Here is a 49,117-nt window from a genome sequence, read left to right on the forward strand (position 1 = left end):
TCGATTGTGTCCGGGGCAACTTGGGCAATAGGTTTTAATTCTGCTAGCCGGACATTGGGAACTAAAGATAACAACAAGTAGGCATTAGTTAGCCCAATTGACTGAATTCGTCCAAACAGTCGGCTAAATTGCTCTACAGCTTGTTCAGGATGTTCAATATGAGCTAAAGTGCCACCACCGACATCGGCAATTTTTTCTAGCAAATCTTGATTCCAGCTATTGCCAAATCCGAAAGTGTTGATAGTTAGGTTCAACTTGGCAGCCTTTTGCGCCAGTTTAAGACAGCGCTTATTGTCATCTCGCCCAATATCCCACTTCCAAATTCGCAAACCGCTTTCACCATGCCCATCCGTCAGCAGAAACGCCTGGGAAACAGCGCCTCTTGTGCCTTTCATCAGTTCTGTAATTCCCAGTTCTAAACCCTCAGCGATCGCAGTGCCGCCGCTAGCAGTCAGTTTGCTTTTTATTTGAGATTTGATGCTTTCGGGGTCTTCGATCGCTTGGTTGGGGATAATGACTTCCGCAGTGCCGGAAAAAGCCACAACTGAGATGCGATCACCTACTTTTAAGCGATCGATTAATCCTTCCACCGCCTGAATCACCGTTTTAATTGGGTGTCCATGCATGGAACCACTTCTATCCAAAATCAAGCAGAGATTAAGGGGGAGATTTTGATCGGACTCACCAGCGATCGCAAAAATTGTAATTGCTAGTTGACGTTGGCTACTTGTTTGAGCCACATCAACATTATTGTCATTTAACGCCGAGAGCAATTTAACTTTCATTGGGGAGGGGTATCTTGCAAAATTGTTTTGGAGACAATTCTGGTTTTCTTGCGATCGCTTTCAGATAAATCTCCACCAGATTGCAGTTGGGTGGCAGAAGTTTGCAACACCGTCGCCGCCCCAGTATCTCCCATTTGCAAGGCAGTTTTCGCAGCCGTTTGTAACATCGTCGCCGCCCCAGAGCGATCGCCCTGTTGTAATTTCGTCTCGGCTAGCTGGGTTTGGCGATACTTCGCTAATGCTAAAATAGAATGCTGCACCTGGGGATTCAGGTCTGCTTGGTAATTTTTGACTACATGGGCATAAACTGGGATATTTGGTGTTACTAAACCTACTTTGTTGGCGGCTGGGTCATCGTAGCGGACTTGCACATTAGCGATCGCTTGTTCACCTGTTGGCAATTGTCCCAAATAAATATTAGCTAAGATTACCCGTTCTGCATCTTTCATTAAATCTCCCAACCGCACAGCGAAACGTCCATCAGCTTCTTGTTGCAGTGGTAACTCAATTGTGTCTGGGGAAACTTGAGCAACTGGTTTGAGTTCCGCTAGCCGGACATTGGGCATTAGAGAGAATAACAGATAAGCGTTAGTCAATCCTACCGTTTGAATACGGCTGAACAGGCGATTAAACTCTTCCACTGCCTGTTCAGGTTTTTGAATATAAGATAAAGTACCTAAACCAGCATCAGCAATTTTTTCTAAAACATCTTGGTTCCAATTGTCACCAAATCCCAAAGTGTTCAAAGTCAAATTATAGCTAGCAGCCAATTGAGCAAATTTTAAACAGCGATTGTTATCACCGTGTTCATTTTCGCCATCGGTTAAGAGGAAAGCTTGGGAAACAGTATCTTTTTTGCCCTTCGCCAACTCCTCAATCCCCAAGCGCAGTCCTTCATCAATCGCAGTTCCACCATCGGCAGCTAGGCGATCAATTTGCTGTTTGATTTTCTCTGGATCTTCGATCAGTTGACTGGGTACTAAGACTTTGGCACGGTGATCGAAAACTACAACACTAAGGCGATCGCCAGGATTGAGTCTATCTACCAGACGATTCGCTGCTTTTTTGACCGTTTCTAGCGATCGCCCGTTCATCGAACCACTATGATCGAGAATTAAGCATAAATTCAGGGGCACATGGCGATCTTGAGTCTCTGCGATCGCCGAAATTGAAACTCCTAACTGACGCTGACTGTTCAGTTGATTCGCGTCCAAATTACCATCATTCAAGGCAGGCTGCAAGCTAACCTTCATAACTCAAAGTCCCTATTCAGGATATACATATTAAAAAATAACTTCAAAGCACTACTTTAACTCTACGGAAAACCTATCTAACACAAATACACTAATATAATCAGAATATCTTAGAAGCCAAGCATTGGCAGATGCGAAGCCGCCTTGAGTATTAGGGAGAAATCCGCACCTTGAGGGAGGCGTGCATCGCGCTAGGATGTATTACAGTTAACGGCATAGTTTCAGGCGATCAGTTGCTATGGACATTTCCCCAATTAAGGCTGTTCAAGCCCCATATTACGGCGATAACTTTTACCGGACACCGCCGCCAGATTTACCTTCCCTTTTATTGAAGGAGCGAATTGTCTATATTGGGATGCCACTGGTGCCTGCTGTCACCGAATTAATCGTGGCCGAATTGCTGTTTTTGCAATCCGACGACCCCGACAAACCGATTAAAATCTATATCAACTCCACCGGTACTTCGGGTTACAGTGGCGAACCTATTGGCTTTGAAACCGAAGCCTTCGCCATTTATGACACCATGAAATATATCAAGCCTCCTATCCACACCATCTGCGTCGGTTCGGCGATGGGTATGGCAGCAATGTTACTCAGTGCTGGTACAAAAGGTTGCCGCGCTAGTTTGCCTCACTCCTCAATTATCCTGCATCAGCCCAAGAGCTACGCCCAAGGTCAAGCAACGGATATTCAAATTCGCGCCAGAGAAGTTTTGGTAAATAAAGGGGCGTTAGTTGATATCTTACATCGCACCACTGGACAGGCTCCAGAAAAAATTACTAAAGACATGGATCGGCTGTTGTATCTAACACCTTATGAAGCGAAGGAATACGGACTAATTGACCGAGTTTTTGAAAAAGAAGAACTCGCAAATCCCCCACTTCCTGCCAGTGTTCTTTAGCAGTGCTGAGTGCTGAGTAGAGACGCGATTAATCGCGTCTGTATAGGAGTTATGAGTTATTTCTAACTCTCTTGCCGCCCCAAATTATTAAAAACGGAGTAAGTAAGTTATGCCTATAGGCGTTCCTAAAGTTCCTTACCGGATGCCCGGTGGACAATATACAGATTGGATTAGCATCTACGATCGCCTTTACCGGGAACGGATTATTTTCTTGGGGCGAGATATTGATGATGAAATCGCCAATCAAATTATTGCTGTAATGCTGTATCTGGATTCAGACGATCCAGGTAAAGATATTTATTTATACATCAATTCCCCCGGTGGGATGGTTACATCTGGCATGGCGATTTTTGACACCATGCAACATATCAAATCAGATGTAGTAACTATTTGTGTAGGTTTAGCTGCTTCAATGGGGTCTTTCCTGCTGGCAGCTGGTACCAAAGGCAAACGGCTAGCATTGCCTCACTCACGGATTATGATTCACCAGCCTTCAGGTGGTACCCGTGGACAAGCAACCGATATCGAAATTGAAGCTAGAGAGATTCTACGAATTCGTCACCAGCTTAATGGTATCTATGCCGATAAAACAGGTCAGACCATAGCAAAAATTGAAAAAGATATGGATCGTGACTTTTTTATGTCTGCCGAAGAAGCAAAAGAATACGGTTTAATCGACCGTGTGATTGAAGAACGAACCTCGGTAATAACTGGGGAGTAGGGAATAGGGAGATGAGGGAGATGAGGAAGCAGGAGGAGTAGGAGGAGTAGGGAAAGAATTCTAAATCCCAATCCCCAATCCCCAGTCCCTAGTCCCCACTCCCTTCTTTAAACAAACTGTCAACATTGAACTTTAAAAAAGCAAATTAGCCCTTATTATTGATAGTTCAGGCATAAAGCTGATAGCTGATAGCCTCTAGGTGGATATTCGATAGCTCATAGCTCAAGATGGATCTTGGAGATTGCTACCGTTTATTGGGTTTAAGATCAGGAGCTTCTTTTGCTGACATTAAAGCGTCTTATCGACGACTGGCGCAGCAATATCATCCCGATATCAACCCAGATGACAACAAAGCCAAAGATAAATTTATTGCCTTAACAGAGGCTTACAAACTCCTGCTGACAGTAGTACTGCCAGAGGAGACTGCTGCACATTCAAGTCAGGTGTCAACATCTGGGCGTGATGATGCCAAGGCAACGCAACGGCAGAAAACACCAGTAACAACGGTGACAAGCCAAGAATCAGGAAAACCAAAGCCGCCGAATCTGTTGGAAATAGAAGAACGCCTGAAGTGGAAGACTTATGAGCAATTGCAGCGATTTTTGCAAGAAAGACGATTTCCCCAAGCGATCGCCCTGGCGGAAGCTTTAGCAGATCGATTGTCAACAGATGCAGAAGTTCGCCAATGGCTAGCGATCGCTTATCAAATTTGGGGACGGGCGTTAATTTCTGAAAAACAACTACTTAAAGCCAGAATTTATCTCAAAAAAGCTCTGAAGACAGACCCCCATAATAAAAGTCTCTGGTATGAAGTCCAGCGCGATTTTCAACGTTTAGAACAAATTTTTTAATTTGTCATTAAATATCGCATCGCCAAAGTTTAATTGTCATATCTCGACTACCACTAACAAGAGTTTTGCCATCGGGACTGAAGGCGATAGAGTTAACCCAATCTGAATGGTTATTCAAAGTGTAAAGTTCTTGTCCAGTGCTAAGATGCCACAACTTGACAGTATGATCTGCACTACCACTAGCAAGATGCTGACCATCTGAGCTAAAAGCGATCGCACAAACATGGCTACGATGTCCGGCAAATGTGTTAATTAGCTTACCTGTATTGATGTTCCATAACTTGATAGTCTGGTCATAACTGCTACTAGCTAAAATTTGTCCATCAGGACTAATGGCGACACAAGTCACCCAACCTGAATGCCCGTTCAAAGTTTGCACCAGTTTCCTACTCTTCAAATTCCAAACCTTAATGCTATTGTCTGCACTACCACTGATTAAAATCTGCTGCTTTGGGCAAATGGCAAGGGAATGAACCAAGTAAGAATGCCCCTTGAGGACTTGCAGTAATTGTCCCATTTTTATATGGGAAACCTTGATAATAGTATCTCTACCACCACTCAGGACAGTCTGACCATCTGGACTAATGATTACAGAAAAAACTGGGGTTGAATGTACTTTGAGTGTGTTGAGTAATTTACCTGTAGACACTTGCCAAATCATCATACTACTATCATCACTGCCACTAACCAAAGTTTGGCTATCTGGGCTGTAGGCTAGGCATCTTACCCATTTTCTATGATTTGTGAGAGTATGTAGTAATTTATCTGTGTCGAGATGCCAAATCTTGATAGTATTATCACTACTTCCGCTAGCCAAAATTTGCCCATCTGGACTGATTGCAGTTGTAAAAACCCAGTTTAGATGAGTCAGGGTATGTACACATTTCCACGGTGAAGGTTGAGGTTGTGATTCAGGTGACGTTTGTGGTGGCGATATAGTTTCAGGTGTTGGTGGCTTTGGCGGTGGCGATGTAGGTTTGGGTGGTGGTGGTGGCGTCGCTGGTTTTGGCGGTGGTGATGTAGGTTTAGATGCTGCTTTTTTCTGTTTCAGTTCCAGTTGTATAGAATTTTTAAAATCTGACTCGGCTCTATTTTCATATCCTAGTTTCGAGCAAGCAAGACCTCGGTATTTATAAGCTTCAAAGTAGTTGGGGTTAAGACGAATCGCTTGGGTAAAGTATTCTATTGCTTCAGTATATTTTCCTCTTTGAGCTTTCTCCATGCCCAGTTTGTAGAAACTTTCAGCATTGGATGGAGTTAAATCAATTTTGGTAAAAGTGGAAGCAGATTTATTTGTGTCATCTGGCTGATAAGACTTTAACTTTGCATAAGCTTGATTGATTTCTTTGATTTTTTCTTCCGCTTCTAGCTTTTGCTGCGGTTCAATAAAACAATCTGGATGCCAAGTCTTAGCCATCTGGCGGTAAGCTTGCTTAACCTCATCAACAGATGCACCTGGTTTCAACCCCAGGATATTGTAAACATGATTGATGTCAAAGCGATCGCTCATACTAGGAAATCAGCAGCAAATCTAACTCTACTTAGTATTCCCAGGTATAAGTATTAATTAACTCCAGGTATAGTGCTGCTATCTCCAACGCCGATTTAGCCGCAGTAAACTTTTTATCCTCTGACAAAATCTTTCTAGCAAAGGTCTAGGTTTTGATACATATCTAGGCGATCGCGATACACGCGCAGCACCCGGATTTCTTAACTGTTCTTCTATTTGTGCAGCTTTATTTAAATCTGAAGCGGCTCTGTATTCGTATCCTAGTTGAGAACAAACTAGCCCCCGATACTTATATGCTTCAACATAGTGAGGATTGAGACGAATTGCATGGGTAAAATCTGCGATCGCATCTTCATATCTTCCTCTAGTAGCATTCTCTACCCCTAAAGTATAGAAAGTTTCTGCATCCCAACGATTGACAGATATTTTTGGGGGATTTTTAGGCGAAGATGAAGAAGGATTTTCAGGAAGGGGAGGCTCAGATGGACTTTCCGATTTGAGCTTGTTGTAAGCTGCATTGATTGATTTAATTTTTTCTTCAGCTTCCTGCTTTTGCTTTTGGTCAACAAAGCGATCGGGATGCCAAATTTTTACCAGTTTACGGTAAGTTCGCTTCACCTGTGCTTGAGAAGCACCGGGTTCTAGCCCAAGAATTTCATAAGCATCATTGATATCGAAGCAATCGCGCATACTGAAAAAATCGGCAACTATATCTATGTTAACTATTCCCCTAAATTCTCTCCAAACCCCCCATTCTGGTTATCACTGGGATGACACTAGTCGCCGCTTCTTTGAAGGCTGGTATTACCGCGTTACGCTACCGGAAATTGGACAAACATTCGCCTTTATGTACTCCATTGAAGACCCCATCGGCGGTAAACCTCACAGTGGCGGTGCAGCCCAAATTCTTGGCCCGAATGATGAATATTTATGTCGTACTTTCCCTGATGTGAAGAAATTTTGGGGTAGTCGGAATGTCCTGGGTTTAGGTCATTGGGGTAAAACAGATTTACAAGTTTCTCCCCTATACCTGCTACCAGGACAGTTTGAGCATCATGTTCAAGAAGGCTATCAAGCTACTGCCACCTTGAATCAGGGAATAATTCGCGATCGCGCCACTAATAATTATTGCCGTTGGCAGTATGAAATTCAACCAGTATACGGTTGGGGCAATCAAAATAGCATTCAGCAATCAACCGCAGGCTGGCTGTCATTCTTGCAGATTTTTGAACCAGGATGGCAAATTTTGATGGCTCACGGTTTAGCCAGCGGAAAAATTGACTGGAATGGTAAAATTTACGAATTCACAAACGCCCCAGCCTACGGCGAGAAAAATTGGGGTGGTGCTTTTCCGCAAAAATGGTTTTGGATAAATTGCAATTGCTTTGCAGGCGAACCCGATTTAGCCTTAACTGCTGGCGGTGGACGGCGGGGTGTCTTGTGGTGGATGGAATCTGTAGCGATGATTGGCTTGCACTATCAAGGCAAGTTTTATGAATTCGTTCCCTGGAATTCCCAAGTAGATTGGGAAATTCAGCCTTGGGGTAGATGGCAAATGAAAGCTAGTAACTCCAACTACGAAATTGAATTGACAGGAACTACCCATCTGCCTGGTAAACCTTTACGTGCCCCCACAGCAGAAGGTTTAAAATACTGTTGCCGAGACACCATGCAAGGAAAACTAAATTTAGAATTACGAGAACTAAATGGGAGAAAATCTAAAATAATTCTCAAAGCAGAAAGTTTTCTGGGTGGTTTAGAAGTAGGCGGCGGCTCTTGGGATAATTGTTGGCAATCTCGCTAAAACTACTGCTACAATTATATATGCTTCGTAGTTGGGGTTGTAGCTCAGTTGGATAGAGCGGACGCCTCCTAAGCGTCAGGTCGTGCGTTCAAGTCGCACCAGTCCCGTTTTCTTCAGGCGATTATTAATATATATAGCTATATAAGATTCGTAGGGTAGCATATAGCAGTTCCCACTCAGATGCGGTACAAAATTATATCGCAAGTAGGGGCAATTCATGAAGATTGGTGTCAATTTAACGTGAAAGTAAGTCTAGAACTAGCTTTTAGATTGCCTCGTTCCCAGTCTCCGACTGGGAATGCCCGTCGTTGAGGCTCCGCCTCCCTTACTGGCGGCAGAGCCACCAGGAGCAGCATTCCAGCCTCCGGCTGGAAACGAGGTTTTAAAGGAGTTTCAGCTTAATGTTGACAGCAATGTTCATGTAATTTGCTCCTACGGGTGTACGTAACTTACGTGAACGAGAACGGCTATAAGTAACTGTGCTACCCTACCTTGTGGCTCATTGAAACGAGAAGCACTATATAAAGTGGTTACAACCCTTTGATGAATCGTCCGAGACAGGTTAGGATAATCCATCAATTAGAGGAAAAACTTCAAGCACGCTTAATCGCGCTGCAAGACAAAAATCAACCAAATTTATATTTGGGCAGATCCTTTGGAAGTTTGCTACTCTACTATCAATTGTTTTTTCTTCTAGTCAGAGAAAATTTTGGACTGAGTAAATAAAGTTATTGAGCCTTGAATAAGCTAATCTTTACGGGTAAATCTTTTCGTTTTACGGCTTTTGCCCTACCGCTAATCATTTGGTGGGGATACAAAGAAGTACAAAACCAATTTGTGCAGCCGCAAGCAGTTGTAGTGTTGGGTGGTTCAACGAAACATTTAGAGCGAGAGAAGTTTACAGCAAAATTCGTTCGCGAGCATCCAAATATACCAATTTGGATTACAGGCGGTAGTCCACGTACATTCACCCAACGAGTGTTTACCAAAGCTGGTGTCGATCCTAAACGTTTACACTTGGATTACGAAGCAGTAGATACAGTTACTAATTTTACTACGTTGGTGGATGATTTGCAACGTCGTGGCATCAAGAGTGTTTATTTGATTACTTCAGACTTCCACATGCGCCGGGCCTGTGTCATCGGCGAAATTATTTTGGGTAGTCGGGGTATTTATTTAAAACCGGTGCCAGTTCCTTCAGAAAAACCTCCTGAATCTATCGAAAAATCTGTTCGTGATGGGGCGAGAGCGATACTTTGGTTGGCAACTGGTTACACTGGCGTTGATGCCGCTAAAAATAAACGGTAAATCAAATGAATTTTGGATTTTGGATTTTGGATTTTGGATTTTAAAATCTTCTGAATCTCAAGATTTATCGCTTTAAAACGATGCAAAATATTCCAATTTGGTGGCATTTAGGGAAATTTGGATGATCTTGACCTAAGTAAAGACAAGCAAAGAAACAGAACATATAGCATTACTAAATCATTCGTGAAAAATTAGATCCCAGACTTCTTTAAAAAGTCGGGGATCTGGAAACCACGAATTTTCAAAAATTCAGATAGGATTGCTATAATGTCAAGATTATTAGCATCAACTTAGTCAAACAAATAAACAACTTTTCCTCATTTGCTTCCTTGGTGTGTATTTTGCATCCACCAAAGTTTTGAGCCGCAGCTTAGACAGTTCGGAAATGTCTAGTGTAGTTCAGGAAAAAAACGCTCCAACTCCCCCCACAATTTGATACCCTAGCTTAAACAGATTTGAGAAGATTTAAAGCGTGGAAATTCAACTTGGGCGGGGAAAAACAGCTCGCAGAGCTTACGGAATAGATGAAATAGCTCTAGCCCCCGGTAACAGAACACTAGACCCTAGTTTGGCAGATACTAAGTGGCGTATTGGTAATATTGAGCGAGAAATCCCGATAATTGCCAGTGCAATGGATGGCGTAGTAGATGTTCGTGTAGCTGTACGTTTGTCACAGTTAGGAGCATTAGGAGTCCTCAATTTAGAGGGGATTCAAACTCGCTATGCTGACCCAGAGCCAATATTAGATCGAATTACCTCTGTAGGGAAAGATGAATTTGTTGCCTTGATGCAAGAACTCTATGCCGAACCAATAAAGCCGGAATTAATTGAACAACGTATTCAGGAAATTAAACAACAAGGTGCCATTGCAGCGGTAAGTGCAACTCCAGCCGGTGCAAGTAAATACGGTGAGGCGGTGGCAAAAGCTGGGGCAGATTTATTTTTTGTCCAAGCTACAGTCGTTTCTACTGCACATCTTTCACCAGAGTCTTTAGTACCACTTGATTTAGCAGAGTTTTGCCGTTCCATGCCCATCCCCGTGGTGTTGGGGAATTGCGTAACTTACGAAGTTACCTTGAATTTGTTGAAAGCTGGGGCAGCTGGGATACTAGTGGGAATTGGGCCAGGTGCGGCTTGTACTTCTCGTGGGGTGTTAGGTGTGGGTGTGCCACAAGCAACTGCGATCGCTGATTGTGCCGCCGCACGAGATGATTACTACAACGAAACTGGTAACTATATCCCGATTATTGCTGATGGCGGTTTAATCACCGGTGGCGACATTTGCAAATGCATCGCCTGTGGTGCCGATGGTGTGATGATTGGTTCCCCCTTTGCCAGAGCCACAGAAGCCCCAGGGCGGGGATATCATTGGGGTATGGCGACTCCTAGCCCTGTCTTGCCCCGTGGTACCCGCATTCGCGTTGGCAGCACTGGTAGCCTAGAGCAAATACTCCTTGGGCCAGCAGGACTAGATGATGGCACTCACAACCTTGTAGGAGCCTTAAAGACGAGCATGGGTACCTTAGGAGCGAAAAATATTAAAGAAATGCAGCAAGTCGAAGTTGTGATTGCGCCTTCCCTATTAACCGAGGGTAAAGTTTACCAAAAAGCTCAACAATTAGGTATGGGTAAGTAGAGGGAGTGGGGAGATAAGGGAGCCGGGAAGAAGCAAGGGAGCAGAGTTTTCCCCCCTGCCCCCCGCACCCCGCCCCTCTGCCTCTTCTCCATGCCCAATGCCCAATTTTTCAATAAATTTTTCCAGCCCCCAAACAATTGCTGGAAAAATCCGATATGTCACCTACAATGGAGATAGCGGAGACGCATGTTTCCGTTCACTCCTCACACCACACTCCGCCCGGACTACTGTTCGGGCGGTTCCTTATGTTTGTAAATAAATTCTAGAGCTTCTTTGCAAATGTACATCCTCTACTCCCAAGCTGAGGTTTTTGCTATGGTAGAATTTTCACCAAGCTCAGATATTATTGGCGAAGGTTTTAGGCATGTCAGCAGCCGCACAAGTTACCGATTCTAGTTTTAAGCAAGAAGTACTCGAAAGCGATGTACCTGTTTTAGTGGACTTTTGGGCACCCTGGTGCGGACCATGCCGTATGGTAGCTCCTGTTGTCGATGAAATTTCCGAACAGTACAAAGGTCAAATAAAGGTCGTAAAAGTCAACACAGATGAAAATCCTCAAGTTGCTAGTCAGTACGGCATCCGGAGTATTCCCACGTTAATGATTTTTAAGGGTGGACACAAAGTCGATATGGTGGTCGGCGCCGTGCCTAAAACTACATTAGCTTCCACTCTCGAAAAGCATCTTTGAAACTCAATCGGCAATAAAATCCTCTTGAGTTATCCATTTTTTTCTAACTTTAAGTTAATTTTTATAAACAAGTTTGAGAGACACCAATTCCTCGTCTCTCAGACTTGTTTACATTTGTATACAGTTTCAAAAGATTTTAAGGAGTCTTCTACCTCAAAAACAATTCCCTAATTTCTGGACTACCAATTTTTATACGCTAGTACCTACCGCAAGGCGGAAGTCACGTCGCTTCTCTACGAGACGCCAAGGGCGAACGCTCCGAATTCAAAATTCAAAATTAATGATCCCCATAGACAAATTTAGGGGCTTGTATCGTTTTCGTTTTCGGTCAAAAGTCAAAATAATTGTATTCCAAGCGGGGTAAGTTTTGGATTCAACATTCAAAGTTAAGAATCCCCATAAAGAAAAAATTTATACCAATTTGAAAAATCATTGCGACAGATGAATTCACACTAAGGTAGGGCATCAAGACGATTTCCATCCAAAATGGTGTTTAGTTGCTCTATAAATACAGAAATATTCACGCCAGACAGCTATTTATCAGGGTTTGATCACAACCTAATTGCAATCTTGCTCAGTTTGCTAGAACTTAGAGACAGATTAAAATCAGCAATAAAATCAAGTCTGTTAGAGAAAATCAACACTGATATATTTCTAATTAAGTTCCACGGATGTTGAAGTAGCGATATATTTTGATAATCTATCTCCCATAAATCAACTGTTCGTTGTTGAATCTATGAAGTCTTATTTAGCCGCCGCTATTCAATTGACCAGTGTGCCCGATTTACAGAAAAATTTGGCACAGGCAGAAGAATTAATAGAGCTTGCCGTGCGTCAAGGTGCTGAATTGGTGGGTTTGCCAGAAAACTTTTCCTATATGGGAGAAGAAAAAGATAAACTCGCACAAGGGGATGCGATCGCTCTTGAAAGTGAAAAATTTCTCAAAAAAATGGCCCAACGCTTTCAAATTACGATCTTGGGCGGCAGCTTTCCACTTCCAGTAGATAATACAGGCAAAGTTTATAACACTACTCTACTCATCGATCCCAGCGGTGAAGAACTTGCCCGCTACTACAAAGTACACCTATTTGATGTTGATGTCCCCGACGGCAACACCTATCGCGAATCAAGCACAGTTGTGGCTGGTACGCAACTACCCCCCGTCTATTTTTCAGAAAAACTCGGTAATCTAGGGCTTTCTATTTGTTATGATGTCCGCTTCCCGGAACTGTATCGTCATCTGGCAGATAAGGGAGCCGATGTTATCTTTATTCCCGCCGCTTTTACCGCCTTTACAGGCAAAGACCACTGGCAAGTACTACTACAAGCCAGAGCCATCGAAAATACCGCCTACGTCATCGCTCCTGCCCAAACGGGGAATAACTACAGCCGTCGTCTAACCCACGGCCACGCCGTCATTATTGACCCTTGGGGTGTAATTTTAGCCGACGCTGGAGAAAAACCGGGAATTGCGATCGCAGAAATCAAGCCTACTAGGCTAGAACAAGTCCGCCGTCAAATGCCCTCTTTACAGCATCGGGTGTTCTAGGGACTGGGAAGAAGCAGGGGGGCAGGGAGCAGGGGGCAGGGGAGAAAAGTTTTCCCTTCAGCAATAGCAGCACCCCGCCCCTCTGTCTCTTTTCAATGCCCAATGCCCTTTACCTGCACTGATCATTTCTTGCGGCTGGCTTCCTAGTAGTTGATTAATTTGCAAAAACAGCCTCCAAGTCAGGATACGTAACCTAAAATTGGCAGTGATTACAAATACCCCTAAACATTGCTGCTATTTTCCATCCGCATAATTTTTAATTTTTTGTATGATTTCGCTCTCTCCCATTCTCCAAGCAAGACTCTCCCAACCCTTAAAGATTGGCTCCTTCGAGGTAAAAAGTCGGGTTCTCCAGTCGCCTCTATCTGGAGTGACAGATATGGTGTTTCGCCGTATCGTGCGTCGCTATGCCCCAGATTCAATGATGTATACCGAAATGGTGAATGCTACGGGGTTGCATTATGTCAAGCAATTACCCAAAATCATGGAGGTAGACCCAAATGAGCGCCCAATTAGCGTTCAACTATTTGATTGTCGTCCAGATTTCTTAGCAGAAGCAGCAATCAAGGCAGTTGCCGAAGGTGCTGATACTGTTGATATTAATATGGGTTGTCCGGTAAATAAAATCACTAAAAATGGTGGCGGTTCTTCGTTATTGCGGCAACCAGAAGTAGCAGAAGCAATTGTGCGGGAAGTGGTAAAAGCTGTTGATGTCCCTGTGACAGTCAAAACCCGTATTGGCTGGAATGATAATGAAATTACGATTCTCGATTTTGCCAAGCGGATGGAAGATGCCGGGGCAAAAATGATTACGGTACACGGACGCACTCGCGCCCAAGGTTACAACGGTAATGCCCGTTGGGAATGGATTACCCGTGTAAAAGAAGTGCTTTCTATCCCAGTGATTGGGAACGGAGATATTTTTTCTGTTGAAGCGGCGGTGAGATGTTTAGAACAGACTGGCGCTGATGGCGTTATGTGTTCCCGTGGGACTTTGGGTTATCCGTTTTTGGTGGGAGAAATCGATCACTTCCTAAAAACTGGGGCAATGTTACCGAAACCTACGCCAATTCAGCGTTTGGAATGTGCAAGAGATCATTTACAAGCCTTGTGGGAATATAAAGGCGATCGCGGTGTACGTCAAGCCCGTAAGCACATGACTTGGTATGCTAAAGGTTTCGTTGGTGCTGCCGAACTTCGAGGACAGCTAAGTTTAGTTGAAAAAGTAGATCAGGGTTTGGCAATGATTGACCAAACAATTGAAAAATTGGCTAATGGTTATGAACTTGAAGAAGAAGCACAAGGTAGTTTGGTAATGCTGTGACGTACCTACACCACAGGTCGGTGTAGGCTTCTCAGAGACTCTTCAACGAAGACATAATCTGAGCTTTTAGGGCGTGCGTCCCACGCGCCTTTATGTTAAGAGATGCATTCAGATCCCTGCACAAACTGACCTTACAATTAGGGCAATTGTGCGTTCTTTCTGATAGCGGCTTCATTACCTTAGTGCCACAATTAGAGCATTCAAGGCTTGTGCCGTTTAGACTTATAGCAACTACTTTCAGCCCAGCATTTTCGGCTTTGACTGTTAGTATCGAAATAAATTGACCCCACAACTCACGCGCATTCATGAGCCAGCGCTGTAGACGGGTTTCCCGTCGCAGGCGACTGGCGTCCCCACACTCCGTCTAGTGAGATGTGGGACTTCTGCTGTAAAAGTTAAAAAATTGATAAGAGGCAGGGGGCAGGGGAGGCAGGGGAGGCAAAACTCAACGCCAGTCTCCATTTCTCCCCCTGCTAAAGATTTGCTTGCCTCAACCAAGAAATTCCAAAACCTACGCAGTATTGCTCCGCTGCTTTTTCATTTTACGAAAGCGATCGCTGTTTGTCTTTAAGCCAAAAGAAATTTTTGGACTCAGACATACAAGCCATCGCCCCCCACTGAAATTTAAGCCGCACAAAAAATCGGGGCAGGTTTCAAGCCTGCCCCGACATCTGATATACTGCGTCCTACGGCTGTTGCCACAGGCTTTAAGCTATTAACTAAATGCACCATATCTTCTAGAGAAAGTGCTTGACGGGCATCGGAAACAGATTTTTCAGGTTCCGGGTGACATTCAATAATTAATCCATCAGCACCACAAGCGATCGCAGCCCTAGCCATAGGTGCTACCAACTCTCGTTTACCGACGGCATGGGAAGGATCTACAATTACAGGCAGATGAGTGATTTGCTTGAGTGCTGCCACTGCCCCTAAATCTAGGACATTACGGGTGTAATCGTCGAAACTGCGGATACCTCTTTCGCATAACACCACATCAGGATTCCCGTGGCTAAGGATATATTCAGCAGCCATAATGAATTCTTCAATTGTTGCTGCTAAACCACGTTTGAGTAGTATTGGTTTACCAGCTTGTCCTAAAGCTTTGAGCAAGTCGAAGTTTTGCATATTGCGGCTACCAACCTGAAGCATATCAGCGTGGGCGGCCACTACTTCAATTTGGGAAATTGACATCACCTCAGTGACAATCGGCATATTGTAATGCGATCGCACCCTTGCCAAAATCTCTAATCCTGCTTCACCCATACCTTGGAAAGCGTAAGGAGATGTGCGGGGTTTGTAGACACCGCCACGCAACCCCTGTACTGATGCAGTAGATAGCTTTTGGGCAACGATCTCCATTTGCTCTAAACTTTCAACAGTGCAGGGCCCGCCGATAATTACGAGTTCTTCACCCCCGAAAGCGACTTTTTCTGAAATTTTAACGATCGTCTGGTGATTAGGATGAGATTGTGCGGCAAGTCTAGCATTAATCATGGTTTTATCTCCTGAAAACTTAGGGATTGGGGATTGGGTATTGGGTATTGGGTATTTGGAAAACTTTTTCCCAGTCCCTAGTCCCCAGTCCCCGATAACAACAAAAAAGCCCGAAACCTTTGAAGAGTTCCGGGCGCGTTCTGATTCATTGGCATGACGCTATTTACCCGGAACTTAGTTTGGGCCAAAAGTAAAAGCCATAAAACCAACTACTGAAATAAGTCATGACAATGAAATTCTCCTTAAAAAAACAAAAACCGCAGAGTTCACTCTGCGGTTCACCGGGGGGGGTTTCCATTAGGAAACTTAATTCACTCCCGGTGAACCACCCTAAACCAAAAATAAAAATAGGAATTTGTGTTAAGCATTTGCGGGGCTTTTGCTGGAAATTCTAAAAACTATACCTATGTAATTTAAGATTATCAGGAAGAATAAGCGGTGTCAACACCTCCACAAACTATAAAAAAGCGATAGACTCATTACAACTGTGGGGATCAAGACTAGTACCGCAAGGCGGAATTAAAAATTAAAAATTAAAAATGAATACGACGTAAGCGTTTTATTGATTTGGAATGGTGAGGCAGTCCGGTCTTCTCCCAAAGGGAGAGGCTAGCGCCAAGGGGGTTTCCCCCATGAGGAACTGCCGTTAGCGCAGCGTTAGCGAGCCTGCGAGCGTCACCCGTTAGCGCAGCGTTAGCGAGTCATCGAGCGTCAGGGGTGGTTTATTTCCGCCGTGCTGTACTAGTAAAACTTTGCAAAATTCCAAATCACGCTCTGTACAAATTTCCGAACCACCAGAAGTTAACGGAGCCAGGATTGAAAAGTTAAAACATATAATTCTCCTGACTAATTACCTTATCTTGTGAAAGCTTATTGCAGACAATTGACAATCGCCATACATTATTATTCTTACCAAAAGTCCTCATTGACCAGATCAAATTTTTAGGATCATCAGTTTGATTATGCCTAGTTCCAAAATCTTAGCCCAATCTTTCGACTATTATGGAGCTTACCCCTGCCCAGTCTGTCGGATAGGTAAGATTTCTCACATGCCATTGATGGAAGCTATGGCTTGTGACTTTTGTCAAGAGATTTTTACAGTCAACTTAGAATTACAGCAAATCAAGATGCCTTCTAGGCAACCACCTTTAACTTGGCGTTGGAATGGCTTAAGTTGGACAGAAGGCCAGTTAGAAGGTGTGGAATTAGGTTGGGGTTATGGACTAGCAGCAGCAGTTTTTGTAATTCTGCCCACGACTCTAATTGGTATAGTCGCTTACTATTTTCCTGCTAATCTCAAGGAACCCATAACCTGGATGCCATATATTTGGACGATAATAACTTTTTTATCACATCTATCAATTATTGTTTGGATTTTTATTGAAGTCTATCAGATTCCAGTTGCAGCATATTTGAGAGCGATCGCACGATGGAGGAATGGGGAGATGGGGAGATGAGGGACTGGGGGCTAGGAACTGGGGACTAGCGAATGGAAAACAACTCTTACCTTACTTAATACCCAATACCCAGTCCCCAATACCCAGTCCCCAATACCCAATGCCCAATGCCCATAAACAATAACAAAAGATGCGGCGGATAGATGGCTCCATCACTGATAATTAAGTTGATTGTCCACCAAAATATCGTATGAGCGATCTGGAGCGGTACTATAGAGTTTTGGAATTAGAGCCTGGGGCAACACTTGAAGAAGTGAACCAGGCTTACAAAGATTTAGTCTTTGTTTGGCATCCCGATCGCATTCCTAAAGAAAATCTCCGTTTACAGCAGAAAGCACAAGACAAGCTGAAAGCCATAAATGAAGCTCGTGAAAAGTTGCGTTCTCTAAAAACCAAACATCAAAACACACATAATTCACCGCCACCTCAACAGGAAAAACCATCTCCAACAACCCAGAAACCACCGAAGCAAAACTCAGACTTGAGTGGCAAAGACTATAGTCGGGCAAATTTGAGCAATAAAGACTTATCTGGCAGAAATCTGAGTTATGCCAATTTGAGTGGTGCTAATCTCAGTGATACTTTTATGCACAAAGTCAACCTTAGAGGTGCGAATTTATCTGAAGCAAATTTATTTCGGGCAAACCTACTTTTAGCGGATCTCAGGGAGGCGAATTTACGCGCTGCTAATTTGATTGGAGCGGATCTCAGTGGGGCCGACTTGCGAGGAGCCGACTTGACGGGAGCGCGGATTCGCTCTGGTGAGCGCCTTCTGGTTAAACTAGTTGGCACTAACTTAGCAGGAGCAATTATGCCTGATGGTGCAATTTACCAATAACTAAGGTTGCTTTATGACACCGAGTCTATGAGAAAGCAATCTGCCGTTTGCTTGCTGAATCTACCGAAATGAGAAAACAAGCAAACGGCATTTTGAGTAACAAACTGCTTGTAAAATTGGATGTTATACATCAAGGCTTTTAGGCACTGTGAACTTTTTTATCGGTTGTGCAGTTTGGGCATATAAAGGTTGGGTGGGCGAACTCTATCCCCAAGGCACTCGCACTGCCGATTTTCTCCATCTCTACAGTCGTCGCTTCACCACTGTAGAAGGTAACACCACTTTTTATGCCGTGCCTAACCAAGAAACTGTAACCCGTTGGGCTGCCGAAACACCAGCAGGTTTTGAATTTTGCCTAAAATTACCACGAGATATTACCCATCAAGGTTTGCTACAACCTTATATTCCGGCGGCTTTAAAATTTCTGGAGGGGATGCGCCCTTTAGGTAAGCATCTTGGCCCAATCTTTGCTCAGTTACCACCTAGTTATGCACCTGCATTACTTGACGATTTGACCAACTTTCTGGAAGCTTGGCCGCATACAGAAGCACCCCTAGCGCTGGAAGTTCGGCATCCCGACTGGTTCCGGGAACCCCATGCTAGTAATTTGACAGCACTTTTAAAAAAGTTAAGTGTAGGACGAGTATTATTAGATTCGCGCCCCATTTATACTGGAGATGATGACCCACAATTGCAATCGGAACGACGTAAACCCAAATTACCGTTGCAATTGAGTGTGACAGCACCTTTTACTTTGATTCGGTTTATTTCTCATCCGAATTTATCAGTGAATCAGCCATTTATGGAAGAGTGGGTAAGACAGATTCAGCAATGGTTAGAGATGGGAGTGCGAATTTATTTCTTTGTCCATTGTCCAATAGAAGCGCGATCGCCCAGCACAGCCCGTCACTTCCAACAGCTATTGGAACAAAGGGGAACATCAGTTCCACCCCTACCTTGGAATAACCTTGAGCATCCCCCCAATCAACTCAGTTTATGGTGAGTATATTTAGTACATAATTGGTGTTGTAACACTTTTATATGAAAGCGAGTTTTTTAAAAGCAGTTTTACCAAAGGAGGTTGAGATGAGTCGTCTTCTTTATGAAAATTCAGTCTCATATAAAGGATATCTTATAATTCCATTTGTTTTTAGCAAAGCAGATAATTACGAGATTTATTCGTATAAATTAATATCTGAAATTGCTCACAGGAGCAAATTTCATAAAGTAGAAAACCCAGTAGGTCTTTATGGAAGCGGCATTAGTAACATCATTGATATTGCTAAAGAGCATATCGATCAAAATTCGGAGTTTGTTCATCGGGGAGATAGTTTTAAGTCTCGCTACATTTACCGAAACAATTTGATTATTATCTTTCAAGAAGAAGACAAATATTTTTATGACCATTACCCACCAGAGTTATTGAATAATATTGCAGCTCCAAAGTTATTCAAATCAGAATATGAATGTCTGAGTTGGATTAAGCAGGGATTTGATGGGCGATATGTGGGGCAAAGAGCTATTTGAAAAAGGTAGAAGTGAAACGGGCGGTTAGAAACCGCATCTACACAAACAAAAGCTACCGATCCTGGGTTTCAAAACCTTGATTTGACCTTAGTCCTCGGAGGCGGACAATGCCAGTGTAGCCGCGAATTCCATAAGACTGTTGGTCGAATGGCACTAAGAAAAGCTAGAAAGATTGTGTAGCCTCGTTCCCAGCCTGGAGGCTGGGAACCAGTTAGGGCAAGGGCTGTGTCTTAACTTAGTGTCATTCGACTGTTGGTCAATTCTCTCTCTTGTTTGACCCCTCACCCCTAAAACCTTGGTTTGGCGTTCCTTTCCCGCCCTGAAATAAATTTCGGGCTAATAGCTCAAGTCCGTTGAAACGGACTCAAATCAGGGAAATCAAGAGCAATAGATAATAATGGGTTAGACCCCCTATTAATTCGCCAACAGTCTCAATACTGCTTGGTTAAGGATTTTAAACTGGAATTTGGTTTTGGGAAAAGGTTAAAGGGTAAAGGTTAAAGGTTTTTTCTTTCCCCTTTCCCATTTCCCTTTTCCCGTTAACCGACAAGTATTGCCAACAGTCTAATGGAATTCGCCAGGGCAAAAGTAGACACCAATGAGCATTGCTTGAGCAATGCTGTGCCCTGATGACAGATGTGGTTCAGATACATGAAAACTAGGTTTGCAAGAAACTTTTGCAGACATCGAAACCTTGGCACAAGAATGCCATTTCCGCAATTGTCAGCATAATAACGAACCGGATTGTGTTGTGCAACAGGCTTTGGCTGAGGGAAAACTTGATTATTCTAGGTTTCTTAGCTAAGAACAATACACTTGGGTTAAGGGCTACTGGCAACAATTTTGGGTTTTCGAGACGCGATAAATCGCCGTCTCTACAAGTGTTTTGTTGCTCATTCTGAACTGTAGAACACATTTTTTACCACTCAACGACCGGTCATTTGCTCCAGCTTTTCGGGGTATCTAGCTCCTTGCACCTCGATCTTGGAGGCGGCGTCATCGATATCACGCAGATCGTCGGGCGTGAGTTCAACTGATACTGCGCCGATGTTTTCGTCCAAGCGATGCAGCTTCGTGGTTCCTGGGATTGGCACGATCCACGGCTTCTGGGCTAATAGCCAGGCGATCGCAATTTGAGCCGGTGTCGCCTGCTTCTGTTCGGCGATGCTGCCGAGCAGATTAATCAAGGCCTGATTCACCTTGAGAGCCTCTGGCGTGAAGCGAGGCAAGGTGCTGCGAAAGTCGGAACTGTCGAAGGTCGCGTTTTCGTCGATCTTGCCAGTGAGAAAACCCTTACCCAGAGGGCTATACGGGACAAAGCCGATTCCGAGTTCCTCAAGGGTCGGTATCACTTCCTTTTCAGGAGTTCTCGTCCACAGCGAGTATTCGCTCTGGAGAGCAGTGACCGGCTGAACCGTGTGGGCGCGACGAATCGTTTGCACTCCTGCTTCCGAGAGTCCAAAGTGCTTCACCTTACCTTCCTGAATCAGTTCCTTCACCGCTCCTGCTACGTCTTCGATCGGCACGTTCGGGTCAACTCGGTGCTGATAGAGCAAGTCGATTGTTTCGATCTTGAGTCGCTTGAGTGAACCCTCCACGGCCTGCTTGATCTGTTCTGGTCGGCTATTCAGCGCAGGCGCACCCTTCATCCCACGGGGATCGGAATTAGGACTCAGGTCAAACCCGAATTTGGTGGCAATGATCACTTGCCCACGGAAGGGAGCGAGGGCTTCGCCCACAAGCTCTTCGTTTGTGAACGGGCCGTAGACTTCGGCGGTGTCAAAGAATGTCACGCCGCGATCGACGGCAGCCCCCAGAAGGGCGGTCATCTCCTGTATGTCTTTGGGTGGGCCATAAGAAAAGCTCATGCCCATACAGCCCAGACCGATCGCCGAGACTTCCAAATTGCTGTGTCCAAGTTTGCGCTTTTGCATTTTTTGAACTCCTATCTTTGATTTAAAGGAATGTGAGAACATATTCTTCGCTAGTCAATCGTTATCATCGCCATTACTCCGTCGCCACTTCATTCAGGCATTTCAACGCATTCAGTGTTCGGGGATATCCCACCCAGGGCAACAATTGTGTAATCAGATCCAGTAGTATGTCTTTGCCGTTGCCGATATTCAGGTTGCCTTGAATGTGCCCCTTGATCTGTGATTCAACCCCACCCAGAGCAATGAGGATAGACAGTGTGATCAGCTCCCTGACTTTGATGTCTACGCCATTGCGGGTGTAATAATCGCCAAAGCAATTGGCAGACAGAAATCTTTGAATGTGCAGTTGGTCTTTAGGCGATCGCTCATACATTTGATCGATACTCTCGCCGAACACAGCTTTCTGTATTGCCAGCCCTTTGTCGTAGCGTGTTTCCGGGCTAGTGGTCGATTGCCCTTCTAAAGGTAATTGAATGCCCCTGCTGGACATCACTTCATTAGTGGCATGAACGAAATCAAATGCTTTCGCCATACCCACGTAGGGTACTGACTGATACAGGATCTCTTTGATTTCAATCGGCGTTACTCCGACATTGAGCGCAGCGTCCACCATCACCCTGTATTCGCTGACTGCCTGGCTACCGATGATAGATGCCAAAATCAGCACGACTCTTGTCTTTGTATCCAGCTTGCTAAGAGCAATTACTTCGTCGAAGGCGAAGTTGTCAAAGACTTCGATCAGTTCAGGGTCGGTTACTTTCAGGGTCGATTTGTGGTTTGGAAAGAGTTCTTCATGGTTTTTATATGCCGCTTCACTTATCCTTACAGAGTCCTTCTGCTGTGTATTTGTCATCCGCACCTCCTCTCCTTATTTGGGTTAAAATTCTATGGTCGGCGATTCCGTCTATAATCCCGTGCGCTTTTCCAACTCTTCTGGATAGCGATCGCCTGACACTGGAATTTGCGCCAATGCCTCGTCGATGCTCTGCAACTCGTCCTGCGTCAGTTCGATATCTGCTGCCGCAATGTTTTCTTCCAGGCGGCTCAATTTGGTCGTGCCGGGAATAGGCACAATCCACGGTTTTTGCGCCAGTATCCAGGACAGGGCGATTTGTGCTGCTGTAGCTTTCTTCTGGTTTGCCACCTCTTTCAACAAATCTACCAAGGACTGGTTGGCATCAAGAGCCTCCGGCGTAAACCGGGGAACAATGCTGCGGAAGTCGGATTTGTCGAATTTTGCGTTCTTGCTGATACTGCCTGTCAGGAAGCCTTTACCCAAAGGACTAAACGGCACAAAACCAATTCCCAACTCTTCCAGGGCAGGCAGTAAGGCTTCTTCCGGCCGTCGCCACCACAGGGAGTACTCACTCTGAACGGCAGTCACCGGCTGGACTGCGTGCGCCCGGCGCACAGTCTGTTCACCCGCTTCTGAAAGCCCCCAATGTTTGATTTTGCCTTCACCGATCAAGTCTTTGATGGTTCCAGCTACATCTTCGATCGGCACTTGAGTATCTACACGGTGCTGATAGTATAAATCAATCACGTCGGTGTTTAAGCGCTTTAGCGAACCTTCTATGGATTCCCTGATTGCTGATGGATGACTGTTCTGCACCTGCTTCCCGTCCTGTACCTTGATGCCGAACTTCGTGGCAATGACAACGCGATCGCGGTAAGGTTTGAGTGCTTCGCCTACCAATTCTTCATTGGTGAATGGCCCATAAAGTTCGGCTGTATCAAAGAAGGTGACACCACGCTCCACTGCGGCTTGGAGTAGAGAGATGCTTTCTTGCTTGCTGAGGGTATGGCTGTAGGCATGGTTCAACCCCATACAGCCCAGCCCGATCGCCGAGACTTCCAGATTACTGTTTCCAAGTTTGCGTTTTTGCATTTTTTGAACTCCTGTGTTTGAGAATTAAGGTCGTACCATGACTTTGATCGCTTCTCGACTATCCATTGAGGCATACCCTTTGGGGACATCATCGAGATCAACGGTTAAATCGAGAACAGCAGAGGCGTTGAGTTTGCCTGCTACCGTATCGGCTAGCAATTCTGGAATGTAAGCACGGGCAGGGGCAGCCCCGCCTCGTAAGGTGATGTTTTGTCTAAATAAACGACCCAGATTGAAATTGTGGCCGCTACCGTGTGGCACACCCACATACCCGATCGCTCCACCAGGACGCGCAATGCCGATCGCTGTTGTCATTGAAGACTCACTGCCCACACACTCCAGTACTGACTCTGCGCCGCCCTGAGTTATCTCCTGTACTGCGGCGATCGCTTCTTCCCCTCGACTGCTGACAACATCCGTTGCACCAAAACGTCGCGCAATCTCCAGCCGCGATGCGTGTCGCCCTAAAATAATGATGCGTTCAGCACCGAGGCGTTTGGCGGCAAGCACGCCACATAAACCCACAGCCCCATCACCAACGACTGCAACTGTGCTACCTGTGCGGACACCTGCTGAGATAGCAGCATGATGTCCGGTAGACATAACATCGGTAAGCGGCAAAATGGCGGTGAGGAGGTCATCATCATTTTCAACGGCTTTGGGAATGACGACTAATGTGCCATCGGCCAAGGGCGAACGGATGGCTTGGGCTTGTCCACCATCGTTTGTGCTTCCCCCCCAAAAACCACCATGTACGCAAGAGGTTTGAATTCCTTTATGGCAGAATTCACAGGTACCATCGGAAAACGCAAAGGGAGCGAGGACGCGATCGCCTTTTTTGAGAGTGCGAACCTCAGAACCAACCTCTTCCACAATTCCCATCCATTCATGTCCTGTTCGCCAACCTGGTTGCCACTCTTGCTCACCTCGATAGAACCACAGGTCAGATCCGCAAATACAGGCGTGAGTAATTCGGACAATGGCATCTGTGGGCTGTTGAATTACGGGGTCGGGAACATTCTCAACCCGGACATCACCAGGGGCATAGTAAACGGTTGCTTTCATAGAATAATCTCCAAAGTGAAAAACTAATGCTTGCCTTTGTTTGTCAGTTACGAGTCTGGAGCCGGAATCTTCATTCCTTCATACTGCTCGTCGCTGACCTTTTCCAGCCAGTCTACGGGCTTACCATCAAGCCATTCCTGAATGGCGATGTGCGTCATGGATGTGGTTGCTGTAGCACCATGCCAATGCTTCTCACCTGGCGATATCCAGATTGTGTCTCCCGGTCGAATTTCCTCAATCGCGCCGCCCCAGCGTTGTACAAGGCCAGAGCCAGCTGTCACGATTAGGGTTTGTCCCAACGGGTGGGTGTGCCATGCTGTCCGAGCGCCAGGTTCAAATGTGACACTAGCGCCAGACGTGCGTGCTGGATCGTGTGCCTCGAACAGGGGGTCAACGCGGACAGTGCCGGTAAAATATTCAGCCGGCCCTTTGGCGGAAGGCTGTGAGCCACTTCTTTTGATGTCCATTTTCTTAATTCCTTTACTTGATGCCATTTCGATGGCTAGTAGGCAAGTCTCTTGCCCAATCAAAACTGAGTTTTATCTTGAATAAAAATCCAGAATCTTTACAAGAAGCTGAAATCATTTTTCCTTGCTTTAGCTTCATCTTAGGCATTTTGAAGGGCAAGCAATAGGACGATAGTCTAAGATTGTTGTACAATCCTGCAAACTTAGAAATGAACGCTGCCAAGATCAATTTAATGAACGACCCGCAGGCAAAGCGCGAGGCAGACAGAGCGCAAGCCCACAGAGACGAACTGACTGAGCGGATTGCACAGGCAATTCGTCAGGATGGGACGATTGAGCCTCTGAAAGGATTGCACTTTAACCGCGCCTCCTCGCCTTCGGAATGCCTTCATAGTGTCTCTATCCCTGCCTTTTGTGCGATCGCTCAGGGCAGCAAAGAAGTTCTTTTGGGTAGCGATCGCTATCAGTATGACCCGATGCATTATCTGCTAGCTACGGTTGAACTGCCGATTGTCAGCCAAATTCTAGAAGCGTCCAAGGCACAACCGTACCTGAGCCTGCGCCTGGATCTCGACCCCACCCTCGTTGGCTCAGTGATGGTCGAGGCAGGGTATCCCTCATCGCGCAACCGTGGTGATGTGAAAGCGATTGACGTAAGTCCGTTGAATGCAAATCTGTTGGACGCTGTGGTGCGGCTTGTCAGGCTTTTAGATTCCCCTGCTGAAGCTCATGTTCTCGCACCACTGATTAAGCGGGAAATCATTTACCGACTCTTGATGGGAGAGCAAGGTAATCGGCTCCGTCATATTGCAGTTCTGGGTGGCTATACCTACCATATTGCCAGAGCCGTTGAGCGACTTCGTAAAGACTTTAACGAGCCGCTTCGGATTGAAAACATCGCCCGAGAGATGGGAATGAGTGTTTCGGGCTTTCACCATCACTTCAAGTCTGTCACGGCAATGAGTCCCTTGCAGTTCCAGAAGCAACTGCGGCTCCAAGAGGCTCGCCGTCTGATGCTGGGGGAAAACCTTGACGCTACCAGTGCTGCCTATCGAGTGGGGTATGACGATGCCTCGCACTTCAACCGGGAGTATAAGCGGCTCTTTGGTGCGCCACCGATGCGCGATGTGGAGCGGCTGCGAGAAACTGCTAGGGAGACTGCTAGTTCAACGTATTGAAGAAGAATTCAGAAAACTGTTGCGGACAAGGGGGACAAGGTAGCAATATCTCTCCCAAGTCTCCCCAAAACGATTGATTATTTTTTTATTTGGAAGTTCCTAAATCAGCAATTTACTGACGCTTGCTGAAGTTAAGATTTCCACACTCAACACAGAGTCCAGTATGAAGAGTGCTGAGTGCCAAGTGCCTCGGCGCAAAAGCCTAAATGCGAAAGTACTGAGTACTCAACTTCAAAACTCAGCACTCAGCACTCAGCACTGAGTATGGTAAAAGCTATGACCCTGTAAAAAAGTTGTCTTGCAGACAATACAACGTGGTAGTTTGGTCATTAGTCATTTTTGGTATTCTTACCTACTGTCTGTTAATAGGAAAATTATCTGATCTAAACTGCATTGCCCACATTGCTGTAAAAATGAATTTATATTAAAAATTAGCGGATTTATTTGTGACTATTATGTATAAATTATCATCCCAAAAAATCCAGATATTTACAACTCTAATAGATTGTATTTTGCTACCAGTGTTATTAAAATCTTTAAAATATTCTCAGTATTTGTTTTTAATCTTTAATCTTAACTAATGGAGGTAATCTGCGGCAGAAGGGGCGATCGCATGAGCAAAAAATGGTATCGAGTCCAAAAGCTAAAAGCTATATTCGTCCTAGCATTGGCAGTTGTATTTACTAATGCTGTAGTTTCATATAGCAACACTATGAAGCTGATTCACAACCAGCAATGGGTGATAGACTCATATCAAGTTATTACCCAAATTGAAAGTATCGAATTTTCCCTTAAAGATACTGAAACTGCACAACGTAATTATCTAATTACAGCAGATGCAGATGATCTAAAAACCTATCTTGCAGCTGATCAACAAACTAATACCAATATTCAGATTCTCACTAAGCTAACTGCTAAAAATCATCAAAAGCAGCAGTGGATTTCTTTACTGGAACCAAAAATTACCACTAGGCTGAAAATTCTCCAACAAGAAATTTACCTTAGACAAAACCAGGGATTAGAAGCAGTTCGGCAACTAATCTTATCCGATCGAGATCGGCAAATCGGTAAAGAAATCCAACAACTGATTCACGACTCTTTAAAGGCAGAGCAAAATTTGTTACACCAGGGGATGCAGCAGTCACAAGTAAGTTCCCAAAAGGCAATAGTGACATTTTTTATCGCTGCGATTGTGGATTTGGTGCTGGTGGGGCTGCTATATGATTTGTTGTGGCGTTATATCAGGCAACTTCAGCAAACGGAACTGGCCCTACGCCAAAGCGAAAATCGTTTACGAGCCATGATAGATGCAGAACCAGAATGCATCCAGTTAATTGCCAGGGATGGCACTCTTTTAGAAATTAATGCAGAAGGGTTGGCAATAATGGAAGTGGAAAGTGCTGATATCTTAATTGGTAAACCAATTGATGCTGTAATTTTACCAGAGTATAGAACCGCCTTTGCCGAACTGCATAAAAGTGTCTGCCAAGGTAATAAGGGGACTTTGGAGTTTGAAATCGTGGGATTTCAAGGCACTCATCGCTACATGGAAACTCATGCTGTACCACTGCGTAACGAATCTGATGGCACGTTCATCCATTTGGCACTGACGCGAGATATAACCCAGCAAAAACAAGCAGAACAGAAAATCCGCGAACAAGCAGCGCTGCTGGATGTATCAACTGACGCGATTCTGGTGCGAAATATCCACAACCAAATTTTATTTTGGAATCAAGGTGCTGAACGTCTATATGGCTGGAAGGCTGAGGAAGTTATGGCGAAAAATGTTTTGCAAGTTTTGTATAAAGAGATTTCACCAGAGTTAGAAGATGCTTACTTGAGGGTGATAAATACAGGTGAGTGGCGGGGTGAGTTGCATCAACTAACCAGGGAAGGCAAAATAATTATCGTTGAAAGTCGGTGGACACTGATCCGACATCATAATGGCCAACCCAAATCCATTTTGAGTGTAAACACCGAAATCACGCAGCAAAAACAACTGGAAGCTCAACTTCTGCGATCGCAACGTTTAGAGAGTATCGGCACTCTAGCTGGCGGTATCGCCCATGACCTCAACAATACACTATCTCCAATTTTAATGTCAGTTCAACTGTTGCAGAAGAAATTGCCCGATTCGCAGAGTCAGCAAATACTACAAACTTTAGAAAATAATGTGAAACGCGGTGCTAATTTGCTCAAACAAGTCTTATCTTTTGCACGGGGTATTGAAGATAAACGGATAATTGTGCAAATTCAGCCTTTGATGGCAGAAATTGAGCAAATTATCGCTCAAACATTCCCCAAATCCATTGTTTGCCAGATAGATATGCCGAAAAATCTTTGGTATGTTCGTGGAGACATCACTCAACTACATCAGGTCCTAATAAACTTGGTAATCAACGCCCGCGATGCTATGCCCAATGGCGGTATTTTAAGGATTGCGGCGGAAAATCTGGTGATTGGCGAACATTCTGCCCAGATAAACATCGATGCGAAAGTAGGTTCTTATATTGCGATCGTGGTGACGGATACTGGTATGGGGATGTCGTCGGAAGTCCAGCAACGGATTTTTGAACCATTTTTCACCACCAAAGAGATAGGCAAAGGTACAGGTTTAGGGCTTTCTACGGCGCTGGGTATTATTAAAAATCACGGTGGTTTTGTCAATGTTTATAGTCAAGTAGGCAGAGGTACTCAATTTACAGTGTACTTGCCTGCCTCTACATTCAGAGACACACATTCGCTGTCTCAAGAACTGAAATCAGTTATGGGAGATAGCTAGTTAATTTTAGTGCTAAAAGTATCACAGACTAAACCGCGTCTACTTTGAAACCCATAGTTTTTTCGGAATCGGATTTTATTCCCTATTCCTTATTCCCTATTAAAAAACTCCAGTTCTCAACTTGGACGAGGTTTATAAATAATCCTGTCAATCAAAGCCAGTTCTGCAATGACTCAAACCGAGCAAATTCCGACTCTAGCTGCCATTGAATCCGCGCGCGATCGCTCTTTTGCAAAAAAGCACTGCACCCTTGAGAAACAGAGGTTTCACCAGGGGTATCGCTTGCACAAGCTGAAACCATTGCCTTAAACTCAGGCGACTCCCAGAGACTATTTCCCGGAGCGAAACTATATTCTAAGCTGTTGCGAGCCAATCGCTTGAGGTCTTTATATCCCAGCTTATATCTTGTTGCCGCTAACAGATACTCATGACTTAAATCAATGCGGGAAACGCCTTCATCATCGGAAGCAAGGGTCATTGGTACTCCAGCCTTCCAATACTCCATAAAAGGATGCTGATCTCCCTGGACATTTAAAATAACCTCATTACTGGTCAGGCAGATTTCGACCAACACGCCGAGTCGCCGCATTTGCTCCATCAACTCAAAAGGACGCTCCTCAAAAAGAATATCCACACCATGTCCAATGCGAGATGCCTGTGCCACTTCTACAGCTTGCCGAATATGAAAACGTAAATCCTCGGTCGGAACCAAACCCAGGGTTAACTCTCCGGCATGGAGCGCGACTTTGACATTGGGATATTGGCGTTTGAGAAATTGTAGCATTTGCATTTGCAGGGTGTAGTCGCGCAGTGCAATCGGGTTGTCTTCTGGGGCGACAAGATTGATGCCAACTACCCGCGAATCTGATGAATCTAGTGCAAAGGCATAAGCTAACTGAGCAAACACTTCAACGGGCGACTTTGTTCTTGTCGTTTGCTGCAAATAGCTCACTTTCACTGCACATCCAGGCTGTGCTGATGGAGTACCGCAACCGAGTGTTTTCGAGACTTCGCGCTCCAACTGTGTAAATTGCTGGTTGCCAAGTTTTACTAGCTTGGTTAATCCTCGTTTGAGCAATTGACGGTGCATCAGAGCAAAATCTTTATTCCAACCAACTTCACGCCCTAGCTGTCGAACCTCGCTGCCCTCAACGGTAAGCATTAACTCTAGATAGTTAATATGCTGCGAAGCTGCTCGATTTGCTACTTCCGCGACCATATCATCCCGACGGCTCATAGAGTCTGATATTGTCCCAAAACCGCTAAAAGCCTCAAAAAATTGGTCATGTCCAGATTTTCCAGCAAATTGGAGGTTACGAGTAGACCAACGATTTATTAGGGAATCATAAACAGATGTTCGGTTGAATAATTCTGAGGCGGGAAAATAGCTACTGTCCTGACCGCAAGCTTTAGGTTCAACTAAAACCTCCGCTTTTGGATTCACACAATACCCATCGCTGGCAGCCCACTCTAGATAGTGTTCTGCGTACACAGCCCCGCTGAGATGACTGTGGATATCTCCTCCCTTCGGCATTCGCTGTACAAATGCTCGTAAAGCGGCTGGCTGGGCGCGATGGGCTTCAAACCAACTAGCAGCTTCAGCTTCACTCCGAGTCGAGGACTGCTGCGAATTAGATGGGACTTGGGCTACTACGCTGAAGATAAAACAGCTAGAACTCGTTAATACTCCTAAAAACAAAAATAAGGGCGCTCGTCTATGCATATAGATTCATTTTTTCATGACCAGAATTCTCTGGTTAAATTTCCGCATCATTGTAGCCTTTCTCTGCGGTAATTAAGCATTGAAACAGTGATAAGGGACTTGCAAATAAAAAAATATCCAATTAACTCCTGTGGGGTGGGCGATACGAGAACCCAGTCCATAGGGCGGGTAAGATGCCATTGGTGTTAACTTAAGCTGAAACTCCTTTAAAACCTCGTTTCCAGCCTCCGGCTGGAAATGCAACTCAAAAGCGGCTCTGCCGCCAGGAAGAGAGGCGGAGCCTCAACGACGAGCATTCCCAGTCTCCGACTGGGAACGAGGCAAACGTGATAATATCTAAAAGCTGGTTCTAGGCTAGCTTTCACGTTAAGTTGACACCAATGGTTCTCCCCCTGCCCCCTGCCTCTTTTCTTCTTGTTGACGGTTAATGGTTAACTGGCAACAGTATTGATACAGAGTTAGTCGGCTATTCAAGATAAGACGAGAACAGCATTGAAAGTGCAAAACTTCCGATAAAAGTCAAGGTAGATAAGTTTGTATCTTGAGTTTGATGGGCTTCAGGAAGAATTTCTTCAACGATCGCCACCATTAAAGTGCCTGTTGTAAATGCAAGTACAATTAACTTAGGCAGATCAGTTTGTCCGCGCAACCCCCAATAGCCCAGCGTCGCGCCCAGCCAAACAGGAATTAGAAATGCTACAAGTAACCAAAATCGCTGTGTTCGCGGCATATTTTGACTCTTAAACTCTGCGTTAGTGACAAATCCTTCAGGAATGTGAGCCACAACTCTCCCCGATGCCAGAACTACGCCTAGATGAGGCGCGATCGTTAGACTAGTGCCAATCATTAAGCCATCACCAAATAAGTCAATAGCAATGCTCAGAAAGATCACCCAACCAACACTATTATGATCAACGCCACGCAGTCGATTTTTGCTTAAATTGAGAAGCTGATTAATCCACACAAAAAAAGCTCCACCTAAAAACAAAGCTAAAATAGCTGCCCAAACGGGTTTAGCGATCGCAACTCTTGGTATTAGTTCAGTAGATGCGATCGCCAACAACACCCCAGCAGCAGCGTGCAGTGCAAGTCCTAATGTTTGTTTTGATGACGGTAAGGCTTCAGCAATCATTGCTCCCATAAAGTTGCTGACAACGGGCAAAGCTGATAGTGTGAGAGCAAATATAAATTCTTGCATAGTCAGGCTCCGCTAGTCGTAACAGACTTTTTGATGTTTAACCGAGTACCGTGGGTTTCAATCCCCCATTTCAATAACCGGCAAGTTTTGGGTCGAGGTCTAAATCCCAATACGCTTGGGTTAAGGGCTACTGGCAACAATTTTGGGTTTTCGAGACGCGATAAATCGCCGTCTCTACAAGTGTTTTGTTGCTCATTCTGAACTGTATTGGTCTAAATCCCCAGACGCTCTCTACGAGACGCTTCGCGAACGCAGACTCGGTAACACAAAACTTAATTACGAATTACGAATTATTTAATCGTTCTACCGATAGATTGCATCATCAATTGTGGCTCGGAAAAACTCGCCCTCTAACTCAAACCGCTTAGTGCCGAAGTACCATCCAATTCGCAGACGAGTCGGAATAGTGTAGCCAGAAAATGTGCGTTCTTCCTCCATAATTCCACCGAAGTCAATATAATGAAACTCAGAGCCATCAAGGTTATTCCAGCGCGGCAGCTTGAAGGTCTTGAGCCGACCCGTTTGATCGATGGTGAAATCTAGTTCGGCTCTCTCACCTTGTACTAAAAAACTAGAATGAAGATGCGATGAATCTGTTGTTGTCCATGAAATATCATCACCACACAACGCAGATGGCAAACAGATTGACTCAGACTGAAGACGACCAACAGCAGACCGCGTAATATCGGAACCCGAAGCTATCATCACCGGGAAAATTCCTAAAAGTTTCCATTGCATTGCACCTACACCGTCTATAATCCGATCCGATCCCACAATTGGCAAACCGTTCATCCATGCCGTAGCACTCCAAATCAGTCCATGCTCCCAGCAAATGACCTGCTCTGCTTTGAATGGAATCCAATTTTTCAATTTGATTTCGCCGTGCATCTGCAATCTAACCGCAGATGCGATCGCAGTTCCAGGAGCGATCGCGTGTTCGAGATATCGTCTTGCTGCTTCTGGTAAATGAGCGAATTCGTCTGAATGAAATACACGATCCTTAGATATCGCTGAATTCCATAGCGTATTGAGAGAAATCTGTTTAGTCATCATTGCCGCCAGTATTTTTAATTCAGAATTTGATAGATTGTGATGATAAAAATTATTATGAAAATAGATGTATAAATCAACTTAGTATATTTGGCTAGCCACCTTGGAAGATAAATATCAAAATTGTCCTTTTGGGAATTTGAATATTTTCGGGCAAGCAGATTTAATGGGCAGTGTAATTTAAACGTTAATAGGGTTATACCTTCTATAAATACCAATCCATAACCAATGCAGAGCCAGAGATCGAGTTTATTTGCAATTGCGGCATAAAGCATATAGAAAATCACAAAGTTGAAGAATACCCATATCAACGTGTGAATGGTTTTAATTAGCGTCAATTTTGTTGCATTTTCCATATTGATTTTAGTGTGACGGATGATTGTTCTATTTCCTGAATGAATTGATTGAATACGATATAAAACGTAACAGTCGATTTTGTAAAGAATGCCAAAAATTGATCGCAGGTATAATAACAGAGATAGCCAGAAACCAGATTTAAAGTTATGCGATCGCCTTTTCCCATCATCTCAAGGCGCGATGTCTACGACGGTCACTGAGCGCAGCCGAAGTGCGGGCTACGCCTACACCTAAATCTGCAATATCCCAAACAGCGATCCAATACGGTTCGGTTAAGGCAAGAGACGCGATAAATCGCCGTCTCTACAATAATCATTCCTTTGTAGAGACGGCGATTTATCGCGTCTTTGTGATCTAGGGCGTATCACCAAAAAATCTTATCCGAACAGTATTGAACAGCGATCGCCTAAATCCAGAATATTCCAAACAGCGATCGCCTTTTCCGATCATTTTTCCCTAATCAGTTAAGATAATCTTCATCAATCTTCTTTCCTTTTACCCTTCTCCTTGGAATTATGACGCAGGAAGAGTTATTGCAACTGATAGATCGCGCCGTGGCTGAGGGTTGGCGAGAGTTAGACTTGTCGGGGCAAGAGTTGACTGAGTTACCTGTGGAAATTGGGAAGTTGCAGCAGCTTGAGTCTTTGATTTTGGGAAAGAAGGTTGAAGGTTATGAAGAAGTAAGAAACCGCTATCTCGAAAAGGTTTCAGGCAACAATTTAAAAACGCTTCCTCTGGAACTATTGGGTTTGCCTAATTTGCGTAAGTTGGATATTAGTGGCAATCCTTTAGAGAGCATTCCCGATGTGGTAACGCAAATACTACATTTAGAGGAACTTATCTTAATTCGAGTAGAGCTAACTGAAATACCTGATGCGATCACTAATTTAACCAATCTGACTAGGCTTAACCTCGGTGACAACCAAATAACCCAGATACCAGAGGCGATCGCAAAATTAACCAATCTGACGCAGCTTTACCTGAATTACAACCAAATAACCCAGATACCAGAGGCGATCGCAAAATTAACCAATCTCACCTACCTTCTCCTCGGTGGCAACCAAATAAGCGAGATACCAGAGGCGATCGCAAAATTAACCAATCTTACCTACCTTCTCCTCAGTGTCAACCAAATAAGCGAGATACCAGAGTCGCTCGCAAAATTAACCAATCTCACCCACCTTTATCTCCTTAGCAACGAAATAAGTGAGATACCAGAGGCGTTCGCAAAATTAACCAATCTCACCTACCTTCTCCTCGGTGGCAACCAAATAAGCGAGATACCAGAGGCGCTCGCAAAATTAACCAATCTCACCCAGCTTGTCCTTGGTAGCAACGAAATAACCGAGATACCAAAGGCGCTCGCAAAATTAACCAATCTTACCTACCTTCAACTCAGACTCAACAAAATAAGCGAGATACCAGAAGCGCTCGCAAAATTAACCAATCTTACCTACCTTGACCTCAGTAACAACCAAATAACCCAGATTCCAGAGGCGATCGAAAGTTTGCCGAAATTGGAAATACTAGATTTACGGGGAAATCCGCTTCCTATTTCACCAGAGATTTTAGGATCTTCTGATGATGTTGGTTCAGTTGAAGATATTTTCAATTACTTGCGATTACTCCGTAGCGGTGAAGTGCGTCCACTCAACGAAGCCAAACTTTTGCTCATCGGACAAGGCAGCGTCGGCAAAACATCCCTTATCGAGCGACTAATCCGCAATAAATATGATAAAAATCAATCCCAAACCGACGGACTCAATGTAGAAACTTGGAATGTGCCGGTCAATAGCAAAGACATCCGCCTGAATGTTTGGGACTTTGGCGGACAGGAAATTTATCATGCCACCCATCAGTTTTTTCTGACTAAGCGCAGCCTCTATCTCCTAGTCTGTAATTGTCGCACCAGCGAAGAAGAAAACCGCATCGAATATTGGCTGAAACTAATCGAAAGCTTCGGCGGACAGTCCCCCGTGATTATCGTTGGCAACAAAAAAGACGAACAACCCCTCGACATCAACCGCAAGGCATTACGCGAAAAATATCCTAACATCCAAGCGATTATCGAAACCTCTTGCCAAGACAATATCGGCATTGATGAACTTCGCACCGCTATTTTGCAGCAAATTGGCAACCTCAAAGAAGTCTACGACCTTTTACCCCTCTCATGGTTCGAGGTTAAACAACAACTCGAATCCATGCCCCAAGACTTCATCAGCTACAACCGCTACATCGGCATCTGCCACGAAAATAAGATTCCCGAAGAACAAAACCAAGATCAACTCATCGATCTCCTCCATCGACTTGGCTTAGTTCTCAACTTCCGCGATCATCCCATCCTCAAAAATACCAACGTCCTCAAACCCAACTGGGTGACAGAAGGCATTTACGCGCTCCTGAGCGATGAAAACCTCAAAACTCAAACCAAAGGCATTTTCACCCCCGCCGATCTCATCCGCATCCTCAATCCACAGCGTTATCCCACCACGCGTCATGACTATTTAATCGGGCTGATGAAAGAGTTTGAGCTTTGCTTTGAATTAGATTGTAAACCACCACAATTCCTGATTGCGGGACTTCTGCCTAAAGACCAACCAGATGAAACACAACTCCAAGGCGAAACCCTGGAATTTCAATACCATTACAAAGTTCTCCCCGAAAGCATCATTTCCCGCTTCATCGTCAACACCCACGAAAAAATTTATAACCAAATCTATTGGCGCAGTGGCGTAATGCTGCAATATCAAGAAAACAACGAAATCTACAACATTGCTCGGATCAAAGCCGATCCCGAAGACAAAAAAATCTTCATCACCATTAGCGGACGCCAAGAAACCCGCCGCTTATTTCTCGGCATCCTCCGCGATGTCTTCCAAAAAATCCACAAAAGTCTCCCCAATCTCGAAATCACCGAATGGGTTCCCGTCCCCGGCCATCCCAATCATCCACCCCTCGACTACCAAGAACTCCTCGGACTCGAATCAATGGGTGAAAGCATAATAACCATCGGCAAACTAAAATTAAAACTCGATTTACGTCAACTTTTAGATGGCTATGAATCAGTAGAATCGCGTCGAAAATCACAAAAAGCAGATAATGATTTAGATGATAGGACTGCTTATGAAGATATGCGAGATATTGCTAAACTAGCTGTCAGCAGAGAAATTAAAATTAATAATAATAATAAAGCCGAGGCAAATGCTATGTCAGAAAATCCTCAATTCACAAACAACTTTCAAGGCGCAAACATCGCCAACTTTGCCAACCAAGTCAAAGACAACACCAGTCAGCAAGCCTCTAACTTCAACCAAACAAGCGGCGCAAGCGTAGCAGAACTAATGCAACTGATCGGCAACTTACGCCAAACTGCTGCCCAATTTCCACCAGAAACCCACGACGACATTATCATCGATATTGATGATGTAGAAGTAGAAATTCAAAAGCCAGAAAAAGAACGCAATTTACCCAAACTCAAAAAGCGTCTAGTAGCTTTACTAACTGCTGCTACTGTAGTCGCTGCCCCCATTGCAGGTATGACAAGCTTTACAAAGGATGTTATGGAAATAGGAAGCAAATTAGGCATAGAACTAAAGCTTCCCTCTGGTAAATAGACTTTGCTAACTCCAGGGGCGATGGCTTCGCCGGTTCGCAAAGCGACCATCGCATAGGTTGAAATGATACCCGCCTTTGACTCGATGAAAATTGAAATAGCGATCGCTATTCATCAATCAATATTTAAACCTAACCTACAGCAAACTCCGTATCAGAGCGTACCCTAGCAGGTTGAAAACCCAAAACTATATCTTGATATGGTACACCCAATTTTAATAACTCAACGTGAGTTCGACGGATAGAAAAGCCCAAAAAGCTTGCTAGATAGGAATTTGCTTAACTGGGCAGGCGAAGTGCGATGCCTGCGGCGGGCTACGCCTACGCTAAGATTGATTGAGAATGAGCAAAAAAGGCACAAAAAAACGCCGAGACTAAAAATATCTAAGAAAAATGAGGGTCAGGGCTTAGTCTACTATTGTATCTCGCCTCGATATCGTACAAATCTTCTGTGACGTAGATGATTTTTGCAACCAGTGGGAGAACTTGTGGCAACAAGTGCCACAGTTGCCATCCACAAAGGGAGAGCGCCGCAGCAAATCAAAAATGCTATCAGAGGTGATGACAATTGCGTTAGCGAAGCTTACCGAAGGTATCGCATTTCACGGTAGTGGTTATAAAACTTTCAAGGAGTTCTACACCTTGCACGTGCTACAAAGTTGGCGTGGAGCGTTTCCCAACTTGGTGAGCTACACCAGGTTTGTGGAACTGATGCCTTCTCTTCGAGACGCTACGCGAAGGCGTTTAATGTTGTTGTGTTGTTTTTTACATACACGCACAGGAGAGGTTACAGGGATTAGTTTTATTGATTCTACTCCGATAGATGTTTGTCACAATTGTCGCGCACATGCCCATAAAGTTTTTAAGGGGTTAGTGAAATGGGGTAAAAATTCTGTGGGCTGGCATTTCGGATTTAAACTTCATTTGATTATTAACGATTGTGGAGAATTACTGGCATTCAAGCTAACGCAAGCTTTTGTAGATGACCGTAAGCCAGTACCTGATATGACCAAAGATATAAGAAAGTAAACTGTTTGGAGACCGAGGATAATCTGGTCAAAAATTATTTGAGGAGTTATATCAGCGAGGTTTAGAGTTAGTTACCAAATCTAAAAAGAAGATGAAAAACCGTTTGGTAAAACTAATTGACAAAATTCTTTTACGCAAACGGGCGGTAATTGAATCTGTCAATGACCATCTCAAAAATATGTGTCAAATAGAACACTCAAGGGCATCGTAGTGTCTTTAACTTTTTGGTCAATCTGATGGCTGGACTGGCTGTTTACACCTATTTGCCCAAAAAACCATCGATTGATTTTTACCCAAAAGATTTACCTGCACTACCTCCTGCCGTTTTTTAGCTCCGTCGAACTCACGTTAATTATGCTAAACCGAATAGTTTTGCGATCGCAGGCAATAATTTATTAGTCGCTTCAACTAGAGAAGCAACAGCAGGTAAGCCTGTAAATATCCCTTTCAACATGGTGATTGCTGTTTTTGCCGTCTTTTGCTTGGTGGATTCTTGAGGATTTTTACCCGCTTCTGCTAAAGTGTTCACCTGTTCTAGCGCTTCGGCTTTGTCTTCTTCTGACAAATATGTGGATTGGATGATCGCATCTTGCAACTGCGACAATAATTCTTTAATTCCTGGTTTCTCGGCATCGGTTGCATCAGGTAACTGATTGAGGGCAATACTCACGTTACCGCTGATGGTTCCCAGATTAGCAATAGAATTATTGCCAGCGATACCGCTAACATTACTGCTACCTTGAATATTGATGCCACTGATATCAGACATATTTGTATCTCCTTGAGTATAAAATTTCGGCTGCTTGAGAGCAGTATGTACCATATTTTCTAAACTAATAATGCGCTTATCTTTTTCTACAAGTAATAATTGCTGACTCTGCGATAAAGCTTTGAGTTGATTATAATCATCAAAATATTCTGCACTTAGTTGAGATTTATCGCTACCTGCTGCGGTTTTGGCTCTGAGCAAGATTTTATCATCGCCGCGTTTCTCCATTGCCACGATTTCTAACTCAGCTTCGGGATGGTTTTCGGCAAGGTTTTTGAAGGCTATGGCAACAGCACGGGGGTCAACGTTTTGATTATGGTATAAGTCGAGGGTGTCAAAAATTGGCTTGATAAAGTCGGCAAAATCTCCGTCTGCAAATACCTCTTGTTTATTATCAGGTTTGCGGAGCGGGTCAGGATCTTCTTTTGTGGGTAAACGCATAAAGACATATTCACACCTCACCCCATGCAATTTAGTTGTATTTGTAATGCCCCAATCTTCGATGTACGCGCCTGTGAAATTTGCACCAGTTAAATCTGTGCCGTCTAGTTGCGTTTGCTTCAGTTTTACTCTTGACAAATCGGCATCTTGCAAGTTGGTTTCACTGAGATCAGCGCCAATAAAGGTGGCATCTGCTAGGTTAGCTTTTTGTAAGTTGATACCTCGCAGGTTTTCACGGTCAAAGTTCTTATCCTGTCCCTGTCCTGTAACCAGTAGTTGACGTATTTGTGAGTTCTGAAGATAAGTTGAGCCAGGATGAACACGGTCAAGCATTTTGGCTTGATGCCAACGGCTACAGATAAGGATTGTGTTTCGGAAATCTGTACTTTTGAGCGTAGCTTGGGTGAAATCAGCATCTGTTAAGTTAGCGCCACGAAAACTTGTACCTCCTGTTGCAGCAAAGGCGATCGCAATATTGCGAATTAAGGAGTGCTTTTGATCTCCTTTCATAGCTCGCCAGCTGATGTAGATACTAAATAACGTTCCGGCTCCGGCGAAGGCGAAGGCTCCGGCGACGGCGACGGCATAGTCTTCAATTAGCTCAAAAACTTCTTAGCGAAGCTCCAAAGGGAGCCGCTTCGCTAACGCCAAATTCAACTGAGTCCTGACAGATTAAGACGGGTACTCAAAAAAAGGGGGTCATTTGGAAACGAAGCAGAAAAAGCCATAAACGAAAACAAAATCCTGTAATACGGGAGAAAAAGCAAGCAGACTTAGATATGTTGCAATTAGCTGCTGCTACCGGAGAAATAGACCTAAAGTATCTAGATGAATCAGGATTTTGTCTGTGGAGTGAACCAGGCTACACCTATTACTTTAGAGGTGAGCAAAAACGTTTGGAACAAACAAAACGCCGTGGTCGCAGACTAAGCATTATTGGGTTTCTTCAACCTTTGATCAGTTTTGTTTATGGTTTGGTGATCGGAGGCGTTAACCGCAAGTCTTATATCCAAATAACGGAGCCATGTTGCGGCTGATGCCCAAAGAACCGGACGTACTAGGGTAATTGTGCAGGATAACGGGCCTATACACCGATGCAAAGAAGTACAAAAGCTGTAGTCAAAATGGGAACAGATGGGTTTGTACATCTTCTTTTTACCCGAATATTGCTCCGAAATGAACCCCATTGAATTGGAGTGGCAACACCTTAAGAAAAATGAACTATGTGGGCAAATATTCGATGATGAGCACCACCATTGCTTACGCTGTAATTGATGGTATTCAAGCTAGGGGAAAAAAAGGAAACTACAGTACAGAGCGTGTCAAATTTAACTCCAATTCTTCAGGTTAAATTTTTGTTACATACTTATAAATTTTCCCACCCACCTACTTACAAGGGTTTCAAGCTTTCTAGACCCAATAAATTGTCATTACGAGCGGAGCGAAGTAATCGCATAATCCCGTAGTTTTTGCGATTGCTTCGTCGTTCCTCCTCTCTACGAGACGCACTCGCGTTTGCAATGACAAGCTTTCGGAGCGATCCAACAGCTTAGGGATAGACGACGAAACCAAGTGTGAGGTGTAATTTCAAGACTTGTGTGTACACCGTAGGTAGCTTGACGAGAGGCAGAGCCTCTCGGAATACATTCCCAAGCTGGAGGCTGGGAACGAGGCTACACAAGCTTTTGAGCTTTTCTACTTATACCCCATTTTCTAATGGAAACGCAGGGCAAAGGAAAAAAGGATTTTCGTTATAAGCCTTGCCCCTTGCTAACTATTTCCTAGACTGAATTTGCTTGACTAAATCATAAAAAGGTTGCCAATTATCTTCCTGGGCAATTGGTTCCCAAATAGACTCAATTACTGGTCTTAATAATACCGTTTTGGGATTATGAACAGCTAGAGTTTGGGCAATTATATCGGTGCGATTGCTATCAAAATCGTTCAATATTTTATGGTATAATATGCACCAATCATCAAAGATTCCTGACGCACCCGGTACTGGCACAATCTCTGAATTATTCATCACAAAACCTGGTTCATCGCGCCATTTAGATGAAAAAGTACGAGCCATCTCATAAAAAAACTGGTGATAACCAACTTGGCTATCTTTCAAAAATTCAACCGTTACATTCAACAGTTCCCCAGCTTGTGGATGTGACAACTCTGAAAAACCTAACTTTTTCAACATCAAAGAACTGTATTCAGCTTGATAATATTCATCAAACCTTTCTAATGCAGCTTCCATTTCGCCTTTATCAATAATCGCCTTTAAAGGTTCTTGGAGCATTTGTAAATTCAGTTGGCAAATACTTGGTTGATTACCGTAACAGTAGCGTCCATAATAGTCAAAATACGCAGCTATAAAGGATGGGTTATAACTCGGAATAAATGCGTAAGGCCCGTAGTCAAAACTCTCTCCAGTAATCGACATATTGTCAGTATTCAGGACTGCATGACAAAAACCAACCGCCATCCACTGTGCTACTAGTTGTGCAACCCGTTTAACTAATTCGGCGTAAAACAGGGTATATTTATCTTCTTCAGCATTTAAGTGTCGATAATACTGCTCAATTACGTGGTCTAACAGCTTCTTAGTTAAATCTGGACGCTGGAAATAGTGCAGTCGCTCAAAAGTGCCAAACCGAATATGAGAACTGCTCATTCTAATCATCACAGATGAACGGGTAGGCGAAGGTTCATCACCCCGCCAAAGTGGTAAACCTGTTTCAATCATGCTTAGACAGCGCGAAGTACGTACACCCAAGTAATGCAGTGCTTCCGCAGCCAGAACTTCCCGCACCCCACCTTTGAGCGTCAGCATACCATCGCCACCACGAGAGTAGGGCGTTCTCCCAGAACCTTTAGTGCCAAAATCGTACAATTGGCCATCATTGGCGCGTACTTGTCCGTAGAGAAAGCCTCTACCATCACCCAACTGTCCGTTATATTCACCAAATTGATAGCCGTGGTAACGCAGTGCCAACAAGGGTTTGCGCCCTTGAAATTGACCAAAGGCTGTGATGAAATCTTCGTCTTTGACTACTTGGGGGTCTAGGCCAAAACGGGGTAATAGTTCATCGTTACGCCAACGCAGGAGGTGTTGGGGAAATTCTTCCGCTGCAACCTCATCATAGTAGTCATCGCCTAGAGATTCTAAAGCGCTTTCGTAGTTGAGGGTGAGAAAAGGATTGCTAGAATTTTTGTAGTTTGGGGTTTCAGCCAGAGTCATTACGAGCAAAGCTTAATTCATTCTTCCTTTAATACTACCTCTGGCTTCAGCATCAGCATAGACGCAAAAAGCGACTCATATCTAAAATATGGCAGCACGACTATCAAAATCTGGAGCATATAAAGAATAAAATTTTACAATTAAAGAAAAAGTTAACTTAATTAGCAATTTTAGACTCTAAATTTGAGTTTTTGGTTCAGAATCACACCAATATCAAAAGTAACCTGTGAGTTTTTTTGATTGCTATGAAGACTGGCTTAACCGAAGTTTGTATCAAATCCGCCAGTCTTCTGAAACTTAACCTTAATTAAATGAAGCTGAGTTTTTTATTTGTTAATTGGTTGTGATGTTGGTGCAGCAAATCCTACTGAGTTTGATGTTGCTGGTGATACCTGTGAAGAGAGAATTTTTTTCACTTGTAGGTTATAAGTTTGCAAAATTGATTGAACCTGTTTCTGTTGATCTTGATTCAGATCCAAAGATTTTAACACTATCCTGATTCTCTGACGGGATTGCAATGCTGCCTTAAATTTAGTTGCTTGGGACGGGTTTAATAGAGCCTGAATATCTTTATCTCTTTGCTGGCGAGCCAGTTGAATTTGTAGCCGCTGTTGCTTTGTGAGTTTGATGGGCTGGTGTGATGCAGCACTAGTCTGAGTTTTTAAGACTGGTGTAGTGGCTGAATTTGGAACTGGTGCTGCCAAGACAACTCCGTTTAAGATGGTAGCAAAAGCGAAGATAGCAGAAAATACAGAAAAGGGCTTTATAGAATTAATGGACATTTGAAAAACTCCTCAGTCATTTAATAAGATTGGACACATCGGCTAAAGCTAACCTTGATAAATAAGCCAGGTAGTGAATAAATCTTACTATTGCATTTGCTTATGGACTTGTTGTGTATTTATTATGAATTTGCTATGAATTTGTAAATGTTCACAACTGAGATATAAAAGTTATTTAAGTTTAGATATTTCCCTATTATCAATAGTTGTAATTTTGGCAATAATGACAAATTCAAAATAATAGTTTTAGATAATTTTAAATATTGTTGTCTTACAGAAATCTTCTAATTTTTGTGAGAAAATAGTATTTGCAAACAAGTAAATCTCATATATGGATACTGTGATAAATAAAATAAATATTTTTGATAACGATACTTACTATATTTAAAATATAGGTACTTTCCAATTAGGATTTGTCAGACTTGTCAAAATATGATCTTCCCATTGACCATTAATTAATAAATAGTCTCTAGCATATCCTTCAATAACAAAACCGAGTCTTTTGAGTACATTACCACTGCGTCGATTGTGAGGCATATAATTAGCCATAACTCGGTGAAAATTTAACTCTTGAAATAGATATTGAGTTGCAGATTTTAGCCCTTCTGTCATATAACCTCTACCTTGTTTATTTTCAGCAAGGCTATATCCTACATAGCAAAAATGAGCGGCTCCTCGAACAAAATTACTAAAATTGACCGTTCCAATAACTACTGTGGGATTTTTTTTGGTAAAAATAAATAGTTTTAACGATTGCCCATTGATAAATTCCAGAAAACTATTCTCTATCTGATATTGCCAATATTCTTCAGTGAAGAAACCATCAGCCCAAAGAGGGTAAAATGGGGTGAGATAAGTTTTATTGTTAATGAAGTATTTAAGAATTTGGGGTATGTCTTCATGGATCGCTGCTCGTAATAATAGGCGATCGCTTGTAATTATTGGCAGTTCTGATATCATAAACCACTTAATCGGCGGGATCTGTTCCCATAACATTCTCTAAATTTATAAATTCTCTCATACCCTGCGGTTTAGCAGCAGCCAAGGCAATATAATTCGCTCCTACATCGGAGCAGGGGGACAAGGGGGACAAGGTAGCAATATCTCTCCTTTGTCTCCCCCCTCTCCCTTGTCTCCCTCAAGCGATTGATTATTTTTTTATTTGGAAGTCTCTTAATCTGCCATTCCACCAAAATCTTGATAAGCTGATGTCTAATATCTAGAGCTGAAGGATTGAGAGCCAATGGGTGATAAAGCACAGTGCAGGGCATAATTTCGATAAAATCGCTTTGCCTAAACGCTGTACCGCAGGAGATTCAACCAAAATACAGCTCAAGATTCAACCCAGTCTACAAGAAGGATAGTGATGTGGTGGGAATACGCTACGATTGGCAGGAATTAGAGATTCGGGCGATATACAACACGCCATTGCTAGAGCTTATTTATCAAGCTGCTAGCGTGCATCGCCAATATCATGACCCAACAAAAATACAAGTTTGTAAGCTCATATCGATTAAAACGGGGGGTTGTCCAGAAGATTGTAGCTACTGCGCCCAATCTTCTCGCTATAAAACAGAGGTAAAGGCGCAAGCACTCCTAGAAAAGGAAACTGTAGTTAACATTGCCCAAAAAGCGAAAGAAACTGGTGTTAGTCGCATTTGTATGGGTGCTGCTTGGCGCGAAGTCCGGGATAACTCACAATTTGAGGAAGTCCTGGAAATGGTCAAGGATGTGACGGCGATGGGTTTAGAAGTGTGCTGCACTCTGGGTATGTTGACGGCAAATCAGGCCAGGAAGTTGGCAGAAGCGGGACTTTACGCCTACAACCATAACTTAGATACCTCGCAGGAATATTACAGCACAATTATTACCACCAGAACTTATAGCGATCGCTTGAACACAATTGAAAACATCCGTCAGACAAATGTTACTGTATGTTCTGGCGGTATCCTGGGCTTGGGCGAAACCGTCGATGACCGTGTTGGAATGTTACAAACTCTGGCAAACTTACATCCACATCCAGAGTCCGTGCCGATTAATATTCTTTCACAAGTACCAGGCACACCCTTAGAAAATCAGCCTGATGTCCCCATTTGGGACATTGTACGGATGATTGCCACAGCCAGGATTTTAATGCCAGCTTCCGATGTGCGTCTTAGTGCTGGTAGAGCGAGACTTTCTCAAGTTGAGCAAGCTTTCTGCTTTATGGCAGGAGCCAATTCTATCTTTTCTAGCGACGACAACAAGATGTTAACAGTGACAACTCCCTGTCCAGATTACGACACTGACCGAGAAATGCTGAACTTACTTGGTTTGGGTATGCGATCGCCTTCCCAAAGACAGGAGAAAATAGCAAGTCCGGCTGTTGTAGGATAAATATCTTCTTGTGGGATGGGTGTCTCACCCGTCCCCGGATAAGCTGAGGGCAGGTAAGACTTCGGCGTGAGCGCTCAGTCGAACACTGCCCGCCCCACAAGAGTCTTAGTTAAATTATCTTGGCAGTCCGCAGACCGAACAACAGACCAACAGATAAACCGAAGAACAAAGCTAAAAAGCCGATGTAAGCTGCAATTGCAAACATTTATTTTTCTCCACAATACTTCCTAAATCTATTGAATCATTAGTTGTTAGGGATTGGGCATTGGGCATGGTGGAAATTTAAAGATAAAACGGTTAATGATGAGGTACAGATGACAATTACTGAGAATAGTGTCGTTAAAGAAATTCCACTTGACCAAATTGACATCGGACTGTCTCAAGTTCGTACTAGCGATATTGACGAAGGTATTCAAGAATTAGCAGCCAGCATTGAAAAAATAGGACTCCTTGAGCCAATTGTTGTTTCTCCAAAAGCGGAAGGACGATATGAAGTAGTCACAGGTCAGAGGCGTTTTCTAGCACATCAGTATTTAGAACGTGAAACTATACGTGCCACAATCCTTGCTGAACCAGTAGAACCAGAAATTGCAAAAGCGATTTCTCTAACTGAGAATATGGTTCGGCAAAATTTGTCAACCAAAGACTACATTGATGCTTGCACAGAGTTATACAGAAAATATGGGTCTATTAAAAGGATTTCAGACACATTAGGACTTCCCTATTATAAGGTAAGTCAGTATGTTAAGTATGAGCAACTGATTGAACCATTAAGAGAAAAAGTTGAAAGCGGTTTAAAACTTGATGTCGCACTTCGGGCCCAAAAAGCAGCAACAGACTCATCTAGTAAAGAAGTTAACAATGAAGCTGCTATTATTTATGCCGAAGAAATGCAAAAAATGAGTGGTATTCAACAACGACAAATCGAAAAAGTTGCGATTCAAGAGCCAAGTATACCTCCAAAAGAAGTTATACAAAGGAGTAAGCGGCAGCAGCAAATAAATCTCAGAGTAGTAGTTGGCGACAAACTATATTATGCTTTAAATCAATTTACACAAGATGAGGAAATTGACCAAAATAATGCGGTTATAACTCTCCTTGAAGCAGCACTTTCTGAACGGGGTTATCTCTAAGCTAAAAACTTATGTTAGATTCACTTTCGTCTGAGGAACGACGAGATTTAATTCTCTCTATTGGAACGCATAAGAAAAATCGTAGGCTGTCTCCGATACAAGTTGCTCAATTATTAAATCGCTTGTATCAAATTCAGGGAATTTCCCTCAATCAGATCGCCCAAGAACTTGAATTAAAAGACTCCTCTATTTTGCGTAGGTTTCTTTTGCTATTATCGCTCCCGCCTGAAATACAACCTCTTGTCAATTGGGGAACATCACCAGGTTATCTGTCTTTTTCCGTAGCATCGGAAATTTCGAGGGTTAAAGGGTCTGAAAATATTAACCTTTTGGCTAAAGATGCGCTTGAGAATCAGAGAAGCAAAGAAGAAGTTCGTGCGATTCTTCAATGCAACCTGCGGGGGGGAGGAAGCTTAACTCACTGTATAGAAACAATTGACTCGACTCGACCCAAGGTTATTCACCATTATGTTTTCCTGGGCAAACTTCCAACTCTAACTAATGGAAGTCAATGGGAAGAACAGTATAGTTTTGAGCTTCGAGCTATGTTATCTAAGCTAGTACATGAGGAAAACGTTCTTTCTGCTGCTATCAAAAATGGACGTTTTAGCTTTACATTAACCGAATCAGCTATTAAAAATACTAAAGTTGCTCCCCATCTTACACCTCAGAAGGTGGAAGCTTTTGTCGCCAATTTATTGACTAAAATGAGCAACAATGAATAATCTTCAAGGTGCAGCTACTGTTCGCAAAGATGGATGTATTCTTATTGGTCAGACTGTGACTTGTGATGGATTTGCTCCAGAGCGTTCTATTCGCATACAGACTAATATCAATCGCCTTAATGATTTCAGTACCAGTAAAGGACAGCAAAAAAAGATTGTCTTAAGCCAAGAAACTTATGAAGAATTGTTAGAAAAATCTCCAGATATACAGTTTAGACGTGGGCAATTTGAAGTTCTTCCAGCCGATGGAAGCTGTCATACAGTCGAGAACATTCAAATATGTCTGTTCCCATCGGGTTATATGCCTGGTTCAGTTATGCCAGTGATTCGCACTGAAAATGGCATTAACGTAATGTATTCATCGGATTTTTCTTGGTCTTCGAGTTTCTTTGAGGCTTCTTTCCCTAAAATAGATGTTTTGGTTATAGATGTAAAATCAGACAATTTTGACTCTAATAGTGCTGATTTGAACGGAGTAGTCTCGCTAATACAAGCAGTACAACCAGCTTTTGTTATTACTTACAGTTCGGAAGATGGAAATGCTAGTTTATTGGCTGAGTATATAGAAAAAAATTTAGGAATCAAAGCAAGTTTTGAGGAACAGCCTGTAGGACTGGCTTGGGGAGGGACAGGGGGAACAACAATTAGCCAATCTACACCTAAAACTACTTATGTTAGCTCAACTGCCTTAAAACGGCTCATTGTTATTGTCCCTTCTGAGAATCAAGATGTTGAAAGTTGGAAACCATTAGTAGAAAATCTTCAACAGGAAACTACCCTAGCGGAAACCCAATGGCTGCTTTGGGATAAGCATTATCTTAAAAATCAGAGTTTTGAAAGAGGCTTCAGCTTATCTAAACAGCTAAAAGCAAAAATAGATGCAACATGGAAAAACAAAGGGCCTTTTGAAGAAGTTATCCTTGTCGGACATAGCTTAGGTGGTATTCTTATTCGGCAGGCTTATTTAATAGCATCTGGTATGTATAGTGAGGGTGGCTATAATCAAAGTCCTTGGTATGAGTACGTTAGGCGCTTTGTTCTTTTGGCTTCACCCAATCGGGGTTTAGATCCTACTCAATCTCTAATTTGGCGAATGGTAAGGGCGTTTGAGAAAGTTACATCTTTTTCCTTAAGGAGATTGATGCCATTACAAGACTTTATTAAAGGATCTGCCTTTATCACAAATTTGAGAATAGACTGGATTAGACATTTTTCACAACCTTATTATCCACTAACTGTTGTTCAATTACTGGGGGCAAAAGATGGAAATATAACTCGTGATGATAGTGTTGATTTAGAACAGTTTCCTGATGCTTTTCATATAGATATTCCTGATGCGGAAGACACAAATATTCACCGCATAGATTGTGCAGAAGACAGAGAAGAAAGATATCAGTTGATTAGGGATGCAATTCTTAGCGATGAACGATTAGGTGACGATCCTGATTTAGCTCCATCCATTGCTATAAATAATGTGGTATTTATTCTTCATGGAATTCGAGCTAGTAATAGTGGCTGGGTTAAGCAGATCAAAGAAAAAATACTTCAAGAAGATCCAGACACAGTAGTTATCACTTCTTCCTATGGCTACTTTTCGGCATTTAATTTTGTTCTTCCTGGTATTCGTCAAAGTAATAAGTAGCTAGGCACAATTAAATATAAGACGCTCAAGGGCATATTCACCCTTTACGCTTCTGGCTTCCATGCCATCAATAATTGCCATAGCCAAA

44 protein-coding genes, 1 tRNA gene and 2 pseudogenes (1 of these 47 running past the window's edge) are annotated in these 49,117 nt (G+C 43.5%); 27 read left to right on the forward strand and 20 right to left on the reverse strand.

Annotated elements, in window-relative coordinates:
• Window positions 1–785, reverse strand: partial view of a vWA domain-containing protein gene (locus V7L07_RS29970; RefSeq protein ID WP_335062917.1) — the 5' portion only. The gene continues 496 nt to the left of window position 1, outside the view; 785 of the gene's 1,281 nt are visible here — the first part of the coding sequence; the start codon lies at window positions 783–785; its stop codon lies off the left edge, out of view.
• Window positions 782–2,038, reverse strand: a complete 1,257-nt coding sequence (locus V7L07_RS29975) for a vWA domain-containing protein (protein ID WP_335062918.1) — start codon at window positions 2,036–2,038, stop codon at window positions 782–784. The genes V7L07_RS29970 and V7L07_RS29975 overlap by 4 nt, the downstream gene beginning before the upstream one ends.
• 238 nt (window positions 2,039–2,276) lie before the next feature.
• On the opposite strand from V7L07_RS29975, the gene V7L07_RS29980 reads away from it, so the two are divergent.
• The 3 genes from V7L07_RS29980 (at window position 2,277) to V7L07_RS29990 (ending at window position 4,511) form a co-directional block, all read left to right on the forward strand.
• Window positions 2,277–2,939, forward strand: coding sequence for an ATP-dependent Clp protease proteolytic subunit (locus V7L07_RS29980; protein ID WP_292732139.1), 663 nt, complete (start codon window positions 2,277–2,279; stop codon window positions 2,937–2,939).
• 109 nt (window positions 2,940–3,048) lie between these two features.
• Window positions 3,049–3,660, forward strand: a complete 612-nt coding sequence (locus V7L07_RS29985) for an ATP-dependent Clp protease proteolytic subunit (protein ID WP_334696314.1) — start codon at window positions 3,049–3,051, stop codon at window positions 3,658–3,660.
• A gap of 227 nt (window positions 3,661–3,887) precedes the next feature.
• Complete coding sequence (locus V7L07_RS29990) at window positions 3,888–4,511, forward strand: J domain-containing protein (protein WP_334708850.1); 624 nt, start codon at window positions 3,888–3,890, stop codon at window positions 4,509–4,511.
• Window positions 4,512–4,518: 7 nt separating this feature from the next.
• Here V7L07_RS29990 and V7L07_RS29995 read toward each other — a convergent pair whose 3' ends face one another.
• Together V7L07_RS29995 and V7L07_RS30000 are read right to left on the reverse strand one after the other, a co-directional pair.
• A complete protein-coding gene (locus tag V7L07_RS29995) occupies window positions 4,519–6,021 on the reverse strand; it encodes a DnaJ domain-containing protein (RefSeq protein ID WP_335062921.1) in 1,503 nt (500 codons plus the stop codon).
• Window positions 6,022–6,099: 78 nt separating this feature from the next.
• Entirely contained in the window at window positions 6,100–6,711 is a 612-nt protein-coding gene (locus V7L07_RS30000; RefSeq protein WP_335062923.1) for a J domain-containing protein, read from the reverse strand.
• 25 nt (window positions 6,712–6,736) lie between these two features.
• On the opposite strand from V7L07_RS30000, the gene V7L07_RS30005 reads away from it, so the two are divergent.
• The 8 genes from V7L07_RS30005 (at window position 6,737) to dusB (ending at window position 14,330) form a co-directional block, all read left to right on the forward strand.
• Window positions 6,737–7,825 (forward strand): tocopherol cyclase family protein, encoded by a 1,089-nt coding sequence (locus V7L07_RS30005; RefSeq protein WP_335062925.1) that lies wholly within the window; start codon window positions 6,737–6,739, stop codon window positions 7,823–7,825.
• A 33-nt stretch (window positions 7,826–7,858) separates the two neighbouring features.
• Window positions 7,859–7,932: transfer RNA gene (locus tag V7L07_RS30010), tRNA-Arg, on the forward strand.
• Between the two features lie 73 nt (window positions 7,933–8,005).
• The gene (locus tag V7L07_RS30015) at window positions 8,006–8,137 is read left to right on the forward strand and encodes a hypothetical protein (RefSeq protein WP_335062926.1); all 132 of its coding nucleotides are present in this window, start codon (window positions 8,006–8,008) and stop codon (window positions 8,135–8,137) included.
• A gap of 426 nt (window positions 8,138–8,563) precedes the next feature.
• On the forward strand, window positions 8,564–9,133 hold the full coding sequence (locus V7L07_RS30020) for a YdcF family protein (protein ID WP_334708495.1): 570 nt from the start codon (window positions 8,564–8,566) through the stop codon (window positions 9,131–9,133).
• Between the two features lie 472 nt (window positions 9,134–9,605).
• Window positions 9,606–10,769, forward strand: coding sequence for a GuaB3 family IMP dehydrogenase-related protein (locus V7L07_RS30025; RefSeq protein ID WP_335062928.1), 1,164 nt, complete (start codon window positions 9,606–9,608; stop codon window positions 10,767–10,769).
• A 364-nt stretch (window positions 10,770–11,133) separates the two neighbouring features.
• Window positions 11,134–11,457: a thioredoxin gene (trxA, locus tag V7L07_RS30030; protein WP_179068773.1), complete on the forward strand. Its 324-nt coding sequence runs from the start codon at window positions 11,134–11,136 to the stop codon at window positions 11,455–11,457.
• 736 nt (window positions 11,458–12,193) lie between these two features.
• The gene (locus V7L07_RS30035; protein WP_334698701.1) at window positions 12,194–13,006 is read left to right on the forward strand and encodes a carbon-nitrogen hydrolase family protein; all 813 of its coding nucleotides are present in this window, start codon (window positions 12,194–12,196) and stop codon (window positions 13,004–13,006) included.
• A gap of 268 nt (window positions 13,007–13,274) precedes the next feature.
• Window positions 13,275–14,330 (forward strand): tRNA dihydrouridine synthase DusB, encoded by a 1,056-nt coding sequence (dusB, locus tag V7L07_RS30040; protein ID WP_335062930.1) that lies wholly within the window; start codon window positions 13,275–13,277, stop codon window positions 14,328–14,330.
• Window positions 14,331–14,361: 31 nt separating this feature from the next.
• On the opposite strand, the gene V7L07_RS30045 is transcribed toward dusB, so the two are convergent.
• Window positions 14,362–14,637: a transposase gene (locus tag V7L07_RS30045; RefSeq protein WP_335062932.1), complete on the reverse strand. Its 276-nt coding sequence runs from the start codon at window positions 14,635–14,637 to the stop codon at window positions 14,362–14,364.
• A 317-nt stretch (window positions 14,638–14,954) separates the two neighbouring features.
• Window positions 14,955–15,824 (reverse strand): 3-deoxy-7-phosphoheptulonate synthase, encoded by an 870-nt coding sequence (gene aroF / locus V7L07_RS30050; protein WP_335062934.1) that lies wholly within the window; start codon window positions 15,822–15,824, stop codon window positions 14,955–14,957.
• Between aroF and V7L07_RS30055 the strand changes: the two genes are divergently transcribed.
• The 6 genes from V7L07_RS30055 to V7L07_RS30080 all read left to right on the forward strand — a co-directional run bounded on the left by V7L07_RS30055 (window position 15,823) and on the right by V7L07_RS30080 (window position 20,451).
• Window positions 15,823–15,981: a hypothetical protein gene (locus V7L07_RS30055; protein ID WP_335062936.1), complete on the forward strand. Its 159-nt coding sequence runs from the start codon at window positions 15,823–15,825 to the stop codon at window positions 15,979–15,981. The two genes, aroF and V7L07_RS30055, sit on opposite strands and share 2 nt — an antisense overlap.
• Window positions 15,982–16,786: 805 nt before the next feature.
• Entirely contained in the window at window positions 16,787–17,281 is a 495-nt protein-coding gene (locus tag V7L07_RS30060) for a hypothetical protein (protein ID WP_335062938.1), read from the forward strand.
• A 190-nt stretch (window positions 17,282–17,471) separates the two neighbouring features.
• The gene (locus V7L07_RS30065) at window positions 17,472–18,119 is read left to right on the forward strand and encodes a pentapeptide repeat-containing protein (RefSeq protein ID WP_334774975.1); all 648 of its coding nucleotides are present in this window, start codon (window positions 17,472–17,474) and stop codon (window positions 18,117–18,119) included.
• Between the two features lie 148 nt (window positions 18,120–18,267).
• Window positions 18,268–19,122, forward strand: coding sequence for a DUF72 domain-containing protein (locus V7L07_RS30070; RefSeq protein WP_335062940.1), 855 nt, complete (start codon window positions 18,268–18,270; stop codon window positions 19,120–19,122).
• A gap of 83 nt (window positions 19,123–19,205) precedes the next feature.
• Window positions 19,206–19,646: a hypothetical protein gene (locus tag V7L07_RS30075; protein WP_335062983.1), complete on the forward strand. Its 441-nt coding sequence runs from the start codon at window positions 19,206–19,208 to the stop codon at window positions 19,644–19,646.
• A 664-nt stretch (window positions 19,647–20,310) separates the two neighbouring features.
• Window positions 20,311–20,451: a hypothetical protein gene (locus tag V7L07_RS30080; RefSeq protein WP_335062941.1), complete on the forward strand. Its 141-nt coding sequence runs from the start codon at window positions 20,311–20,313 to the stop codon at window positions 20,449–20,451.
• 121 nt (window positions 20,452–20,572) lie between these two features.
• Here V7L07_RS30080 and V7L07_RS30085 read toward each other — a convergent pair whose 3' ends face one another.
• The 5 genes from V7L07_RS30085 to V7L07_RS30105 all read right to left on the reverse strand — a co-directional run bounded on the left by V7L07_RS30085 (window position 20,573) and on the right by V7L07_RS30105 (window position 25,000).
• Window positions 20,573–21,580 (reverse strand): aldo/keto reductase, encoded by a 1,008-nt coding sequence (locus tag V7L07_RS30085; protein WP_335062942.1) that lies wholly within the window; start codon window positions 21,578–21,580, stop codon window positions 20,573–20,575.
• Between the two features lie 73 nt (window positions 21,581–21,653).
• Window positions 21,654–22,433, reverse strand: coding sequence for a carboxymuconolactone decarboxylase family protein (locus V7L07_RS30090; protein ID WP_335062944.1), 780 nt, complete (start codon window positions 22,431–22,433; stop codon window positions 21,654–21,656).
• A gap of 51 nt (window positions 22,434–22,484) precedes the next feature.
• Window positions 22,485–23,468, reverse strand: coding sequence for an aldo/keto reductase (locus tag V7L07_RS30095; protein WP_335062945.1), 984 nt, complete (start codon window positions 23,466–23,468; stop codon window positions 22,485–22,487).
• Between the two features lie 24 nt (window positions 23,469–23,492).
• The gene (locus V7L07_RS30100) at window positions 23,493–24,533 is read right to left on the reverse strand and encodes a zinc-dependent alcohol dehydrogenase family protein (protein ID WP_335062947.1); all 1,041 of its coding nucleotides are present in this window, start codon (window positions 24,531–24,533) and stop codon (window positions 23,493–23,495) included.
• A 47-nt stretch (window positions 24,534–24,580) separates the two neighbouring features.
• Window positions 24,581–25,000: a (R)-mandelonitrile lyase gene (locus V7L07_RS30105; RefSeq protein ID WP_335062949.1), complete on the reverse strand. Its 420-nt coding sequence runs from the start codon at window positions 24,998–25,000 to the stop codon at window positions 24,581–24,583.
• 233 nt (window positions 25,001–25,233) lie between these two features.
• Here V7L07_RS30105 and V7L07_RS30110 point away from each other — a divergent pair, with 233 nt between their 5' ends.
• Complete coding sequence (locus V7L07_RS30110) at window positions 25,234–26,178, forward strand: AraC family transcriptional regulator (RefSeq protein WP_442936096.1); 945 nt, start codon at window positions 25,234–25,236, stop codon at window positions 26,176–26,178.
• Between the two features lie 580 nt (window positions 26,179–26,758).
• The gene (locus tag V7L07_RS30115; protein ID WP_335062953.1) at window positions 26,759–28,960 is read left to right on the forward strand and encodes a PAS domain S-box protein; all 2,202 of its coding nucleotides are present in this window, start codon (window positions 26,759–26,761) and stop codon (window positions 28,958–28,960) included.
• A 151-nt stretch (window positions 28,961–29,111) separates the two neighbouring features.
• Here the strand turns inward: V7L07_RS30115 and V7L07_RS30120 are convergent, their stop codons facing one another.
• From V7L07_RS30120 to V7L07_RS30130, 3 genes are all read right to left on the reverse strand, one after another.
• Entirely contained in the window at window positions 29,112–30,683 is a 1,572-nt protein-coding gene (locus V7L07_RS30120) for an adenosine deaminase (protein ID WP_335062954.1), read from the reverse strand.
• A 466-nt stretch (window positions 30,684–31,149) separates the two neighbouring features.
• The gene (locus tag V7L07_RS30125; protein ID WP_335062955.1) at window positions 31,150–31,881 is read right to left on the reverse strand and encodes a ZIP family metal transporter; all 732 of its coding nucleotides are present in this window, start codon (window positions 31,879–31,881) and stop codon (window positions 31,150–31,152) included.
• Between the two features lie 303 nt (window positions 31,882–32,184).
• Window positions 32,185–32,934, reverse strand: coding sequence for a DUF6920 family protein (locus V7L07_RS30130; protein WP_335062957.1), 750 nt, complete (start codon window positions 32,932–32,934; stop codon window positions 32,185–32,187).
• Window positions 32,935–33,375: 441 nt separating this feature from the next.
• Between V7L07_RS30130 and V7L07_RS30135 the strand changes: the two genes are divergently transcribed.
• On the forward strand, window positions 33,376–33,522 hold the full coding sequence (locus V7L07_RS30135) for a hypothetical protein (RefSeq protein ID WP_335062958.1): 147 nt from the start codon (window positions 33,376–33,378) through the stop codon (window positions 33,520–33,522).
• 281 nt (window positions 33,523–33,803) lie between these two features.
• Window positions 33,804–36,902 carry a leucine-rich repeat domain-containing protein gene (locus V7L07_RS30140; protein WP_335062960.1) on the forward strand — a complete coding sequence of 1,033 codons (3,099 nt, stop codon included), beginning with the start codon at window positions 33,804–33,806 and terminating at the stop codon, window positions 36,900–36,902.
• A 130-nt stretch (window positions 36,903–37,032) separates the two neighbouring features.
• Here the strand turns inward: V7L07_RS30140 and V7L07_RS30145 are convergent, their stop codons facing one another.
• Window positions 37,033–37,155, reverse strand: coding sequence for an element excision factor XisI family protein (locus V7L07_RS30145; protein WP_335062961.1), 123 nt, complete (start codon window positions 37,153–37,155; stop codon window positions 37,033–37,035).
• A 162-nt stretch (window positions 37,156–37,317) separates the two neighbouring features.
• On the opposite strand from V7L07_RS30145, the pseudogene V7L07_RS33590 reads away from it, so the two are divergent.
• Window positions 37,318–38,261 (forward strand): annotated as a pseudogene (locus V7L07_RS33590) (IS982 family transposase).
• Between the two features lie 20 nt (window positions 38,262–38,281).
• Here the strand turns inward: V7L07_RS33590 and V7L07_RS30160 are convergent.
• On the reverse strand, window positions 38,282–39,649 hold the full coding sequence (locus tag V7L07_RS30160) for a pentapeptide repeat-containing protein (RefSeq protein WP_335062965.1): 1,368 nt from the start codon (window positions 39,647–39,649) through the stop codon (window positions 38,282–38,284).
• A 135-nt stretch (window positions 39,650–39,784) separates the two neighbouring features.
• On the opposite strand from V7L07_RS30160, the pseudogene V7L07_RS30165 reads away from it, so the two are divergent.
• A pseudogene (locus V7L07_RS30165) lies at window positions 39,785–40,414 on the forward strand (IS630 family transposase); the annotation flags it as partial.
• A gap of 499 nt (window positions 40,415–40,913) precedes the next feature.
• Here the strand turns inward: V7L07_RS30165 and V7L07_RS30170 are convergent.
• The 3 genes from V7L07_RS30170 to V7L07_RS30180 form a co-directional block, all read right to left on the reverse strand.
• Entirely contained in the window at window positions 40,914–42,371 is a 1,458-nt protein-coding gene (locus tag V7L07_RS30170) for a protein adenylyltransferase SelO (protein ID WP_335062967.1), read from the reverse strand.
• Between the two features lie 326 nt (window positions 42,372–42,697).
• Window positions 42,698–43,153 carry a hypothetical protein gene (locus tag V7L07_RS30175; RefSeq protein ID WP_335062969.1) on the reverse strand — a complete coding sequence of 152 codons (456 nt, stop codon included), beginning with the start codon at window positions 43,151–43,153 and terminating at the stop codon, window positions 42,698–42,700.
• Window positions 43,154–43,537: 384 nt separating this feature from the next.
• The gene (locus V7L07_RS30180; RefSeq protein ID WP_335062985.1) at window positions 43,538–44,113 is read right to left on the reverse strand and encodes a GNAT family N-acetyltransferase; all 576 of its coding nucleotides are present in this window, start codon (window positions 44,111–44,113) and stop codon (window positions 43,538–43,540) included.
• A gap of 408 nt (window positions 44,114–44,521) precedes the next feature.
• Here V7L07_RS30180 and bioB point away from each other — a divergent pair, with 408 nt between their 5' ends.
• Entirely contained in the window at window positions 44,522–45,529 is a 1,008-nt protein-coding gene (bioB, locus tag V7L07_RS30185; RefSeq protein WP_335062971.1) for a biotin synthase BioB, read from the forward strand.
• 109 nt (window positions 45,530–45,638) lie between these two features.
• Here bioB and petL read toward each other — a convergent pair whose 3' ends face one another.
• Window positions 45,639–45,734, reverse strand: a complete 96-nt coding sequence (petL, locus tag V7L07_RS30190; RefSeq protein WP_094332720.1) for a cytochrome b6-f complex subunit PetL — start codon at window positions 45,732–45,734, stop codon at window positions 45,639–45,641.
• 109 nt (window positions 45,735–45,843) lie between these two features.
• Here petL and V7L07_RS30195 point away from each other — a divergent pair, with 109 nt between their 5' ends.
• Genes V7L07_RS30195 through V7L07_RS30205 form a run of 3 tightly spaced genes read left to right on the forward strand, consistent with a single transcriptional unit; the run spans window position 45,844 to window position 49,029 of the window.
• Window positions 45,844–46,662, forward strand: a complete 819-nt coding sequence (locus V7L07_RS30195; RefSeq protein WP_335062972.1) for a ParB/RepB/Spo0J family partition protein — start codon at window positions 45,844–45,846, stop codon at window positions 46,660–46,662.
• Between the two features lie 11 nt (window positions 46,663–46,673).
• Window positions 46,674–47,387 carry a hypothetical protein gene (locus V7L07_RS30200; protein WP_335062974.1) on the forward strand — a complete coding sequence of 238 codons (714 nt, stop codon included), beginning with the start codon at window positions 46,674–46,676 and terminating at the stop codon, window positions 47,385–47,387.
• Window positions 47,380–49,029: a hypothetical protein gene (locus V7L07_RS30205; RefSeq protein ID WP_335062976.1), complete on the forward strand. Its 1,650-nt coding sequence runs from the start codon at window positions 47,380–47,382 to the stop codon at window positions 49,027–49,029. The genes V7L07_RS30200 and V7L07_RS30205 overlap by 8 nt, the downstream gene beginning before the upstream one ends.
• The last annotated feature ends 88 nt before the right edge of the window (window positions 49,030–49,117 follow it).

This window comes from Nostoc sp. (genome assembly GCF_036916985.1).
In the GTDB taxonomy this organism is placed as follows: Bacteria; Cyanobacteriota; Cyanobacteriia; order Cyanobacteriales; family Nostocaceae; genus Nostoc.

Coding starts and splice junctions, on each gene's coding strand:
- V7L07_RS29975 (WP_335062918.1), bottom strand. CDS start 2,038: ATGAAGGTTAGCTTGCAGCCTGCCTTGAATGATGGTAATTTGGACGCG.
- V7L07_RS29980 (WP_292732139.1), top strand. CDS start 2,277: ATGGACATTTCCCCAATTAAGGCTGTTCAAGCCCCATATTACGGCGAT.
- V7L07_RS29985 (WP_334696314.1), top strand. CDS start 3,049: ATGCCTATAGGCGTTCCTAAAGTTCCTTACCGGATGCCCGGTGGACAA.
- V7L07_RS29990 (WP_334708850.1), top strand. CDS start 3,888: ATGGATCTTGGAGATTGCTACCGTTTATTGGGTTTAAGATCAGGAGCT.
- V7L07_RS29995 (WP_335062921.1), bottom strand. CDS start 6,021: ATGAGCGATCGCTTTGACATCAATCATGTTTACAATATCCTGGGGTTG.
- V7L07_RS30000 (WP_335062923.1), bottom strand. CDS start 6,711: ATGCGCGATTGCTTCGATATCAATGATGCTTATGAAATTCTTGGGCTA.
- V7L07_RS30005 (WP_335062925.1), top strand. CDS start 6,737: ATGTTAACTATTCCCCTAAATTCTCTCCAAACCCCCCATTCTGGTTAT.
- V7L07_RS30015 (WP_335062926.1), top strand. CDS start 8,006: ATGCGGTACAAAATTATATCGCAAGTAGGGGCAATTCATGAAGATTGG.
- trxA (WP_179068773.1), top strand. CDS start 11,134: ATGTCAGCAGCCGCACAAGTTACCGATTCTAGTTTTAAGCAAGAAGTA.
- V7L07_RS30035 (WP_334698701.1), top strand. CDS start 12,194: ATGAAGTCTTATTTAGCCGCCGCTATTCAATTGACCAGTGTGCCCGAT.
- dusB (WP_335062930.1), top strand. CDS start 13,275: ATGATTTCGCTCTCTCCCATTCTCCAAGCAAGACTCTCCCAACCCTTA.
- V7L07_RS30045 (WP_335062932.1), bottom strand. CDS start 14,637: ATGAATGCGCGTGAGTTGTGGGGTCAATTTATTTCGATACTAACAGTC.
- V7L07_RS30055 (WP_335062936.1), top strand. CDS start 15,823: ATGGTTTTATCTCCTGAAAACTTAGGGATTGGGGATTGGGTATTGGGT.
- aroF (WP_335062934.1), bottom strand. CDS start 15,824: ATGATTAATGCTAGACTTGCCGCACAATCTCATCCTAATCACCAGACG.
- V7L07_RS30060 (WP_335062938.1), top strand. CDS start 16,787: ATGCCTAGTTCCAAAATCTTAGCCCAATCTTTCGACTATTATGGAGCT.
- V7L07_RS30065 (WP_334774975.1), top strand. CDS start 17,472: ATGAGCGATCTGGAGCGGTACTATAGAGTTTTGGAATTAGAGCCTGGG.
- V7L07_RS30075 (WP_335062983.1), top strand. CDS start 19,206: ATGAGTCGTCTTCTTTATGAAAATTCAGTCTCATATAAAGGATATCTT.
- V7L07_RS30085 (WP_335062942.1), bottom strand. CDS start 21,580: ATGCAAAAGCGCAAACTTGGACACAGCAATTTGGAAGTCTCGGCGATC.
- V7L07_RS30090 (WP_335062944.1), bottom strand. CDS start 22,433: ATGACAAATACACAGCAGAAGGACTCTGTAAGGATAAGTGAAGCGGCA.
- V7L07_RS30095 (WP_335062945.1), bottom strand. CDS start 23,468: ATGCAAAAACGCAAACTTGGAAACAGTAATCTGGAAGTCTCGGCGATC.
- V7L07_RS30100 (WP_335062947.1), bottom strand. CDS start 24,533: ATGAAAGCAACCGTTTACTATGCCCCTGGTGATGTCCGGGTTGAGAAT.
- V7L07_RS30105 (WP_335062949.1), bottom strand. CDS start 25,000: ATGGACATCAAAAGAAGTGGCTCACAGCCTTCCGCCAAAGGGCCGGCT.
- V7L07_RS30110 (WP_442936096.1), top strand. CDS start 25,234: ATGAACGACCCGCAGGCAAAGCGCGAGGCAGACAGAGCGCAAGCCCAC.
- V7L07_RS30115 (WP_335062953.1), top strand. CDS start 26,759: ATGGAGGTAATCTGCGGCAGAAGGGGCGATCGCATGAGCAAAAAATGG.
- V7L07_RS30120 (WP_335062954.1), bottom strand. CDS start 30,683: ATGCATAGACGAGCGCCCTTATTTTTGTTTTTAGGAGTATTAACGAGT.
- V7L07_RS30125 (WP_335062955.1), bottom strand. CDS start 31,881: ATGCAAGAATTTATATTTGCTCTCACACTATCAGCTTTGCCCGTTGTC.
- V7L07_RS30130 (WP_335062957.1), bottom strand. CDS start 32,934: ATGATGACTAAACAGATTTCTCTCAATACGCTATGGAATTCAGCGATA.
- V7L07_RS30135 (WP_335062958.1), top strand. CDS start 33,376: ATGCCAAAAATTGATCGCAGGTATAATAACAGAGATAGCCAGAAACCA.
- V7L07_RS30140 (WP_335062960.1), top strand. CDS start 33,804: ATGACGCAGGAAGAGTTATTGCAACTGATAGATCGCGCCGTGGCTGAG.
- V7L07_RS30160 (WP_335062965.1), bottom strand. CDS start 39,649: ATGAAAGGAGATCAAAAGCACTCCTTAATTCGCAATATTGCGATCGCC.
- V7L07_RS30170 (WP_335062967.1), bottom strand. CDS start 42,371: ATGACTCTGGCTGAAACCCCAAACTACAAAAATTCTAGCAATCCTTTT.
- V7L07_RS30175 (WP_335062969.1), bottom strand. CDS start 43,153: ATGTCCATTAATTCTATAAAGCCCTTTTCTGTATTTTCTGCTATCTTC.
- V7L07_RS30180 (WP_335062985.1), bottom strand. CDS start 44,113: ATGATATCAGAACTGCCAATAATTACAAGCGATCGCCTATTATTACGA.
- petL (WP_094332720.1), bottom strand. CDS start 45,734: ATGTTTGCAATTGCAGCTTACATCGGCTTTTTAGCTTTGTTCTTCGGT.
- V7L07_RS30195 (WP_335062972.1), top strand. CDS start 45,844: ATGACAATTACTGAGAATAGTGTCGTTAAAGAAATTCCACTTGACCAA.
- V7L07_RS30200 (WP_335062974.1), top strand. CDS start 46,674: ATGTTAGATTCACTTTCGTCTGAGGAACGACGAGATTTAATTCTCTCT.
- V7L07_RS30205 (WP_335062976.1), top strand. CDS start 47,380: ATGAATAATCTTCAAGGTGCAGCTACTGTTCGCAAAGATGGATGTATT.